This is a genomic window from Desulfomicrobium apsheronum, from assembly GCF_900114115.1.
GTDB lineage: Bacteria > Desulfobacterota > Desulfovibrionia > Desulfovibrionales > Desulfomicrobiaceae > Desulfomicrobium > Desulfomicrobium apsheronum.
This window is the reverse complement of record NZ_FORX01000019.1, coordinates 56488-97440: the sequence shown is the minus strand read 5'-3', so window position 1 is coordinate 97440 and position 40953 is coordinate 56488. Positions and strand designations below refer to the sequence as shown.

Sequence of the window (40953 nt, the reverse complement as noted above, 5' to 3'; positions counted from 1 at the left end):
GCCGCGCAGGTTGATCAGATCGGCGCGGTCCTTGTCCTTGCGGATGAGCTCCACGCATTCTTCCACGGCGGACAGGGGCATGATGAAATAGCTGTTCTCGACCTGAACTTGCAAACCGTCGATGATGGCCAGGGTCAGGGGGATGCGCACGGAGATGGTCGTGCCTTGGCCGGGAACGCTCTCCAGGGAGATGCGGCCGCGCAGGGCGTCGATGTTGCGCTTGACCACGTCCATGCCCACGCCGCGCCCTGAAACGCTGGTGACCTTGTCGGCCGTGGAGAAGCCCGGCGCGAAGATGAGCATGAGCGCATCCTTGTCCGACATGAGCGTGTCCGCAGCGATGATGCCTTTTTCCACGGCCTTGGCCCGGATGCGTTCTGGGTCGATGCCCGCGCCGTCGTCGATGATGCGGATGAGCACCTCGCCTCCGGAGTGCTCGGCCGAAAGCTCTATCAGACCCTCGGGATTCTTGCCCCGGGCCAGGCGCTCCTCTGGGCTCTCGATGCCGTGGTCGATGCTGTTCCTGAGCAGGTGTACCAAGGGATCGTTCAGGCGTTCGATGACGGTCTTGTCCAGCTCGGTGTCCTCGCCGTGTGTTTCAAGCACGATGCGCTTGCCGAGTTCCTGGGAGAGGTCCCGGACCAGGCGTTTGAAGCGGCTGAAGGTCGACCCGATGGGCAACATGCGGATGCCGAGGGTATTGTCGCGCAGTTCGTCGGAGAGCCGCTCGATTTCTTCGGAAATGGCTTGCAGCCTTGCGTCGCTTTGTTCGCTGGCAAATTGGGTCAGTCGCGCCTGGGCCGTGACCAGTTCTCCGACCAGATCGACCAGAAAGTCCAGTTTCTGGGCCGGAACCCGGATGCTCGACGTCTGCGTCTCGGCGCTGGCCGTCTGGCGCAGGCGTTTGACCTCCTGCTGCTCGACCAATGCCGCCTCGACCTGACTGGCGCTGACCAGTCCCGCCTCGGACAGAAGCTGTCCGATGGGTTTGCGTTCGAGCAGGATGCGTTCCAGGGCGTCCTTGGTGATGTCGTTCTTCTCGACCAGGATCTGGCCGATGAGCTTGTAGGATTCCTCGTCGATGCCCTGGCAGCTTCCGACCATCTGGATGGTCAGGTCGCTGTCCTCCTCCACGAAGATGAAGACGTCGCGGATTTCGTCCTCGCTGCCGGAGGTGGTCAGGATAATGTCCCACCAGACCAGGCAATCCTCGGGATTGAGCTTGGGCAGGGCGGGGATGTCCTTTACGTGCATGATGACGTGGTGCTCGCCCATCTCGCACAGCTCTTCCAGAAGGGAGGCGGGATTGGTCCCGCTCATGAACAGGTTTTTGGGCGGGGCGAAGCGGATGCGCCAGGTGTTCATTTTTGAATTCGAGGCGCAGGTCGACGGGGCTTCCTTGCCCGCAGGGACGGCTTCGGATTCCTTCCGGCTTGGAGTCAGGGCCTTGAGCCCCTGGATGACTTCTGCGGCGCGCGCGCCAAGGCCCTGTTCCTCGCCTTCGAGCATGGACAGGATGTGGTCCCTGGCCAGCAAGGTGAGGTCGAGAAGCTCCTTGGACACGCTGATCTGGCCGTTGCGCGCCAGATCAAAGACCGTCTCCACCTCGTGGGTGAAGGATGCGATGTCCTCGAAACCGAACATCGCCCCGGAACCCTTGATGGTGTGCATGGCGCGGAAGACCCGGTTGATGACATCGTCATTGGCGGGATCTTCCTCAAGTTCGAGCAGTGAGGTTTCAAGCTCGCCCAAAAGTTCAAGGGCTTCTTCCTTAAATGCCTGACGGTTCAGTTCTTCTCTGGACATTTTCGCTCCGAGGGTGGCGTGTTAGCGCAGCAGTTTCTTGGCAACCGCCAGGAGCTGATCCGGTTTGAAAGGTTTGACGATCCAGCCGGTGGCTCCGGCCGCCTTGCCTTCCTCTTTGGTGGATGCCTGGGATTCCGTGGTCAGCATGACGATGGGCACGAATTTGTACTGAGGCGTGGCGCGCACGGCGCGGATGAGTTCGATGCCGTTCATGTTGGGCATGTTGAGATCGGTCACGATCATGTCCACCGGTCCGGACAGCTTGGCCAGGGCATCCTTGCCGTCGCAGGCCTCGATGACCGTGTACCCCGCGTCCTTCAAGGTCAGGCTGACCATCTGACGGACGCTGGCCGAGTCATCAACCGTCATTATGGTTTTGCTCATGGGTTATCCTCTGTGCGATTCGATATTTCCTTGATGAGACTGTCCGCCCCGAGGCTCGCCGCGTTTTCGAGCAGGTGGGGGGGCAGGCTTGTGAAGCTGATTGCCTTGTCCTGTTCCTTCAGGAGGGAACAGAGGATCTGGACAAAAGAGAGATCCGATTTTTCCGAATCACCCAGATCAAGGGTAATGACATCGGCCTTTGGCAAACGGGCCAGCAGCTCGGCGTGAATTTCCCTGGAATGTTCAAGAGTGAGACTGCCGGAAAGTTTTATGACCGGGTGTTCCGGGGGGCCCTGGACGGTGCATGAAAACATGAAAGGCTCCTGGTTTTAGAAAAGTTCCACATTGTCGCCGAGATCGTCTTCAGGCTCAGCCTTCTTGGCGGTAGCGGCTTTTGACGGTGGCTTTGCGTTCGCCGCCGTCGGCTGCGCGTCGAAAATTTCCACGTTGTCGTCGGTAAAAAGTTCGACATTGTCATCGCCGAAAAGTTCCACGTTGCCATCGTCGAAGAGTTCCACGTTGTCATCGGAAAAGAGTTCGACATTGTCGTCGCCAAAAAGTTCCACGTCATTGTCGTCGAACAGATCCACCTCGTCACCGTCGTGAGCGTCCCCGTGATGTCCGAGAACCGACAGGTGGACCAGACGTTCGCTGTCCATGGTGTATCGGGAAAGCTGTTCGCGCAGTTTCTCGGGCTGTCTGGCCGTGTCGAGTTCCGCCGAGAAGGGGGCGAATCTGTCTTTCAACACCGTGATTTCCTTTTCCAAACTCAATAATTGATCCGATACCAGTTCATGGAAATGGATGGAAGAGGTCACGGCGGTGATTTGTGAGACAAGTCCCGTCCCCAGATCCGAGAGATGCGCGATATTTGCCGCCAGTTCGGCGTCCAGGGTGGCCAGATGATCGAGCACGGTTTCAAAACGGGCCTGAATGTCGCCGACCATTTCGGACACGTCGGAAGTCCGGGCCAGGGTGGAGAGGCGGTCGGCCACGGTGGAAATATTGTTCAGGATTTCGGCCACGGTTCCCGTACGGGTACGGGCGTCCACGGAAAGGTTCTGGATTTCCATGGCGATGACCCCGAGGGTGCGGCCCTGATCGCCGGTGTGGGCCGCCTTGACCCGGGCGTTGAGCGCGATGAGTTCGATCTCTGCGCCGATGTCCTCGATGCCGTGCACGAAGGTGCTGACCGTGGAGATGGTTTCCGCCATGTGCGACATGGTTTTGGATGTCTCGGAGATGTGCCCGCTGGTGGTGCGCATGGCGTCCATGACGTCGCCGATGTGGTGACGGATGGCGTCGAGAATGGACATTCCGCCCTTGCGGTCCGCATAGGCCACGGCGGTGATCTTGCCGTGCAGGTCCTCTATGCCGAGTCCGATGGAGCGCAGATGGTCGATCAGTTCTTCCACGGCTCCGGAAAACATTTCCTGCGCCTGGCGCAGCTGCGGAGCCTGGAGCTTGAGGACATCCCGCACCCAGGCTCCAAGGCCAAGCTCATCGCCTTCTTTTTCCGGCGCGCCGATTTCCCGGACAGCCTGGTCCAGGATTTCCTCGACGTGCTCGACCTGCTGGCGGGTGATGTCGTGAAATTGCACCGAGGCGATGACCTGCCCCATGCTCTCGGTCACCTGGCGGGAGCCCTTGGCCAGATCCTGAACCAGGGCGGCCGAATGGTTGCGCATGTCCTCAAGTTCGGAAATTCCGGCAAAGAGTTCCGTGAACATGTCTTCGACGATGCGATTCTGCGAGGCGAGCTGCTTTTTGCTGCGCTCGCTGGCCGTCGCCACCTGGTTCATGAGCAGGTGCGAGTGTTCGCTGATTTTTTCCGTGTGTTCGTCGATGATGGTGCCCAGGGCCCTGACGTCGTCGGCCAGGGTGGTGAATCCGGCACCGGCGCTGCCCAGGCGGGCGCTCTCGATGCGCGTGGTGATTTCGAGCACCTTCAGGGTCTGAACCATGTTGAAAAATTGAGCCATGGCCTGGTCCAGGCCGCGGATGAGTCCGAGTACCTCGGACATGCCCTCCTGCTGCTCCGTGGAGGAGACGGAGGAAAACACGGCCTTGGCCTCGTCGGCCCGGGTTTGCAGTTCGCCGATTGCGGCGTGCAGGGCTCCCTCGCCGACGGAAGAGGCCATGGCCGAAGCCGTGGCCGAAAACGTGTTGGCCTGCGAGTTGATGCCGAAAATCGTGGCTCCAAGTCCGAGAAAATCCTCTTCTCTATCCTTGATGACACCGGCAAGGCGGGACAGAAGCATGGGCAGGCTGCTGGCGCATTCCTCCATCACGGACACAAGGCCCTTTAGAGGATGCGCTTTTTCGTCTTGGGGCATGGACCGGTCCTTGTTCGTGATGCGGGCCGGAGCTGATGTTCCGGCCCGCTTTGGTTCCAATTTTATGCTTCCAGTTCTTCCGTGCTGCGCAAGACCTGCAATTCTTCGGGTGAGAAGACCTTGCCGATATCGAGGATCATAATGAACTCCTCGTTCTGCTTGCCCATGCCCCGGATGAAGTCCGCCCTGATGGACGTGCCCATGCGCGGCGGCGGGTTGATCTGGTCGCTTGTCATTTCAAAGACTTCACGTACCGAATCGACTATCGCTCCCATGTAGCAGTTTTCGCCTTCGACTTCCACATCTACTATTATGATGCACGTGTTGACCGTGTCCTGGGCTTTGGGCATGTCGAACTTGATGCGCAGATCGACCACGGGCACGGCATGGCCGCGCAGGTTGATGACTCCGCGCATGTAGGGCGGCGTCTTGGGGATGCGGGTCACGGACACGAGTTCGATGACCTCGCGCACGGAACCCGTCTCCAGGGCAAAGACCTCCTCGCCGAGACCGAAGGTCAGGTACTGCAGGGTAGTGTTGTCACTCATGAGTCACCTCGACCTTTGGTTAGAAACGTTCGAATTCATCATCTTCTTCGTCGCGCCCCATATCGAGGGCCAAGCCGCTGGACGAACCCTTGGCGGCCAGGGCCTTGGGGGCCTTGCGCGCGGGCTGCGGCCTGCTGCTGCCACGGTGGGCGGCCTGCCGGGTGACGCGGGCCGCTGTGGCGCCCAGATGGAAGAAGGAGATGGAGGACTGCAACTGTTCGGCCTGGCTGGACAGTTCCTCGGATGTGGAGGCCATTTCCTCGGAGGCCGAAGCGTTCTGCTGAATGACCTGATCAAGCTGCTGCAGGGCCTTGTTGATCTGCTCGGCGCCGGCGTTCTGTTCGTTCGATGCGGCGGAGATCTCCTGCACCAGCTCGGCGGTGCGCTGAATGTCCGGGACGAGCTTGGTCAGCATCTGACCGGCCTGGTCGGCCACGCTCACGGTGGAGGAGGACAGCTCGCTGATCTCGGCCGCGGCCGTGCCGCTGCGTTCGGCCAGCTTTCTGACTTCCGCCGCGACCACGGCGAAACCCTTGCCATGTTCGCCGGCTCGGGCCGCTTCGATGGCGGCATTCAAAGCCAAGAGGTTGGTCTGGCGGGCGATTTCCTCGACGATGGAGATCTTTTCGGCGATGTTCTTCATGGCGCCCACGGCCTGGACCACGGCCTGGCCGCCGGCTTCGGCGTCCTGCGCGGCCTTCAGTGCGATCTTTTCGGTCTGGGAGGCGTTGTCGGCGTTCTGGCGAATGTTGGAACCCATTTCTTCCATGCTCGACGAAACCTCTTCAACTGAAGCGGCCTGCTCGGTGGCGCCCTGGGAGAGCTGTTCGGCGGAAGCGCTCAGCTCCTCGGAACCCGAGGCCACGTTGTCGGAGGCCGACTGCACCTCGGTCACGATCTCGCGCAGCTTGGCGACCATGTCGCGCAGCGCCTGGGCCAGGATGCCGACTTCGTCCTTCTGATCCACATCCAGCTTGGCGGTCAGGTCGCCCTGGGCCAGCTTGCGGGCAAATTCCACGCCCTGCTGCACGGGGCCGGTGATGCCCTTGGTCAGGAATATGGCGACGAAGATGCCGATGATGACACTGACGCTCAGGCCGCCGATCATGACCGTGGAAGCCGAGTTCAGGTTGACAACGGCCTCGTCGGCGATCTTTTGGGTGCCTTCCATGCCCGCCACGGCAGTATCTTGCGCGACGGCGAGTACATCCACGCCGGTTTTCGTACGGAGAGTGTTCAGGTCCGCAAGCTCTTTCCAGTGACCGCTCAGACTGGTCATGGCCGTCTTGTACTGCAAGGCCGCATCTTTTGTGGCTGCGATCTGCCTGAGGTTGGCCTCCAGTCTCGTGATCGCTTTGAGCTTGTCGAAAAATTCGTCCATTTTCGGGAAATTCTTGAGGGCGTCCTCGATAATCTTCGGATCCCGTTCCGCCTGGGCACGCCAGACCCTTATGCGGGTATCATTACCGAGGTCGATGATTTCGTTGATCCATGTGATCTTGTCGAGACGCTCGGCCAGCGCTTCGGGGGTGGCCCCTGTGGTGAATTCCCGCTTCATTGCCACGTTCTGGCTATCGAGAAAATCCACGCAGTTTTTCATGTAGGCGGCCGCGCCCTGGTCCAACGCCTTGCGGTCCGCATTCATCGCTTCGATCAGTTCGACGGTCTGGTCAGCCTGGGCGGCGTACGCGGAGACAACCGTCTTGGCCTGCACCACCTGTTCCTTGAGTTTGACCAGGGAGGGATAGGCCTGGGAATGCTTTTCAGCATCGCCCAAAACGCCCTGTACCGCGGCAAGCTGCTTGCGTCCTTCGTCCAGGAAAGACTGTTGTTCCGTGAAGGCATAGCCGCGCCATGCATACATGGTCAGCAATGAAGAGCGTTCCAGATTATTGGCGATGCCCACTTCAGGAACATATTCCTGGGCCAGCCTGATGGAGTCAGTTTCAACAGTTTTCATGTTGAATACGGCCAGACCACCCAAAGCGCATGCGATAAGAATCAGAACTCCGAAACCTCCGCCGATCTTGATCCCCAACTTGATGTTTTTCATTCCCCCCTCCTTGTGAGTGAAACGGCGAAAATTCGCCTGTGAGGCTGCGCCACGCTCCGAGTGGATGGACTTGAGCGCCTGAATAGAGCCAGGCCAATCTTGCTCTTCCTACGCGGATTTATTCATCAAAAGCCAGAAAAAATGAATCGGGAATTCATTTGAAGCCCTCCGTGAGCAGTTCGAGAGTCTTTCTGGCTTCGATATCCTCGACAAAAACATCGTAATGCAGAAGCTTGCCCTGGGAGTCGCGGACCACGCGGATGGTGCGCGACGTCCAGACAATGGCTCCGTCGGGGCGTCGGATGCGGCTTTCGAATCCGAAGATCTCGTCCTGCGTGCGGATCAACGCGCGCAGGCGTTCCCAATCTTCCTTGGACTCGAAAAGCTCGGACGCCGAGCGCACGGAATTCATCATCGCGCCGGGCGACGAGTAGCCGTACAATCGTGCATAACTGGGGTTCATGGACATAAAGCGGCCACGGGCGTCCAACGTGCACATGCCGATGGGCGCGCCCTGGTAGATGGTCTGATACTTGTCCTCGATTTCGGTCAGGGCCTGCTGGATCTGCCTCTTTGAAGTGATGTCGCGCACGAAGACGATGACTCCGGTAACCTGGCCGCTTTGCGCGTCCCTGATCGGATATGCGTTGAATTCGATGGCGCGCGCGGCGGTGGAGGACATGATCTCGAGTATTTCGAATTCGTTGCGGCCCGTGCGCAGGGTTCTGACCGCCGGACAGCGGGAACAGCATTCGCCCAGGCGATGGAAGGCTTCATGGCATTTCCTGCCCACGACCGGCATTTCCTCGGCATACCAGCGTGTCATGGTCGGGTTGGCGTAGCGCACGGTCATGTCCGGGGCGAGCACGCTGATGCCTTCCTCGATGCTCCCGAGCAGATTTTCCAGGAAAGCCTCGTTGGCGAGAATCTGTTCTTCGGCCGCCTTGCGTTCGCTCATGTCGTAGTGCGTGCCGATGATGCGCGTGGGCGTCCCGATGCTGCTCTTTTCCATGAGCTTGCCCCGGGAGTGGATCCATTTGTAGGAGCCGTCGCTGCAGCGCAGACGGTATTCGAAATCATAAAAATCCGTTTCACCCCGAAAGTGGGCCGAGAGCATGTTCAGGGCCGGAACCCGGTCTTCGGGATGCAGCAGGGCTTCCCACTGCGTGATGGTCGGATCGAGATCGCCATCCCTGTAGCCGAGCATCGTGTACCACGTGGGCGAGCATTGCAGCCTTCCGGAAGGGACATCGTAATCCCAGACAGCCTCCTGGGCCCCCTCAAGGGCGAATTTCCAGCGTTGTTCGCTGGCTTCCAGGGCCTGCTTGGCGTGCATGAGTTCCGTGACCTCGAACTGCATGTGCACGATCTGGGTGACGGCGTCATGGGCATCGAGCACCGGAGCGCTGCGCACCAGCCAGTGCTTGCCGTCCGGGGATCTGTAGGTTCCGTTTTGCACCGTGTGGGTCTTCATGGCCCGCCAGGCGGTGGAAAAAGCTCCGGATTCGGATTCGTTTCGCCCTGTTCCGGACGCGGCGGCGCTGCCTTTGTGAGCATGCTGATTGAGAAAATTCGCGGGGCTCTCGGTCACCGGAGAGTTCGACCACAGGATGCGGAACTGGGAGTCCAGAAGAGTCACCGAGACGTCCTGCAGGTTCTCAAGAATGGTGCGCTGCACCCGCTGCTGTTCGCGCAGCTGGGACTCAAGGACCTGGCGTTCCCGTATTTCGTCACGCAGCAGCCTGGTCAGTTCCTCAAGCTCGTTCTTGCGTTGGTCCTGGCGCATGGGCGCGGCATCCGAAGTGCTCGCGCCCTGCTTTTCGAGGGTCTCAAGGCTGCCGAGGAAGAGCAGGGGATTGGAGCGGATGAGCCCGGTGATGCGGTCGGACAATTTGCCGGACAGGGCCATGAGCAGGTCGGGATCCTCTCCCAGGAGCCGGGCCAGGGCGTGGATGCGCTCTTCGGTCAGGGGCGCGTTCTCGCCGCGTTCCAGCTTGCTCAGATAGGAATGATGGATGCCGATACGCTTGGCCACGCTTCGGATTGAATACCCCGAATGCTTGGCGGCGAGTGCTTTTCTGCGCTCGGTGAGATAACTTCCTAGTGCGCTCATGTGTCTATGATATGGTAGTCAGTTTTTTTGGTGCAAGCATTTTCTGTCGGACGCGCATAATATTTTTTCTGCGCTTAAAAATGAACGCTTGCAACAGAATCAAAATTCTTATGGACGCATGAGTGTCGGACGGATGGGAAAAAATGCGTCAACCCTTGGTTTGCCGGGCTATAATGTCCCGGAAGCTCGGTTCGTCCGTTGAATGGCCTTTGTCTCGAACGTGTTGCGTGCGTCCTAAAAAAATGTTGACCATAAAACAGTGGCTATTTCATACTCGCCATGTGAGTCCTCGAATTTTTAAGTCTGCTCGCGACCGCGGTCAAAAATGATGGTGCCGGATGACGTGCAGCGGAATAATTCCCAAAAGGCTCGCAGTTGGTTCAAATCGGAAGAAATTTTGGAGGGACTGTTGGAATTTGTTTGAAATCGTTCTTGCGCAAGGCATCGATATTATGTTTGAATAAAAGAATTATTGTCTACAGGCGGCGTTTGCTTGGACAGGATTCGTGGTGATTGCACAAGTTCATGCGCCGACGAGGAACCCAGGTAAGGAAGCAGGCCCAATGACGCGACGACAAATTTTCTATTTTTATTCAGCCATCGCTTTAACTTCAGTCCTTTTTTTTGGGCACTGCTATTTGAACATCCTTATGGACAATATCCGGCAAAGCGAGCGCCTGGCCCTGACCCACAGGATTTCACAGCAACTCAGCGCCATTCAGGCCGCGCTCCACAACGCCGAATCGCCGCTCTTCACCATGGCCGACATTCTGGCTGTCGATCGCGGGGAATTCGATGATTTCGAAAAGTATGCCGAACATCTGTTGCACGAAAATCCTTTTATCGGCGGCCTTTTTCTGGTCCCGGACGGCGTGGTCGCCACGGCCTATCCCCTGGCCGGAAACGAGGCCGCCATCGGTCACGACCTGCTCAAGGACCCGGCGCGCAAGACCGAGGTCCTTGAAGCCATAAACACCAATCAGGTGGTCCTGGCCGGGCCGGTGAACATGCGTCAGGGCGGAGTCGGGCTTTTTGCCCGCAAGCCCGTGTTCTGGAATGAAAACGGTGAGCGGCATTTCTGGGGGCTGGTCGTGGCCCTCATCCACTGGGAAACCGTGCTTGAGACCTTTGACTTCAAGTCCCTGGACTCGGACGGCTACTCCTACGCTCTTGCCCGCAAGCTGAGCACGGACAAGGACGCCACGCTCATTGTCCGGTCCGAGGCGGACATTGTCGAAGATCTTGCCCTGACGCGGGCACTGGCCATTCCGGGCGGGGAGTGGCTACTGACCGTCTCGCCCCGAAAAGATCGTCTCTGGGGCGTGGGCCTTGGTGGATACGTTCTTGTCGCCATGTTCGGAATGGTTGTCGCGGGGTTGTGTTTTCATCTCTTGCGCGGCCGGGAGAAAATCCTGATCCAGGCCGAAGAGCTTGGGCGCATGAACGCAGAAATGGAGCGCGACATCGCCCGGCGCGAAAAGGCCGAGGCGGATCTGCTCAAGGCCAAGGATGACGCCCTGTCGGCCACAAAGGCCAAATCGCAGTTCCTGGCGACCATGAGCCATGAGATCCGCACCCCCATGAACGGGGTGCACGGGATGCTGCAATTGCTCGAAGGCACGAAGCTGGACGCGGAGCAAGAGGAGTATGTCCAGATTGGTTCCACGGCCCTGCAGAGTCTTTTGACCCTCATCAACGATATCCTGGATTTTTCCAAGATCGAGGCCGGAAAGCTCGAAATCGCCCGGACTCCTTTTGCGCTGGATGAACTCTGCCGCTCCATTCCGGCCATTTTCAAGGAACAGAGCCTGGCCAGAAACCTTGAACTTTCCATCGAAATGGCGTCGGATGTCCCGCACATGGTTGAGGGCGATCCGAGCCGTATTCGGCAGGTGCTGCTCAACGTTGTCGGCAATGCGGTCAAGTTCACGCGCGAGGGCGGCGTCTCGATCAGGATATCCGCGACCAAGGAAGGACTTCCTCCCGATGCGGCGCGACTTGATTTCGAGATCGCGGACACCGGGATCGGTATCGGCGCGGAACAGTTGCCGAAACTTTTCAAGCCATTCATCCAGGGCGGGGAAGGGCTGGTTCGCACCTGCCAGGGCACGGGTCTGGGGCTGACCATCGTCAAACGCCTGGTGCATCTCATGGGCGGAGATGTCGAGATTGAAAGTTCCCTGGGCAAGGGAACAACGGTGCGATTTCATGTGCTGGTCCATGTGCCGCCGAAGGCTCTGGAGCAGACCGGAGGCGAAGTTCGAAACAGCGGGGGTAGGGCGCGCGGGGCGGAGCGGAATCTGAGTATCCTGCTGGCCGAGGACGACGTGACGAACATGGCCATGCTGACCCGCCTGCTGGAAAAGCTCGGTTGCGAGGTCACCCAGGCCGTCAACGGTCTGGAAGCGGTGCGGATTCTGGAAAGCGAGGACCCGGATATTGTCCTCATGGACATCCAGATGCCGCTCATGGACGGCGTCGAGGCGACCCAGCGCATTCGGGCGAACCGGTCCCTTGGCAAAAAGTCCCGGATCCCGATCATCGCCGTGACCGCTTTCGCCATGACCGGAGACAGGGAGCGTTTTCTGGACGCGGGCATGGACGACTACATCCCGAAACCCGTGAACATGAATGCGCTTCTCGAAGCCATGGACAGGGTGTCGGAATTCAAGAGGATGTGAAAACACCCTTTTTGGGGGATGAAATGAATGTTTCAAGGTCGAACGACAACGCATTCACCCGGATGGGGCGGGGCGTTTCGCGACGTTTTCTTCCTCTGCTGCTGTTTTGCCTCTTCCCGCTTTTTTCCTGGGCGGCGGGAGAGCGGGTACTTTTCATAAGTTCCTATCATCCCGGTTTTCCTACCTTCTTTCAGCAAGTCGAGGGCCTGCGCTCGGAAGTTGAACCGGCGGGCATCACCCTTGATGTCGAATTCATGGATACCAAGCGATTTTCCGGGACCGGCTACGAGGCGCTCTTTTTGGAACAGCTGCGTTTCAAGCTGGCCAAAATCCCTGCCTACGACGCCTTCATCGTCGCCGATGACGCGGCCTTGCGCTTCGCCCTGGACCATCGTCAGGAGCTGTTCGCGGGGCGGCCCTTGATCTTTTGCGGTGTCAACAACCAGGAGTTGGCCCACGAATTGAGCGGCACTCCGGACATCACCGGCGTCATCGAATCCATTTCAATGCGCGAGACCCTTGAAGCCTTGTGGCGGCTTAGGCCCGGACTGAAAACCGTCCACGCGCTGGTCGACGGGGAACCGGGCGGTCAGGGAGACCTGCGCACCTACCTGGAGCAGCGCGAGTTCTTTGCCGGAAAAAACCTTCAGGTTCTCGGTCTTTACGACATGACCTGGAACGAGCTTCAGGGCAGGCTATCCGTCCTGGGGCCGGACGAGGCCATCCTGCTCCTGTCGGCATATCGCGACCGGGATCAGGTTTCCAGATCGTTTGAAGACGCCCTGGAATTCATTCTCAAACACGCGAATGTCCCGGTGCTGCATCTATGGGAACATGGCCTCGGGCAGGGAATTCTCGGCGGCAGAATCATCTCGCACCGGGAGCAGGGACGCATCGCGGGACAACTGACCCTGAAGATACTGGCGGGAACGCCAGCCCATTTGATACCGGTGGTCGAGGGCAGCGAGGCCAACCGTTATGTCTTTGACCATGCGGTTCTGACCCGTTTCGGCATCAGGGAATCCTTGCTGCCTCGGGGCAGTGAAGTCCGGGGCAAGCCTGTCTCGATTTTTTCCCAATACGGTGCGGAAATTCTTGTCGCCATCGTGGTCCTGGGCGTGCAGATGATTCTGGTGGGGGCCCTGATCAACCACATATCCAGGTTGCGCCGCGCCCAGGCCCGGATCAAGGACAGCGAGATGCGCTACAGGGCGCTCTTCGATGCCAACTCCGATGGCATCCTGGCCGCCGATGTCGCGACCCGTCGTTTTGTTTTCGCCAATCCCGCCGTGTGCCGGATGTTCGGGTATTCCGAGGAGGATTTTCAAACGTTATCAGTGGACGATATCCACCCGCCGGAATGTCTTGAAGAGGTGATGGACAATTTCCGCGCACAGGCCTCCGGGCAAAAAGACACTGCGGAAGAACTGCCCTGTCTGCGCCGGGACAGGAGCGTTTTTTCGGCGGATATCCGCAGTTTTCTGCTCGATTTCCATGGAACCGCCTGCGCCGTGGGCCTGTTTCGCGACGTGACCGAACGCAGCCGGATTCTTGATACCCTGCGTCAGACCCAGGAGCGCCTGTCCCTGGCCATCGCCGGCAGCAACGATGGAATTTGGGATTGGGACCGGGTGTCCGACCAGGTCTACTTTTCGCCGCGCTGGAAGGAGATCATCGGGTACGAAGACCATGAGCTGACCAATGATCTGGAGGAATGGCGGAGCAGGATTCATCCCGAGGACAGGGAGCGAGTGCTGTCCGTGAACAATCAGTTCTTCACCAGTGGCGCGTCCCACTTCGTCATTGAATACAGACTGCTGCATAAGGACGGGGCCTATAGGTGGATCATGGGGCGCGGGACCTGCCTGCGCGACAAGGACGGCGTGCCTTACCGCATGGCCGGTTCACACGCGGACATCACCGAACGCAAGGCCATGGAACTCGAACTTGTGAACGTACGCGACGCGGCCCTGGCCGCAAGTGTGGCCAAGAGCGCCTTTCTGGCCAACATGAGCCACGAGATCCGCACGCCGCTCAACGGCATGATGGGCATGCTGCAGCTGCTGGACAGTTCCTCCCTGAGCGGAGAGCAGAAGGATTACGTGCGCATGGCCGAGCTTTCCGGCCGGCGTCTGACCGCTCTTCTGTCCGACATCCTTGACATTTCCCGGATCGAGGCCGGCAAACTGGTGCTCACGGAACGCGCTTTTGACCTTGAAGAGATGCGTGCTTCCATTATAACCCTTTTTTCTCTCCCCGCGCGGAAGAAGGGCATAAGTTTGGATGTCGAACTGGCCCCGGATCTTCCTTCAAGCTTGGTGGGGGATGATCTGCGGCTGCGGCAGATCCTTTTCAACCTGGTCGGGAATGCGATCAAGTTCACCGGCGAAGGTTTTGTGCACACGCAGATCAGTTTGCTGTCCTGCCTGCCGGATAACGGATGTCGGCTTCTTTTTTGCGTCAGTGACAGCGGCGAGGGCATAAGCGACGAACTTCTGCCCACCATTTTCGAGCCTTTCGTGCAGGGCGAGGGGTCCTATGTGCGTTGCCATCAGGGGGCGGGTCTTGGCCTGGCCATTGTCGGGCGACTCATGCACATGATGGGCGGGGCGCTGGCCATCGACAGTTCGGACTCGGGTTCGACGATATGTTTTTCCATGAATTTCAGGATTCCGGAAGACGCGAAGAAAACAGACGTCAAGCGCGTTCGGCCTGAAGAATCCGGGCGCCGGAACCTGTCCATTCTGCTGGCCGAGGACGACCCGGTGAACATGTTCGCCGCCCAGCGCATCCTGGCCAAGGCGGGACATGCCGTCACCCCGGCCTCGGACGGCGGTCAGGCCCTTGAATTGCTGCGTGGAGCGGAATTTGACCTGATCCTCATGGATGTTCAGATGCCGGTCATGGATGGTCTGGAAGCCACGGCGGCGATTCGTGCCGACAAGACCATCGGGGACAAATCCCGCATCCCCATCGTGGCCATGACCGCTTATGCCATGAGCGGCGACCAGGAGAGATTTCTGGCCGGAGGCATGGATGGCTACATCGCCAAGCCTCTGGACAGCACGACTCTCCATGAAACCATTTTTCGTGTCGTTTCCCGCAAAAATGAAAAACAAAAAGCATTGGGTGCCGACGTCCTCACCGGAAGCGATGCTCGGGCCACCGATCCCACGGAAGCATGATGTCCACAAAAGAAAAAATTGAAGTGACCAGACCGGAGCAGGGTCGAAAATTCGCCGAACCGGCGGGTGAGCTCGAAACGCTGCGTCGCCGGGTGGCAGAACTGGAAGGCAGGGCCGACGCGGCGGCGCGGGCCGAGGAGACGCTGGCGCGTCAGGACGCTTTGATGCAGGCCATTCTTCGCAATCTTCCTTTTGATTTCTGGGCCCGGGATCTCGATGGAAAGATCATCATGCAAAGCGATGCTTCCGTGCGCCTCTGGGGAGATCTGGCCGCGAGCCGTGTCGAGGAGACCGATATCCCCGATACAATCCGGAACACATGGCAGGACATCAATGCCCGGGTCTATGCCGGTGAAGTGGTGGAGGGCGAAAAGAAATATGTTCTCCCCTCCGGCGAGACGCGCTTCTATCGCGACATAGTCGCGCCGATTCGCATGGGCGACGGGTTGCTCGGGATTCTGGGAACCAATGTCGACATAACGGAGCAGGTTCGAAGCATCCGCGCCCTGCACGCCAGCCAGGCCAACCTGGCTTCGCTGCTCGATTCCATCGATGAATCCGCCGCGCTTCTGGAGCTGGACGGCAAGGTCATAACGGTCAACCGAACCTTTGCCAGCCGTGTCGGCAAGACGGTGGAAGAGTGCCTGGGTCGTTCCGTCTACGAATTTATTCCCACCGAGGTGGCCCTGTCACGCAAACGCATGGTCGAGGATCTGATGCGCAACGCGCAGCCCCTGGTCTTCGAGGACGAGCGGCAGGGACTTTGGATGCGGCACAGCCTGAGTCCGGTGCTCGCGCCGGACGGGTCGGTGGCGGCCATAGCCACCTTCGCGGTGGACATAACCGAGCGCAAGCGGCGCGAGAACCTGCTCGTCGCGCGTCAGCGGATTGTCGAGTACGCCATCAATCATTCCCTGAGCGATCTGCTGCGCATGGCCCTTGACGAGACCGAGAACCTGACCGGCAGCACCTTGAGTTTTCTGCATTTCTTGAACGAGGATCAGGGAATTCTGTCCATGCAGGCCTGGTCCACAAAGACCCTGCAAACCGGTTTTTCGATCCCGCGCGACAATCTGGATCTGGAAATAACGCAATCCCGAATCTGGTCGGAATGCCTGCGCACCCGCAATGCCGTCATCCTGAACGATCAGACCATGCTCGATCACGGAAAGGGCCTGCCAGAGGGGCATCCCCGCCTGATCCGCCTGGTGCTTCTGCCCATTGTGCGCGCCAGGAAAATCGTGGCCATTCTGGCGGTGGCCAACAAGGAAACAGATTACACCGATGAAGATGTGCAGGTCCTCATCGAGCTTGGCAATCTGCTGTGGGACATTCTGGAATACAAGCGCGCCCAGGAAGAGCTGGCCAAGAGCGAAGCCCTGCTCAACATGGTCCAGCGTCTGAGCGGGATGGGCGGATGGCTGTGGGATGTCCGGCAGAACAGCATGATCTGGACCCGGGAACTCTACCGTCTGCACGGATTCACTCCTGATCAGGTCGAGCCGGGATCTCCCGAGCATATCCGGCTCAGCCTGGCCTGCTATGAGCCCGATGACAGAGACAGGATACTCGCCGCTTTCGACAACAGCGTCGAACATGGCGCTCCTTTCGATCTGGAGATGCCCTTCGTTTCGGCCACTGGAAAACGGATGCGGATTCGCACCAGGGCGGAGGCGATCCGGGAAGGTGGGCAGGTGTCCAAGGTGCTCGGCATCTTCGAGGATGTCACCGAACGCAGGATTCTCGAACAGCGTTACGAAACTCTTTTTTGGCACATGCTGGATGGTTTTGCCCTGCACGAGATCATCCTCGACGCCGAAGGGCGCCCTGTGGATTACCGTTTTCTGGAGGTCAATCCGGCCTTTGAACGGCACACCGGCCTCATGGCTTCGGACATCAAGGGCAGAACGGCGCGGGAAGTCATGCCCGCCATCGAGCAGGTCTGGATCGACACGTACGGACGGGTCGCCCTGACGGGTGAACCGTTGCTGTTCGAGGAATACGCGGCTGCCCAGGACAAGTATTTTCACGTAACCGCCTTCCGCCCTGCACCCATGCAGTTCGCCTGCATTTTCTCCGATGTCTCGGAACGCAAGCGTCACGAGCGGGATCTACGCCAGGCCAAGGAAGCCGCCGAAGCCGCCAACGTGGCCAAATCGGAATTTCTGGCCAACATGAGCCATGAGATCCGCACACCGCTGAACGGCATCGTGGGCATCCTGCAACTGCTTGACTCCATGGAACTTTCCGAAGAACATAAGAAACTTGTCGAACTGGCCGGGACCTCGGCCGATCGCCTGAACGGTCTTTTGTCGGACATCCTGGATCTGGCCAGGATCGAGTCCGGTAAATTGACCATCGAGCGCCTGCCTTTCGATCCCGAGGAGCTGCGGGCATCCACGCTGGGACTTTTTACCCCGACCTCCCGGAGCAAGGGACTGCGGCTTGAGTTTGCCCTCGATCCGGCTCTGCCCACCATGGTTGTCGGGGACGAATCCAGGCTGCGGCAAGTGCTTTTCAATCTGGTGGGCAACTCCATCAAGTTCACCCGGACAGGTTTCGTGCGCGTCGATGTCAGCCCCGTGCCGGGTTGCACGTCATCCATGGTTCTCTTTTGCGTCAGCGATTCCGGACCGGGCATTCCCGACCATCAGCTAAATGAAATCTTTTCTCCATTCGTGCAGGGTGAGGATTCCTACGTGCGCAACCATCAGGGCGCCGGGCTGGGCCTTGCCATCGTCAAGCGCATCGTGACCCTGATGGGCGGCTCTCTTTGCGTGGACAGCTCGGAAAAGGGCACCGTCATGTGCTTCTCCATCGTCATGCCCGAGGTCTGCGATGCAAGGACGCCCAGTGTTCACAAGGCGACTTCCGCACCGGGCGCCCGTAGGCTCAACATTCTTCTCGTCGAGGATGATGCCGTGAGCATGTTCGCGGTCCGGCGCGTGCTCGAAAAGGCAGGACACATGGTCACCGGAGTCGGCGACGGCAGCGAAGTCGTGCCGACCCTCAGGGAGGGTGACTTCGATCTTGTCATCATGGACGTGCAACTGCCGATCCTGGACGGCTTGCAGGCCACGGTCCAGGTGCGCGGTGATGCTTCCCTCGGGGACAAATCCCGCATCCCCATCGTGGCCATGACGGCTTACGCCATGAGCGGCGATCGGGAAAAATTTTTGAGCGCGGGAATGGACGACTATATCGCCAAGCCCATCAATGCCACGGAGCTGCTTGCCATGCTTGACAGGCTTGGAGCCTTTTCGACGGGAAAATCATGAATCAACACTGTCATCAATCCATTTCGGGAATGATCCGCCCATGACCAAAACCATGCGCCTGAAAAACAACGCGGACCTGCGTTTCGAGGATTTCTTCGATCTGCAAGAGGTTCAGAATATCCAGGACAGCTTTGCCATGGCCACGGGTGTCGCGTCCCTCATAACCTCCCCGGAAGGGACCCCGTTGACTCGGCCCAGCAATTTCACCCGGCTCTGCGGCGAGGTCATCCGGGGTTCCCGGACGGGACTTGAAAATTGCATGCGCTCCGATGCCCTGCTTGGCGAATACAATTCCGCCGGTCCGAACATAAGACGTTGCATGAGCGGTGGATTGTGGGACGCAGGCGTGAGCATCACAGTTGGCGGCAGGCATGTCGCCAGCTGGCTCATCGGACAGGTGCGCTCCAGCCTTGCGGACGAGGAGGCCATGCTCGGCTATGCGCGAACCATCGGCGTCGACCCCCAGGAATACCGCGAGGCCATGGAGCAGGTCCCCTTCATGGAGGAGGAGCAATTCCGCCGCATCGCGGACGCCCTCTTCATCATTGCCAACTCGCTGTCCGAAAAGGCCTATCAGCAGAAAATGCTGCTTGAGGAAAAGAGGGAGCGGCAGAAGATGGACGCCATGCGCAAGATGCTCATGGACCGCAGCCTGGATGCGATAGTCATCATTGATCAGAATCATCGCGTGATTGAAGCCAACAGACGTTTCGCGGAGATGCTCGGGTATTCGCAGAGGGAAGTGCTTGAATTGCGGACCTGGGACTTTGAAGCGAACATGACGGAGGCGATGGTCAGGGAGCTGTTTTCCGATCTGTCCCAAGTCAACTCCGTTTTCGAATCCAGGCATCGCAGAAAGGACGGCACGGTCTTCGACGTCGAGGTCAGCACGGCAGGAGCCGACATCGACGGCCGCTGCTGCGTCATCGCCTTCAGTCGCGACATCACCGAACGCAAGGAGGCCGAAAGAAACCTCCGTCAAAGCGAACAGCATTTTCGGACACTCTTTGAATTGAGTCGGGACGGGTTCATCCTGGCCGATTCGGCCGGCCGGTTTCTGGATGCCAACAAGGCTTATTGCGACATGACGGGCTACACCGTGCCGGAACTGCGCGCTCTTGGCGATTTCTACGCCATCACTCCTGAAAAGTGGCAGCAATGGCAGCGGGACGAGATTTGGGCGCGGCTCTTCAAGACCGGTGACACAGGGGTTTACCAGAAGGAGTACATCCACAAGGACGGGCACATTTTCCCGGTGGAACTGCGCGACTTCGCGGTCCATGACGATAACGGTGCCGTCAAGTACGCCTGGGGCATCGTGCGGGACATCTCCGAGCGCGCCTGGACCGAGGAGAGGATGCACACCCTGATGCAGATGGTCGAGCAGAGCCCGGCCTGCATCATAATGACCGATCCGCAGGGAAACATCGAATACGTCAATCCCAAATTCACGGACCTTTCGGGATATTCCTTCGACGAGGTCAGGGGGGAAAATCCCCGGATTCTCGGTTCGGGTTACAAATCCCGTGAGGAATACCAGGAACTCTGGAGCACCATCGAGTCAGGCAGACAGTGGCGGGGCGAGTTCCGCAATCGCCACAAGGACGGCAGCCTGTACTGGGAGTCCGCCCTCATCGCGCCTATCCTCGACTCCGAGGGGCGAATCGCCCATTATGTAGCCATCAAGGAAGACATCACCCAGCGCCGCCATGCCGAAGAGGAGTTGCGCAAACGCGACATCAACTTCAAGAAGATCGTGGACATCCTGCCGCAGCTGGTTTCCTATATCGACAAGGATCTGTGCTACCGCTTCGTCAATGCGGCGTATTCCAACTTTTTTTCGGGCGGAAGTCTCATCGGGCGTACCGTCCCGGAGATCATCGGCGAGAAGGCCTTCGAGGCTGCACGGGGGCATATCGAGCAGGTTTTTCAGGGCAAGACGGTGCACTATGGGGCCACCCTGACGTATCCGGTCATGGGCGAGCGCTTTGTCGATGTCTATCTCATCCCGTATTATTCGAGTCATGGGGTCGTGGGCGGCTATTACGCGATTCTGAACGACCTCACCCATCTGAAGAAAATCGAGGACTCCCTGCGCCGGGCCAAGGACGAGGCGGAAGCCGCGAGCAAGCTCAAGTCCGAATTTCTGGCCAACATGAGCCACGAAATCCGCACGCCCCTGAACGGTATTCTCGGTATGCTCCAGCTCATGCAGTCCACCACGCTGGATACGGAGCAGCGCCTGTGCCTGCACACGGCCATCAAATCATCCAGACGGCTGACCCGGCTCTTGAGCGACATCCTCGACATTTCGAAAATCGAGGCCGACAAGCTGGTTTTTCGCGAACACGCCTTCGACATCATGGATGTGAACAAAGCGCTCACGGAACTGTTCGGGCAGGCGGTAAAGGAAAAGAGCGTTGCCTACGACTTCATGGTCGACCCCTGTCTTCCCAAACAGGTCATGGGCGACGAGGCGAGACTGGTGCAGGTGCTTTTCAATCTGGTCGGCAACTCTCTCAAGTTCACGGATCAGGGCCATGTCCGCGTGGAGGTCTCGGTCTTGCCATTCACGGCCGGGGCACCTCTTCGGCTGCTTTTTTCGGTCAGCGACACGGGGCAGGGCATGTCCGAGCAGATCCAGAAGGACATTTTCGAGCCCTTCATCCAGAGCGACGGATCCTACACCAGAAGGCATCAGGGTGTGGGACTGGGGTTGACCATAGTGCGCAAGCTGGTGCAGCGCATGGGCGGAAGTCTTTGTCTGGATTCGACGTCCGGGCAGGGGACGGCGATTTATGTTTCCCTGCCTTTTGGACTGCCGCCGCAGCGCACAGGGCAAGAACTCTCCTCTCGCGGGCTGTGCGACGGATTGCCCGGCCTGCGACTGCTCATGGTCGAGGACGACGCGGTCAATTTGCTCTGCGGTCAGCGCCTTCTGGAGAAAGCGGGCTATGTGGTCACTGCGGCCCGCGATGGCCAGGAGGCTCTTGAGGCGCTCCTGGGCAAGGATTTCGATCTGGTGCTGATGGACATCCAGATGCCCGTGCTCGACGGAATCCAGACCACCCGGGCCATCCGGCATGCGGCTTCCTTCGCGCACGTGTCGGACATCCCCATCATCGCCCTGACCGCTCACGCCATGGCCGGGGATCAGGAAAAATTCTTGGCGGCCGAGATGGATGGCTACCTGAGCAAGCCTTTTGACCTTTGCAAGATCAATCAGGAGATCGCCAGGGTCATCTCCCTGCCGCGCAGAGGGACGCGGCAGGAAGATTGAAATGTAAGAATTCCGGTATGTTGAACTGGGCTCCGGTTCTTTTCAAACAGGTTCACCCATGCTAGAAGCGCCGACCGGTTTTCGAGGGACGAAGAACAGCAAGAATAAAAGCTATGACATACAGCACGATACGGAGAGGTTTGCATGCGAATACTGATAGTGGAAGATGATTTTGTCGGCCGCAAGGTGATGCACCAGTTGCTGCTCGAGTACGGAGAGTGCGATGTCGCCGTGGATGGAGTCGAGGCCGTGAAGGCTTTTGATCTGGCCTGGGAGGCGAATCAGCCCTATGATGTCATGTTTCTGGACATAATGATGCCGAACATGAGCGGTCACGAAGCCCTGAAGATCATCAGGGACAAGGAAAAGGAGCGCGGCGTGACCCCGCAGAACGAAGTGAGGGTCATCATGACCAGCGCCCTGGATGACGTGAAGAACGTGACCCAGTCCTTTTTTCAGGGTGGCGCGTCGGCTTACCTGGTCAAGCCCATCGAGCGGCGCAAGGTCATCGAAGAGCTGCGCAAACTGGGCCTGGTGTGATGTGTCTGTGCCGATCCCGCGATCAGGATCGGCACAACTGCAAGACCATCGGGGCGATCTGGGTCAGCGGCACTATCTTGTCCACGCCGCCAAGCTTGATGGCCTCGCCGGGCATGCCGAAGACAACACAGGACTGTTCGTCCTGGGCCACGGTCACCGCTCCGGCCTGGTGCATTTCAAGCATGGCCTTGGCGCCGTCGTCGCCCATGCCCGTCATGATCACTCCCACCGCGTTCTTGCCCGCATAGCGGGCGGCCGAACGGAAAAGCACGTCCACCGAAGGGCGGTGCCGTGAGACCAGCGGTCCTTCCTTGACCTGCACGTAATATCTGGCGCCGCTGCGTTTCAGGAGCATGTGCAGGTTGCCCGGAGCGATGAGAGCCTGGCCGCGCAGCACGGTGTCGTTATCGACGGCTTCCTTGACCACGATGTCGCACAGGGTGTTCAAGCGCTGGGCAAAGGCGGCCGTGAATTTTTCCGGCATGTGCTGGACGATGACGATGCCCGGGCAATCCACCGGCATGGACTGGAGCAGGGTCAAAAGGGCCTCGGTGCCACCCGTGGAGGCCCCGACCACAATGACCTTCTCCGTGGTCTGAATCATCGCGTTGGATGCGGCCCGCGGGAGCACGGCGTCGGCCGTCAGCTTCTGGCTGATCTTGAGGGTCCGGGGCACGTATTGCTTCACCTTGGCCTTGGCCGCCGCCTTGACCTCGTCGCAGAGCATTATCCGCGACTCTTCCATGAACTGCTTCGTGCCCACCTTGGGCTTCTGGATGATGGAAACGGCCCCGTATTCCAGGGCCTTCATGGTTGTTTCGGCGTTTTTCTCGGTCAGGGTGGAGCAGATGATGGTCGGGATGGGGTGCTGGGTCATGATCTTCTTCAGAAACGTGATCCCGTCCATGCGCGGCATTTCCACATCCAGGGACAGGACGTCCGGCGTCTTGTCGCGCATGATCTCGGCCGCCGCGAAAGGGTCTCCCGCCGCGCCGATGACCTCGATTTCCGGATCCGAGGAATAGATGGAAGTCAGAGTCTGGCGAACAAGGGCAGAATCATCCACGATGAGGATGCGAATTTTATCTTTCATGCACGCGGACTCCTGATTTGCATTCAATAATGTGATTTCATTTCTGTATAACGTTAAGATCAGAGAGTAAATCAGGAAATGGAAACGCAGCGTCTAGACCGCCTGATACAGTGCATGGTCCAGATGGCGGAATCCCGGCATGCGCGGCATGCGCGCCCCCAGGACCAGGATGCCGCCCGGAGTCAGATATTGCCGCAGACGTCCGGCCAGGGCTTGCACCAGGGCGGGGTGAAAATGGTGCAGCACCTGGCGGCAGACGATGACATCCATGGGTTCGCGCAGGGAAAAGGATTCGAAAATGTCCTGACACCTGAAATTGACCATGTCGCGCACTCCGGGCCGCAGCCGCACCAGGTTCTTGTCTGTGTCGCGGCTGCGCAGGAAATAGCGCTTGACCAGGGCTGGCGACAGGCCTCGAACGCTGGCTGAAGGGTACACGCCACGTTTGGCCTGGTCCAGGTTGGCCGGCAGGAAGTCCGTGGCCAGAATGGAGAAATCGAGGCCGGAGCGCTCCCTGGCCTCTTCCATGAGGGTGATGCACAGGCTGTAGGCGTCGAGCCCGCGATCGCATCCGGCCACCAGAAACGAGGAGAGCTGGGCTGACCCGTGGCGATGATGATCGGCGACGATTTCCGCCAGGAACTCAAATTGCCGGGCGTCGTGCAAAAAGCCGTGGTCCTTGCCAAGCGCATCGACAAGATAGGGGAGTTCGAGGCGCAGGCCCGAGCGAAAGGTGTTTTCTTCTGATGACATCTACATGGAGAAAGGTTACTTTTACTTACAACATGGATAATTCCTGTAACTTACACCCAAGGTTCACAAGTCGGCAATGCAAAGAATCGCAAAAAACAGGATGATCATCCCGACACAGGCCATCGAAGGTCTCGAAGATTGCCGGGAATTGCCTCATGACTACCTTCTGGTGGGTCAGGGAGGGATCTATGCCACCCCGACGCTGGTGCAGACGGTGCTCGGTTCGTGCGTTTCCGTGACCATGTATTGCGCCAAATATCGTTGGGGCGGAATTTTTCACGCGTTGCTGCCGCGCATCGGCGATTTTTCGGGGAGCAGGACACGCGGCGATCAGTACCGCTATGTCGATTCTTCCATCTGGAGTCTGCTTCGGGAATTCGCCAAGTCGGGGATTTCAGCGAAAAGCCTCGAATGCAAGGTTTTTGGTGGGGCCTCGCCGCTGCATCAGAATTGCGACGCCTCGGCCGGAAACCGCAACGTCAAGGTCGCCATGGAAGTCCTGGCCGACGAGGGCGTGACGGTCAGCGCCTCCAGTCTCGGCGGCAACGGCGGGCGCAAGCTGTTTTTTAGAACGGACACGGGGTTGGTGCTGCAAAAGCGTTTCATCGTCACCACCTGCAAGGAATGCAAAAGATAACACCGTAGGGGCAAAAAATATTTTGCCCTCCCCCCGCGCCACCACACGCCACCCCCGCGCCACCCACCACAATGGTCGATTTCATTTATGCCTAGGCAAAATGGTTGTCCGGGGCGAAACATATTTTGCCCTCCCCACGCGCCACCCACGCGCCATTCCCAACGCCTCCCCGCACAGATCCCACAAATTCCTAATCCACCCAATCGAACGTCCTGGTCACGGCCTTTTGCCAGCCCGCGAACAATTCGGCGCGTTTTTCTTCGGCCATGTCCGGAATCCAGCGCTTGTCCTCTTCCCAGTTGTTGTACAATTCCTCGCGTCCGGACCAGAAACCCGAGGCGATGCCCGCCGCGTAGGCCGCGCCGAGACAGGTGGTTTCGGCCACCTTAGGGCGTATGACCGGAACGTTCAGGATGTCGGCCTGGAACTGCATCAGCAGTTCGTTGTAGACCATCCCGCCGTCGGCCTTGAGTGTTTTAAGCTCCACTCCGGAATCCTTGTTCATGGCCAGCACGATGTCCTTGGCCTGGTAGGCGGTGGCTTCAAGCACGGCCCGCGCGAAATGGTTGCGGTTGATGTAGCGGGTCAGGCCGACCATGACGCCGCGCGCGTCGGGACGCCAGTAGGGGGCGTAGAGACCGGAGAAGGCCGGGACGATGTACATGCCGCCCGTGTCCTCGACCTTTCTGGCCAGGGTTTCTATCTCCGGAGCCGAGGAGAACATCTGCAGATTGTCGCGCAGCCACTGCACCAACGCCCCGGCGATGGCGATGGAGCCCTCCAGGCAGTAGGACGGCTTGCGGCCGCTGAACTGGTAGGCCAGGGTGGTGATGAGTCCATGCTTGGACGGGATGGGTTCGTGACCCGTGTGCATGAGCAGAAAGCAGCCCGTGCCGTAGGTGTTCTTGGCCTCGCCGGGGGCAAAGCAGGTCTGGCCCACCAGGGCCGCCTGCTGGTCGCCGACGGCTCCGCATACCGGAACGCGCGCGCCGATGGGCCCGTCCTCGCTGGTGGGGCCCCAGGTGTCGCTGTCCGAGGACGGTACGATGCGCGGCAGGCCCTGGAGCGGAATGTCCATGATCCTCAGGATGTCTTCGTCCCAGGCCAGTGTTTTGAGGTCCATGAGCATGGTCCGGCTGGCGTTGGTCACATCGGTCACGTGCGCGCCGCCCCTGGGACCGCCGGTCAGCCACCAGATGATCCAGGTCTCGATGGTGCCAAAAAGTGCGTTGCCCTTGTCTGCGGCGGCCCTGGCCTCGGGCACGTTGTCCAGGATCCAGCGCATCTTGGGGCCGGAAAAATAGGTCGCCACCGGCAGCCCCGTCACGGACCGGAACCGGTCCTGGCCGCCGTCGGCGATGAGCTGCTTGCACAGTTCGTGGGTGCGGGTGCACTGCCAGACGATGGCGTTGTAGTACGGCTTGCCCGTGAAGCGGTCCCAGACCACGGTGGTTTCGCGCTGGTTGGTGATGCCGATGGACGAGAGCTCAGAGCCTTTGATCCCGGATTTGGCCAGCGCTCCCCGGATGACGTCCTGGGTGTTGTTCCATATCTCCATGGGATCGTGCTCGACCCAGCCGGGCTTCGGATAGATCTGCTCGTGCTCCTTCTGGTCCATGCCGACGATGCGGCCTCGCTCGTCAAAAATGATGAAGCGGCTGCTGGTGGTCCCCTGATCGACTGCGCCTACGTAGCGGGCCATGTGCTCTCCTCCTGCTGGGTGTTTTATTCTTCCTACAGAATTTTCATGCGTTCTCAAACCACGAAGCGGGTCAGTACGTCGCCGGGCTTTATGCCGACCTCTTCCGGATTCAGTCCCAGGGCCAGGCCCAGAATTGTGGAAAAGAGGACGGCCGGTATGGTCTGGGGTCTTTTTTGGTTCTCGCCGCCGAACTGTAATTGGCAATAGGTGCAGGCCGTGGCCAGCAGGTCCGCGCCGGATGAGCTGGCACCGGCCATTTTTTTGACCACCAGCAGGTCCGCGATGTTCTCGTCTCGGCCGCGAAGCGGATATCCGCAGCACTCCAGGCGCAGGTCCCAGGGCAGGGGAGTGGCGCCGGTGGCGGCGACCAGGCGCTCGAAGATCGTCGGCACCAGCGGGTCGTCGAAGTGGGTGATGTTCTCGGGTCGCAGGGCATGGCAGCCGTAATGGCAGGCAATTTTCAGCCCCTTGAGCGGGCGGCTCATGGCCTTGGCCAAGCCGCCGGGCAGATCGTCGAGGATTTGCAGAAAATGACGGACGCGGACTTTTTCCGGAAATTCGAGCCCTTCTTCGCCCAGTAAATCTCTCATGCGATGCTTTAGCTTTTCATCCTGATCAGCCTGATGTCGCGCCTGCTGAAGGTTGCCGAAGCAGCATTTGCAGGGCGTCATCAGATCGAGGCCGAGGTTTTCCGCCAGGGCCAGGTTGCGCAGGACGGAATAGACGGATGCGTCCCGGCTCTCGTGACGCACGGGATAGCCGCAGCAATTGAACTCGGTCTTGACCAGCTCCACGCCGAGGCGCGCGCAGACGGCCTCCACGCTCCGGCCGTGGATCGGCAGATGGTGGGCGATCTTGCAGCCCGGGAAATAGGCGTATTTCATGACCGGCCCTCTTTCTTGCGCAGGATTTCCGCTCCCAGTTGCCTCAGTTCGTACAGGATGTCGGCCACGGGCACGCCCTGGGGGCAGTGTTCCTGGCATTTGTAGCAGGTAGTGCAGCTCCAGACCATGCGCGCGCCAAGGGTCTGGGCTTTAAGGCCCATGCGCAGCAGGTTCATGATCTGCTGCGGGGCGAGGTCCAGATCCCGGGACGGGTCTTCGCTGACTGCGACCACCGGACACACGCCCGTGCAGGTGGTGCACTGCACACAGCCCCAGAAGGATTCGGCCCGGTCAGCCAGACCGGCCCCCGTGCCGCCGACCCTGCCCAGGTCGCGCGAGGCAAGCTCCCTGGCCCATTCTCCGGCCGTGCGCTTGCGGATTTCCCCGTCCACTCCGGCTCGTCCCGCTTCGGTCAGGCTCTTTTTCGAGGCCATCCACAGGTCTTGCAGATCGATGCCCGCTGAACACACCTGCGTGCAGCGCAGGCATTCGGTACAGATGTGACTGCCTTCGACCAGCGCGGCGGAACGGCCAGGCGAGAGTCTGTCGTCCAGATGGCAGCGCAGGTCGGCCAGCTTGTCCATGGGCAGGATGTCCGGGTTGCCGAGCACCCGGTGCGCCGGGGCCACGCTGCAATGCAGGCTGCATTGTCCGCAGCGGGTGCAGGCGTCCAGGCCCAGCCCCCGGGCCAGGGTATGCGTGGGTGTGTCTGCGCTTCGTGATCCGCCGCGCGTAAGCAGATTGATGCCGGTCGCGACCGGATGAAAGAATTTACCCCAGGGCAGAAGGGCAAGGCCCAGAAAGGCCAGGCCGACATGCACATACCAGAAAAGGTCGCGTCCCTGATCGGCGATATGCAGGGAGGCGGGCACAAGCGAGGTCATGGAGCGCGAAACGAAGGCCGAGGACGTGGGGGAATGACATCCGGCGCAGCGATCTTCGTGCAGTTCGGCGCCAAGTTCGAGCAATTCGGGGGCCGTCGGCAGAAACTGCCTGAAGCGCACGCCGTTTTCCCTGGCCCAGTACGCCTTGAGGGAGATCAGCTCCTCGGGTTCGGCCTCGACGAAATAATCATCCACCATGCGCTTGAAATCTCCGGCCGACATGATCTTGAACGATTCCAGAAAAAAGCCGGAGATGAGGATTCCAAAGACCACTGCAATGAGGGTCCAATCCTGCAGCTTACTGATTTTTTTGAGCGTCATGCACCGATTGAGGAAGAGAAGAGTCAGGCCGAGGACGGAGAGCAGTCCGAAAAGATTGCGCAGGAACTGCCATGGATCGAGGGTCGGTTCGTATCCGGCGAAGAACGGGCGGGTGACGACCCCGTCCATGGCATGCAGGACGATGAGGGGCACGAAGCCGAGGATCAGGAGCGTGTGCCCGGTCCAGCGCAAGGGGCTGCGCATGGTGCGGCGCAGCAGGACAAGATCCGCCAGTCCGCCGCCGAGCATGCCTAGCATGCCAAGGATGCCTGGGCGCGGCCGGTCTTGCTCAGGCCGACCCATGGCGACGCCGCGCTTGAACCATCCCCGCATGCGCCAAAGAGCGCCGAGGGCCGCGCTTGCGCAGGCAAGAACGAGACCGATGGAGAAAAAGTCCATGCAGGCTCCCGTGGTTGAAAATTACAGGGAGGCCACCGCCTTGTAGGCTGTGGCGATGGCCAGACCGGCTCCGCATTTCATGCGCATCCAGTCCTGATGAGCCAGGATCGCTCCGGCGGCATGCAGGCGGGGATGAAACACCCGGCCCTGTGCGTCAAGAGGGCGCAGATTCGCATCGGTCTCGATTCCGGCCTGATTGACCTCATGTCCGTTCGGATCGAAAAAATCGGGGCGATGCCACATGCTCCGGTTTTCAGGCTGGCTGACGGGCAGATCGAAGACCGCCTCGAAAATGCGGTGACGGTCCGACCTCAAGCCCTTGCCGAAGAAGCGGCCGCTGGCCAGGATCGCGCTCTTCGCGAAAATATCCACGGAGGTCGAACCGCTTCCGGCTGTAAATGAAAATCCCTCTTCGGAACACGCAGCTTTCGTGATCAGTTTCTGCGTATAGGTGCGCACTCCAAGGCCCGGAAGGCCCCGGTCGAAGGCGGCGCGCAGCCGGGGACCGGCAATGGACGGAGGCAGGGTCGGGATTTCAAAGACCGGCCTGTCGAGCAGCTCTTCCAGATGACTGAGCACGGCTGCGGTGTCGGTCATGCCCAGAATGGCCGGAAAACCGACATACTTGGCGTCCGCAATGTGCGGCGCGACGTTTTGAGCCAGCTCCGCCCGGCGTGCCGGGTCGGCCATGCTCCAGGCCATGTGTTCGGGATAGAGTTCGCCGCCCATGCCGGGAAATTTGATTCGCGCCACCTTCAGGTTTGGCCAGGAATCTTTCCGCACTTCCGCGATCTGTCTGGCGCTCAGGCCTTTGAGTCCGCTGAAATCGACGAGCAGGGTGGGCGCCTTCATTTCCCAGGCCTTAACTCCGTTCCAGGCCGTGCACGGCAAAAGATAGGTCGGCTTCATGGTCCCGGCGGCGGTCAGGGTCAGGGTGTTTTTGCCCGCGCGGCCACGGTAGCACAGGCCGTGGTGGCCCAGGAAGGTGGTGAATTGCTCCAGCGCCCGGCATATTTCATCGTCGCTGACACGGCAGTAGGGATGATCGGGCAGATCCCGGCGCAGGGCGGCCAGGGCGGCGAAGGGGTCCTCCCAGACCTTTTGCTCCGCGATGGGGTGCACGGCCAGAAGATCGATGAAGCCGGTGCTGAAATCGATGCCGCCCGTGGCTCCGGTCTGGGCCACGGACAGCCCCCGCTCGGCGGCGAACAGCGCTGCGGCCATGCCGGCAAAGCCCGAGCCGATGACCATGACATCATAGTTTTTCATGACGGCTCCTTGAAGGCGGTGGCGGGACAGTTCTCGCTCTCTTCATCCCTGGTCGAGGGGGCGGGGCCGAACTCCAGGTCCATGGCTCCGCAGTGCAGGGCCTCCTGCAGGTCGGCCTGCATGAGCGGCACGCCCCAGAGTATCGGCGAAAAGCCTCTCCAGCGGCGTTCGGTGAAGGTCTTGAGCTCCGCCAGACCCTGGGTGCCGGTGGATATTTCACGGTCATAGAGGTGACCGGTGATGCGCGGTCCGCAAAAACCGCCCTGGCACGGGCCTTTGCCGACCCGGCTGCGCATGCCGATGGCCTTGAGCATGGAGCGGCCGCGCATGTCCTTGGCCTCGTCCACGATGGCGTCGATGACGCTCCGCGAGACCATCTCGCATTCGCACAGCACGATGTCGTCTTCGGCCCGGCTCTCCACCCAGCTTTTCGGACCACGGCCGGGTTCGGTCCACTTGCCCATGCTGGAGGGCGGAAGCGGCTCCTTGCGTGTCCGGCAGGGCGCGGTGACGCCAAGTTTGGCGCAGGCCAGATCCGCCGCCTTTTCGGCCATGAGCCTGTACGTGGTGAGTTTGCCGCCGGTGATGGTCATGAAATTTTCCACGCCCTCGCTCGCGTGGTCGATGAGCGAAAAGCCACGGCTGACCGCACGGTCGTCACCGGCCGGGCCCAGGGAAACCAGGGGCCGCACGCCGGCGTAGGCCCGGATGTAGCGGGTGCGACCCAGAATGGGCAGCATGGCCCGGGCGTCGTCGATGATGCGGTCGGTTTCCGCCACGCTGGGCCTGCATCCGTCGGGCGTGGGCACGCGGATGGAGGTAGTGCCGAGGATGGACACGGTTCCGCCGGGCACGAGGATATCCGCGTCCGAGGGCGGTCGCAGCCGGTTGATGACCCGGGTGGCGATGCGGTCCTGGGTGATGATGAGGCTACCCATGGAATAAAGGATGTTGATGTGCGCCCCGGCCAGGGCCGCGATCCGTCCCGCCCAGGCCCCGGAGGCGTTGATCACCAGTTCGGTCTCGATCAGGACTTCGCCGCCGGTGGTTATGTCCCGGCAACGCACGAGGGTGACGCGGCCGTCCGTCACTTCCATGGACACGGCGGCGAGGTTGCGGCGCATGGAGCAGCCAAGGCTCATGGCCTGGGCGATGTTGTCCAGCGAGAGCATGAACGGGTCCACCGCGCCGTCTTGCACCGCGAAGGCGGCGATGAGATTTTCCGACAGGGCTGGCTCCATGGCGCGGGCGGTGCGCAGCTCAAGGCCCTGGCAGGGCACGCCGCTTTTGACGCAGAGCGCGGAAAAATCGGAGACATAACCCTCGTCGTCTCCGCGCACGGCGACAAAAAGTCCGCCGGTGTCCTCGATGCATTGCGGGGCGAGTCGGCGCAGGATGTCGCCTTCCTCCCGGCATTCCACGGCGGCCTCGACATCAGAGGCTACATAACGCGCGCCGCTGTGCAGCAGGCCGTGATTCCCCCCGGAAGCACCGGAATTGACGTCGCGCTGCTCGATCAGAAGCGCCTGCACCCCGCGCAGGGCCAGATCCCGAAGCAATCCCGCACCGGTGACACCGGCGCCGATGATGAGAACCCGGGTTGTGAGTATGGTCATGGATGTCCTTGCTGCGTCGATAAAAACGAAAAGAAACGAAAAAGTGAAATTTTCCGAGCGCACCTTTGTCGTACAGCCGGAGGCGGGTGAAATCATGCTGGCAATGAGAAACAAGGCATGTTAACAGCTTTCGCGGAGCATGCCGCCTTCTGGGGAGTTTTTTTATCATGAGCCGTTGCATTCCACCAGATTTTTTTTCTTAAAACGACACATAGCGCAATTTTTTTTTTCGAAAACGAAAGGAGAATTTATGGATGACGCTCATACCGGAAAAGCCGATGGCCAGGACACAGGCGCCCGGCATGTCACGGTTCGGCAACGCCATGCCGAAATGATCCGCATGGTCCGGGAGACTGGATTCGCCACCATTCAGTCCCTGGCCGACCATTTCGGCATCACACCACAGTCCGTGCGCCGGGACATTAACACCCTGAACGCCAAGGGCCTCCTGCAACGCTATCACGGCGGCGCGGGGCCATGCCTGAGCACCGAAAACCTGGACTACCTGGACCGCAAGGTGCTCTGCCTGGCCGAAAAGCGAGTCATCGGCCAGATGGTGGCCCGGGCCATCCCCAACAAGTCCTCGCTTTTCATCAACATCGGCACCACCACCGAAGAGGTGGCCCGGGCCCTGGGCGGGCACAAGAATCTGCGCGTCATCACCAACAGCCTCAACGTCGCCTCCATCCTGACCGGAAACCCGGAGGTGGAGATCATCGTGGCCGGCGGGCTGATCCGTCATCACGACGGGGGCATTGTCGGCGAGGCGGCCATCGACTTCATCCGCCAGTTCAAGGTCGATTTCGGCATCATCGGCATCAGCGGTATCGACATTGACGGCACGCTTCTCGACTTCGACTACAGGGAAGTGCGCGCCGCCCGGGCCATCATGGAAAATTCCAGGCAGGTCTTTCTGGTCACCGATCACACCAAGTTCGGGCGCAACGCCATGGTGCGCCTGGGCAACATCGAGGAAATCGACGCCCTGTTCACGGACAAGACCCCGCCGGTCGGCGTTCTCGATCAGATGCAGCGCGGAAACGTGAAACTGCATGTCGATGAAGGGTCGCAAAATTGAGTGTTTACGAACAAAATAGGTTAACTGACCAATTTTCTTTTTCAGTTGAGAAAAAATAATTCGTCTGTTATGGGCTTTTGAACTCGATCCGGCCCTCATCCAGAAGCCGGACTTCATATCCTGCCACGGAGGAGCCGCATGGGGCTTCAGCTTGATTCCATTGACAGAATTGTGGACGGCGAAACGCACCTCAAGGACATTTCACTCAATTTCGAAACCGGCCAGCGTTATGTACTGCTAGGCCGCACCCAGGCCGGCAAGACCTCGCTTTTGCGCATCATGGCCGGCCTCGACCGTCCGTCAAAGGGCAAGGTCCTGGCCGACGGCAAGGACGTGACCGGCATGTCGGTCCGCCGCCGCAGCGTTGCCATGGTCTACCAGCAATTCATCAACTATCCATCCCAGACGATTTTCGAAAACATCGCTTCGCCCCTGCGCATCGCGGGGACGCCCAAGATCGAGATCGAGCGGCGGGTCATGGAAACGGCCCGGATGCTGCACCTGGACCCGCTGCTTTCGCGCCTGCCGGCCGAGCTTTCCGGCGGTCAGCAGCAGCGAACGGCCATTGCCCGGGCCCTGGTCAAGGAGGCCCAGCTTCTGCTCCTCGATGAACCCCTCGTGAACCTGGACTACAAACTGCGCGAAGAGCTGCGCGACGAGCTGCAACAGATCTTCGGCCAGCGCGAGTCCATCGTGGTCTACACCACGACCGAACCCACCGAGGCCCTCATGCTCGGCGGCAACATCATCATCATGCACGAGGGCAGGGTGCTGCAGACCGGTCCTACGGCCGACGTCTACCATCATCCGGCCACAACGCAGGTCGCCGAGGTCTTCAGCGATCCACCGATCAACTTCATCACCGCCGAGGTCGACGCCGAAAAGGCGCATCTGCGCATCGGCATCGATCTGCCCCTGACCGGACATCTGTGCGATCTGCCGCCGGGCGTCTACAAATTCGGCATCCGCTCGCACCACTTCAATCTGAACCGCAAGACCCCCGAGGACGTGGAGATCCGCACCATTGTCGAGCTGGCCGAAATCAACGGTTCCGAAACCTTTGTGCATTTTCACTATCGCAACAGGTCGCTGGTTTTGCAGGAACAGGGGGTCCGGACCTTCAAGGCCGGGCAGGAGATTTCGGTCTTCGTGCGGCCCTGCGATGTCTACGTGTTCGGTGAGGACGACCGCCTGGTCAAGGCGCCTGCATGTCCCGCCACGTGCGCCCATAGCGTCAACTAAAGGATTTTTTCATGGCCAAAATCGAACTTGAGAACATCGCCCACAGCTATCGGGCCAAGCCCGCAAGCGATGACGATTTCGCACTCAAGAAAGTGCAGACGGTCTGGGAAGATGGCGGCGCCTACGCGCTTCTGGGGTCCAGTGGTTGCGGCAAAACCACCATGCTCAACATCATCTCGGGTCTTTTGACCCCAAGTCAGGGCCGCGTGCTCTTCGACGGCAAGGACGTGACCAAGCTTCCACCGGAGAAACGCAACATCGCGCAGGTCTTCCAGTTTCCGGTGCTCTACGACACCATGACGGTTTTCGACAACCTGGCCTTTCCGCTGCGCAACCGCAAGGTGGACGAGAGCGAGGTGCGCTCGCGGGTGCACGAGATCGCCGAGATCCTGGACCTGAGCCCCTACCTGAACAAACGCGCCAGCGGCCTGGCCGCGGACGCCAAGCAGAAAATCTCGCTGGGGCGGGGCCTGGTGCGCAAGGACGTTGCCGCCATTCTTTTCGACGAGCCCCTGACCGTCATCGACCCGCATCTCAAATGGCAGCTGCGCCGCAAACTGAAGGAAATCCACCACCAGTTCGGCCTGACCCTCATCTACGTGACCCACGATCAGACCGAGGCCATGACCTTCGCCGACAAGATCGTCATCATGTACGACGGCGCGCTCCTGCAGATCGGTTCCCCGGATGAACTTTTCGAGGACCCGGCGCATACCTTTGTCGGGTATTTCATTGGCAGTCCGGGCATGAACCTCCTGCCGTGCAAGGTGGACGGGAACCAGGCCGTGCTCGACTGCGGCAGCATCCCGCTCGATCCGGCCGTGGCCGCCAGGGCGGGGCAGGGCGAATTTCAGATCGGCATTCGTCCGCTGTACCTCGAACTGACGGATGAGCCCCGCGACGGAGCAGTGGCTGGACGCATCGTCTCCGTCGAGTTCGAAGGCAGCAGCCGCATCGTGACCGTGGAATCGGGTTCATCCAAGCTCAAGGTCAGAGTCCCCGAAGGGCGGCCCATCCCGGCCGACAGCTGCTGGGTTGTCTTTCCGCCTCGGCGGACCAAGCTTTTTCGCGACCAGTATCTGGTCAAGTAGGAGGTGGGCGTGGAAAAATGGGAGAACAACAGGGCTTGGTTTCTTATCCTGCCCGTCTTTGTCATCGTGGCCTTCAGCGCCATCATCCCCCTTATGACCGTGGTCAACTATTCGGTTCAGGACATCCTCGGACCGGGGCAGAGCGTCTTTGTCGGCACGGAATGGTTTCGCGAGATGCTGACCAATTCCCGCCTGCATGACGCGCTCGTGAAGCAGCTCATCTTTTCCGGTCTGGTGCTCCTGATCGAGATCCCGCTCGGCATCGCCATCGCGCTGACCATGCCCCACAAGGGCTGGACCGCTTCGGCCTGTCTGGTGCTCCTGGCCTTGCCGCTGCTCATCCCCTGGAACGTCATCGGGACCATCTGGATCATCTTCACCCGGCCCGACATCGGCCTCTTCGGAGCGGCCATCAACAGTCTGGGGCTGGGCTTCGATCACACCGCCAACCCCCTGCATGCCTGGATCACGGTCATGCTCATGGAGGTCTGGCACTGGACGCCGCTGGTGGTCCTGCTGGCCTATGCGGGTCTGCGCTCCATTCCCGACGCCTACTACCAGGCCGCCAAGATCGACGGGGCCAGCCGCTGGGCCGTGTTCCGCTACATCCAGTTGCCGAAGATGCGCGGAGTGCTGACCATCGCGGTGCTGCTCAGGTTCATGGACAGCTTCCTGATCTACGCCGAGCCTTTCGTACTGACCGGCGGCGGTCCCGGCAACGCCACGACTTTCCTGTCCATCTATCTGGTCAAGCTCTCCACGGCCATGGATCTTGGACCCGCAGCGGCCTTCTCCATCATCTACTTTCTCATCGTCCTGCTTTTCTGCTGGCTTTTCTATCAGGCCTTGCAGGCCGTGGGCACGGGGGACAAATCATGAGAAAACGTCATTTCATCCTGGTTTTCTATCTCGTCCTGCTGCTGCTCCCCATTTACTGGATGCTGAACATGTCCCTGCGCACCAACGCGGACATCATGCGCTCCTTCGAGCTCTTCCCGAGTTCCATGACCCTGGACAATTATGCCAAGATCTTCTCGGATCCGTCCTGGTATTCGGGCTATATCAACACCATGATCTACGTCAGCATCAACACGGTCATCTCCCTGGTCACGGCGCTTCCCGCCGCCTACGCCTTCTCGCGCTTCCGCTTCATCGGCGACAAGCACGTCTTCTTCTGGCTTTTGACCAACCGCATGGCGCCTCCGGCCGTTTTCCTGCTGCCGTTCTTCCAGCTCTATTCGACCTTCAATCTCATCGACACGCACATCGCCGTGGCCCTGGCACACTGTCTGTTCAACGTGCCGCTGGCGGTCTGGATCCTGGAAGGATTCATGTCCGGCGTGCCGCGCGAGATCGACGAGACGGCCTTCATCGACGGGTACAGCTTCCCGCGTTTCTTCCTGGCCGTGTTCATCCCGCTCATCCGGGCGGGCATCGGCGTCACCGCCTTCTTCTGCTTCATGTTCAGCTGGGTCGAACTGCTCCTGGCCCGCACCCTGACCACCACGGCAGCCAAGCCCATCGCCGCGACCATGACCCGTACGGTCAGCGCCTCCGGCCTTGACTGGGGCCTGCTGGCAGCGGCCGGCATCCTGACCATCGTGCCAGGCGCCTTGGTCATCTGGTTTGTTCGCAACCATCTGGCCAAGGGCTTCGCCCTGGGCCGGGTTTAGGAGGGCTGCCATGAATATCGCCTGGATGGCCTGGACGCCTGTCACGGCAGGTTTTTTCACCTTCATCGTGCTCATGCTCATCAGCATGACCATCTGGCAGATCATCTCTCCGAGCATCGCCCGCCGGGGATTTCTGCCTATCGTCACCACCCGTGGAGACCGTCTGTTCATAAGCCTTCTGGGCAGCGCATACATCCATCTGGCCTGGCTTGGCCTGACGGATATGGCTGTCTGGATCGCTACCATGATATCCGTGCTTTTTCTTGTCACCGTCATGCGCTGGGGTTGAGATCAGGACACCTGCGTGGTGCTGCGAAAAAGACGGAAACGGCGTTTTGGGGTTTGTTGGAATAACCGCAAATGGAGGTCCGTATGCAAGTTCGACGTGTTCTCTTAACCGGAATGCTCATCGTGGCGTTCCTGGGCGTCACCACCCTTGGCTTTGCCGACGAGGCAGCCCAGAAGGCGGCGGCGAAAAAATGGATCGAAGAGGAGTTCCAGCCTTCGACGCTCAGCAAGGATGAGCAGATGAAGGAAATGGAATGGTTCATGAAGGCTGCCGCCCCGTTCAAGGGCATGGAGATAAAAGTCGTCTCCGAAACGATCCCCACTCATGAATACGAGTCCAAGGTTCTGGCCAAGGCCTTCCAGGACATCACCGGCATCAAGGTCACTCATGACCTGATCCAGGAAGGTGACGTCATCGAGAAGTTGCAGGTTCAGATGCAGTCGGGCGAAAACGTCTTTGACGGTTACGTCAACGACTCGGACCTCATCGGCACCCATTTCCGCTATGGCGCCGTGGTCAACCTGACCGACTGGATGGCTGGCGAAGGCAAGGACGTGACCCTGCCGACCCTCGACATTGACGACTTCATGGGCAAATCCTTCACCACCGGTCCCGACGGCAAGCTCTATCAGCTGCCCGACCAGCAGTTCGCGAACCTGTATTGGTTCCGTTACGACTGGTTCCAGCGTCCCGAGCTCAAGGAAAAGTTCAAGGCCAAATACGGCTATGAACTGGGCGTGCCGGTCAACTGGTCCGCTTACGAAGACATCGCCGAGTTCTTCACCAACGACGTCAAAGAAATCGACGGCAAGGCCATTTACGGTCACATGGACTACGGCAAGAAGGCTCCCGATCTTGGCTGGCGATTCACCGATGCATGGCTGAGCATGGCCGGCGCCGGTGACAAGGGCATTCCCAACGGCCTGCCTGTCGACGAGTGGGGCATCCGCGTGGACGGCTGCCGTCCCGTCGGCGCCAGCGTCTCCCGTGGCGGCGCCGCCAACGGCCCGGCCGCCAAGTACGCACTGCGCAAGTACATGGATTGGCTGCGTCTCTACGCACCTCCTGGCGCCCTGGGCATGGACTTCTACCAGTCCCTGCCGAGTCTGGCCAAGGGCAACGTCGCCCAGCAGATCTTCTGGTACACTGCCTTCACCGCCTCCATGGTCGAGAAGGGCACTCCGGTTGTCAACGATGACGGCACCCCGAAATGGCGCATGGCTCCCTCACCCCACGGCCCGTACTGGGAAGAAGGGCAGAAGCTCGGCTATCAGGACTGCGGTTCCTGGACTCTCCTGAAGAGCACTCCTGTTGACCGCCGCAAGGCCGCCTGGCTCTTCGCCCAGTTCTGCGTGGCCAAGAGCACCTCGCTGAAAAAGGCTCATGTCGGCCTGAACCCAGTTCGCGACTCCGACATCCGCCACCAGTCCTTCACCGACCGCGCGCCCATGCTCGGCGGTCTGGTTGAATTCTATCGCAGCCCGGCCCGCGTGGCCTGGACGCCCACCGGCACCAACGTGCCCGATTACCCCAAACTGGCACAGCTGTGGTGGCAGAACATCGGTGAAGCCGTCTCCGGCGAAGTCACCCCTGAAACCGCAATGGACAACCTGGCCGCCGAACAGGACAAGATCCTGGAACGCCTTGAGCGCGCCAATGTGCAGGGCGAATGCGGTCCGAAGATGAACGAGCCCCGGGACGAGCAGTACTGGCTCGATCAGCCCGGCGCACCCAAGCCCAAGCTCGATAACGAAAAGCCCAAGGGCGAGACGGTCGACTACGACCAGCTGATCCAGGCCTGGAAGGCCGGAAAGGTCAAATAACCTCCAGGGCACGGCAACACACGGGGGAGCGTCTTCGGATGCTCCCTTTTTTGTTGTCGCGGGCATGGGCAAGGGGTATTGAGCCAGGGCGGCGGGCGACGGGCGCGACAAAATTTCGGCACGGGGGAAGAGCATGACATATTCGGCGATTGCGGAAATCCTGGTCATCGGCAACGAGATTCTCATTGGCGACATCCAGGATACCAACACGAGCTGGCTGTGCGGGCTGATCAATTCCAAAGGTGGGCACGTGGCGCGCGGGACCATGCTGCGCGACAACGTGGACGAGATCGCGGCAGAGGTCGAACGCGCCCTTGAACGCGGGGCGGACGTCATCTTCACGTCCGGCGGGCTCGGACCCACGGCCGACGATCTGACCCTGGCCGCAGTGGCCAAGGGCCTTGGGCTGCCGCTGGAGCCACACCCCGAAGCCTTGCGCATGGTCAGGGAGCAGTACGACAATTTTTTCGCCCGGGGCATCATGGCCCAGGGCGGACTCAACCCCGGCCGCGAAAAAATGGCCTGGCTGCCCAAGGGCGGCGTGCCACTCTTCAATCCGGGAGGGACCGCGCCCGGCGTGCTGGTTCGAAAAGGCCGGACCTGCGTCATCTCGCTGCCGGGAGTGCCCTCGGAACTCAAAGGCATCATTGAAGTCTCCCTGCGGGAATTCATGCAGCAGACCTTCGGCGACGGCGGCTCCCTCGGCACGGCGCTGCGCGTGCTCTGCAACGACGAATCCATTCTGGAGCCGGTCCTTGGCAGGGTGGTTCCAAGGCATCCCGGGGTCTACATCAAGTCCCTGGCCTCGACCGTGGGCATGACCCCGGAGCTGGACATCACCCTGACCGTCACCGGCGGCACGGCGAGCGAGCGCACAGCGCTTCTGAAGGCGGCGGTGGAGGAATTGTCCCGAGGGCTGACGGAGGAGGGGATCGGGTTCAGGGAAAGGGCGTGAACCTCAATAATGGTACGTCCTTCCGGCCATGATGGTCGTGGCCCGGAAGAGTTGTTCGAAAAGCACCACCTGGGCCAGTTCGTGGGGCATGGTCAGGGGGCTCAAGCTGAGCTGGACCTGTGACCGGGCCAGAAGCTCCGGCGACAGTCCCATGGCTCCGCCGATGACGAAGCAGCAATCCCCGACGGGATTTTCAAGCAGCGGGCGCAAAAACGAGGCGAAATCCACCGAGGTGAACAGCCTGCCCGTCTCGTGCAGGGCCACGAGGGTGTCCTTGGGGCCAATTTTTTCCAGAATGCGCAAGGATTCAAGGCGCTTTCTTTCCGCCCCTTCGGCTTGCGGGCAATCCTTGACATTCTGGACATCGATGCGCACGACAGGCGTAAGCATTTTCGCGTAGTGGGCTATCGCCTCAAGGTAGTATTTTTTCTTTATTTTACCGACAGTTATGATTTTGAGTCTGTACATGTTCCTCCGGGATTTCTGCGGATTCTTCACCGTCGAATTGGGCTTCTCATGTTTTTTTGCGTTTGCGTCGAGGGATTGATTTTCAATAAAATCAAGGGCAATAATACAGCATTGCCTATCGTTGCCTCCCGGAACATTCCGGTCCGGCAGCGGGTCATGGATAAATTTCCAGCCACGGTCTTTGGAGGTGTTGCATGAACAGCAAGGTAGGACAAGGCGAACAGGGCGCGAAAGTTGAGCGGACAGCGGAAGATTCCAGTCTGCTCATTGCCTGCGACAACGACGGCAAGAAGGTCGTGCGCAAATCTTTTCGCGTGCCGGTGCCTCACGGGCTGGTGACCATGAACCATGACGGACTGAAGCACTCCGTCAAGGACCTGTCCATGTACGGAATCGGACTCTCCGTGACGAGTCCCGACGCTTTCGTGGTCGGCAGCGTCCTCAATGACGTGCAGATCGTCTTTCCCGACCGTTCGTTTCACGTCGATGTTCGGATCGTGCATATCTCCCCATACGAAGGAGAGACTCTCATTTGCGGCATGGAGATAGTGCATACCCATGATTCCGGTTAT

30 protein-coding genes (1 of these 30 only partly in view) are annotated in these 40953 nt (G+C 59.9%); 15 read left to right on the top strand and 15 right to left on the bottom strand.

From position 1 onward, the window contains the following. The 7 genes from BMZ40_RS15630 to BMZ40_RS15600 all read right to left on the bottom strand — a co-directional run. On the bottom strand, window positions 1–1806 hold a 1806-nt coding region (locus tag BMZ40_RS15630), incomplete at its 3' end, for a chemotaxis protein CheA (RefSeq protein WP_092377945.1). A 21-nt stretch (window positions 1807–1827) separates the two neighbouring features. After that, window positions 1828–2190 (bottom strand): response regulator, encoded by a 363-nt coding sequence (locus tag BMZ40_RS15625; protein WP_092377942.1) that lies wholly within the window; start codon window positions 2188–2190, stop codon window positions 1828–1830. After that, entirely contained in the window at window positions 2187–2504 is a 318-nt protein-coding gene (locus BMZ40_RS15620; RefSeq protein WP_092377940.1) for an STAS domain-containing protein, read from the bottom strand. The genes BMZ40_RS15625 and BMZ40_RS15620 overlap by 4 nt, the downstream gene beginning before the upstream one ends. 15 nt (window positions 2505–2519) lie before the next feature. Next, the gene (locus BMZ40_RS15615) at window positions 2520–4526 is read right to left on the bottom strand and encodes a methyl-accepting chemotaxis protein (protein ID WP_143075661.1); all 2007 of its coding nucleotides are present in this window, start codon (window positions 4524–4526) and stop codon (window positions 2520–2522) included. A 62-nt stretch (window positions 4527–4588) separates the two neighbouring features. Then, window positions 4589–5074 (bottom strand): chemotaxis protein CheW, encoded by a 486-nt coding sequence (locus BMZ40_RS15610; protein WP_092191653.1) that lies wholly within the window; start codon window positions 5072–5074, stop codon window positions 4589–4591. A 19-nt stretch (window positions 5075–5093) separates the two neighbouring features. Then, a complete protein-coding gene (locus tag BMZ40_RS15605; protein WP_092377932.1) occupies window positions 5094–7127 on the bottom strand; it encodes a methyl-accepting chemotaxis protein in 2034 nt (677 codons plus the stop codon). Between the two features lie 154 nt (window positions 7128–7281). After that, window positions 7282–9240 carry a PAS domain S-box protein gene (locus BMZ40_RS15600; RefSeq protein WP_092377929.1) on the bottom strand — a complete coding sequence of 653 codons (1959 nt, stop codon included), beginning with the start codon at window positions 9238–9240 and terminating at the stop codon, window positions 7282–7284. Window positions 9241–9878: 638 nt separating this feature from the next. On the opposite strand from BMZ40_RS15600, the gene BMZ40_RS15595 reads away from it, so the two are divergent. The 5 genes from BMZ40_RS15595 to BMZ40_RS15575 all read left to right on the top strand — a co-directional run bounded on the left by BMZ40_RS15595 (window position 9879) and on the right by BMZ40_RS15575 (window position 22204). Beyond that, a complete protein-coding gene (locus BMZ40_RS15595) occupies window positions 9879–11921 on the top strand; it encodes a response regulator (protein WP_177193220.1) in 2043 nt (680 codons plus the stop codon). 23 nt (window positions 11922–11944) lie between these two features. Further along, entirely contained in the window at window positions 11945–15106 is a 3162-nt protein-coding gene (locus BMZ40_RS15590; protein ID WP_092377922.1) for a PAS domain-containing protein, read from the top strand. After that, on the top strand, window positions 15106–18384 hold the full coding sequence (locus BMZ40_RS15585) for a PAS domain S-box protein (protein ID WP_177193219.1): 3279 nt from the start codon (window positions 15106–15108) through the stop codon (window positions 18382–18384). Before BMZ40_RS15590 ends, BMZ40_RS15585 begins: the two co-directional genes overlap by 1 nt. A gap of 40 nt (window positions 18385–18424) precedes the next feature. Further along, the gene (locus BMZ40_RS15580; protein ID WP_177193218.1) at window positions 18425–21664 is read left to right on the top strand and encodes a PAS domain S-box protein; all 3240 of its coding nucleotides are present in this window, start codon (window positions 18425–18427) and stop codon (window positions 21662–21664) included. A gap of 144 nt (window positions 21665–21808) precedes the next feature. Then, on the top strand, window positions 21809–22204 hold the full coding sequence (locus BMZ40_RS15575) for a response regulator (RefSeq protein ID WP_092191668.1): 396 nt from the start codon (window positions 21809–21811) through the stop codon (window positions 22202–22204). Between the two features lie 22 nt (window positions 22205–22226). Here BMZ40_RS15575 and BMZ40_RS15570 read toward each other — a convergent pair whose 3' ends face one another. Beyond that, on the bottom strand, window positions 22227–23297 hold the full coding sequence (locus BMZ40_RS15570; RefSeq protein ID WP_092377913.1) for a protein-glutamate methylesterase/protein-glutamine glutaminase: 1071 nt from the start codon (window positions 23295–23297) through the stop codon (window positions 22227–22229). 93 nt (window positions 23298–23390) lie between these two features. Further along, window positions 23391–24050, bottom strand: a complete 660-nt coding sequence (locus BMZ40_RS15565) for a CheR family methyltransferase (RefSeq protein ID WP_092377910.1) — start codon at window positions 24048–24050, stop codon at window positions 23391–23393. A 76-nt stretch (window positions 24051–24126) separates the two neighbouring features. Here BMZ40_RS15565 and BMZ40_RS15560 point away from each other — a divergent pair, with 76 nt between their 5' ends. Beyond that, on the top strand, window positions 24127–24687 hold the full coding sequence (locus tag BMZ40_RS15560) for a chemotaxis protein CheD (protein ID WP_092377907.1): 561 nt from the start codon (window positions 24127–24129) through the stop codon (window positions 24685–24687). 190 nt (window positions 24688–24877) lie between these two features. On the opposite strand, the gene glpK is transcribed toward BMZ40_RS15560, so the two are convergent. The 5 genes from glpK to BMZ40_RS15535 are packed head-to-tail and all read right to left on the bottom strand — an operon-like array spanning window position 24878 to window position 31762. Continuing rightward, window positions 24878–26389: a glycerol kinase GlpK gene (gene glpK, locus BMZ40_RS15555; protein ID WP_092377904.1), complete on the bottom strand. Its 1512-nt coding sequence runs from the start codon at window positions 26387–26389 to the stop codon at window positions 24878–24880. A gap of 53 nt (window positions 26390–26442) precedes the next feature. After that, a complete protein-coding gene (locus tag BMZ40_RS15550) occupies window positions 26443–27273 on the bottom strand; it encodes a CoB--CoM heterodisulfide reductase iron-sulfur subunit B family protein (protein ID WP_092377901.1) in 831 nt (276 codons plus the stop codon). Then, window positions 27270–28877: a 4Fe-4S dicluster domain-containing protein gene (locus tag BMZ40_RS15545; RefSeq protein WP_092377899.1), complete on the bottom strand. Its 1608-nt coding sequence runs from the start codon at window positions 28875–28877 to the stop codon at window positions 27270–27272. Before BMZ40_RS15545 ends, BMZ40_RS15550 begins: the two co-directional genes overlap by 4 nt. A 21-nt stretch (window positions 28878–28898) precedes the next feature. Continuing rightward, window positions 28899–30146: a glycerol-3-phosphate dehydrogenase subunit GlpB gene (gene glpB / locus BMZ40_RS15540; protein WP_092377897.1), complete on the bottom strand. Its 1248-nt coding sequence runs from the start codon at window positions 30144–30146 to the stop codon at window positions 28899–28901. After that, window positions 30143–31762: an FAD-dependent oxidoreductase gene (locus BMZ40_RS15535; protein ID WP_092377954.1), complete on the bottom strand. Its 1620-nt coding sequence runs from the start codon at window positions 31760–31762 to the stop codon at window positions 30143–30145. The genes glpB and BMZ40_RS15535 overlap by 4 nt, the downstream gene beginning before the upstream one ends. A gap of 250 nt (window positions 31763–32012) precedes the next feature. Between BMZ40_RS15535 and BMZ40_RS15530 the strand changes: the two genes are divergently transcribed. The 8 genes from BMZ40_RS15530 to BMZ40_RS15495 all read left to right on the top strand — a co-directional run bounded on the left by BMZ40_RS15530 (window position 32013) and on the right by BMZ40_RS15495 (window position 39913). Next, window positions 32013–32840, top strand: a complete 828-nt coding sequence (locus BMZ40_RS15530; RefSeq protein ID WP_092377894.1) for a DeoR family transcriptional regulator — start codon at window positions 32013–32015, stop codon at window positions 32838–32840. A 138-nt stretch (window positions 32841–32978) separates the two neighbouring features. Further along, window positions 32979–34082, top strand: a complete 1104-nt coding sequence (locus BMZ40_RS15525; protein WP_092377891.1) for an ABC transporter ATP-binding protein — start codon at window positions 32979–32981, stop codon at window positions 34080–34082. Window positions 34083–34093: 11 nt separating this feature from the next. Continuing rightward, window positions 34094–35173: an ABC transporter ATP-binding protein gene (locus BMZ40_RS15520; protein ID WP_092377887.1), complete on the top strand. Its 1080-nt coding sequence runs from the start codon at window positions 34094–34096 to the stop codon at window positions 35171–35173. Window positions 35174–35182: 9 nt separating this feature from the next. Next, window positions 35183–36052 carry a carbohydrate ABC transporter permease gene (locus BMZ40_RS15515; protein WP_092191690.1) on the top strand — a complete coding sequence of 290 codons (870 nt, stop codon included), beginning with the start codon at window positions 35183–35185 and terminating at the stop codon, window positions 36050–36052. Continuing rightward, complete coding sequence (locus BMZ40_RS15510) at window positions 36049–36846, top strand: carbohydrate ABC transporter permease (protein ID WP_092377884.1); 798 nt, start codon at window positions 36049–36051, stop codon at window positions 36844–36846. The genes BMZ40_RS15515 and BMZ40_RS15510 overlap by 4 nt, the downstream gene beginning before the upstream one ends. 10 nt (window positions 36847–36856) lie before the next feature. Further along, window positions 36857–37135, top strand: a complete 279-nt coding sequence (locus BMZ40_RS15505; protein WP_092377882.1) for a DUF2160 domain-containing protein — start codon at window positions 36857–36859, stop codon at window positions 37133–37135. Between the two features lie 83 nt (window positions 37136–37218). Further along, complete coding sequence (locus BMZ40_RS15500) at window positions 37219–38958, top strand: ABC transporter substrate-binding protein (protein ID WP_092377878.1); 1740 nt, start codon at window positions 37219–37221, stop codon at window positions 38956–38958. Window positions 38959–39091: 133 nt separating this feature from the next. After that, a complete protein-coding gene (locus tag BMZ40_RS15495) occupies window positions 39092–39913 on the top strand; it encodes a competence/damage-inducible protein A (protein WP_092377875.1) in 822 nt (273 codons plus the stop codon). 3 nt (window positions 39914–39916) lie between these two features. On the opposite strand, the gene BMZ40_RS15490 is transcribed toward BMZ40_RS15495, so the two are convergent. Continuing rightward, window positions 39917–40381 (bottom strand): 23S rRNA (pseudouridine(1915)-N(3))-methyltransferase RlmH, encoded by a 465-nt coding sequence (locus tag BMZ40_RS15490; protein ID WP_092377872.1) that lies wholly within the window; start codon window positions 40379–40381, stop codon window positions 39917–39919. Between the two features lie 194 nt (window positions 40382–40575). On the opposite strand from BMZ40_RS15490, the gene BMZ40_RS15485 reads away from it, so the two are divergent. After that, window positions 40576–40953: the 5' portion of a PilZ domain-containing protein gene (locus BMZ40_RS15485; RefSeq protein WP_092377869.1), read on the top strand. The gene runs 72 nt beyond the window's last position; only the first 378 of its 450 coding nucleotides appear in the window; it begins with the start codon at window positions 40576–40578; its stop codon lies off the right edge, out of view.

Bases quoted from the DNA above. Each gene is read 5' to 3' on its own strand.
- BMZ40_RS15625 (WP_092377942.1), bottom strand. From the start codon at position 2,190: ATGAGCAAAACCATAATGACGGTTGATGACTCGGCCAGCGTCCGTCAG.
- BMZ40_RS15620 (WP_092377940.1), bottom strand. From the start codon at position 2,504: ATGTTTTCATGCACCGTCCAGGGCCCCCCGGAACACCCGGTCATAAAA.
- BMZ40_RS15615 (WP_143075661.1), bottom strand. From the start codon at position 4,526: ATGCCCCAAGACGAAAAAGCGCATCCTCTAAAGGGCCTTGTGTCCGTG.
- BMZ40_RS15610 (WP_092191653.1), bottom strand. From the start codon at position 5,074: ATGAGTGACAACACTACCCTGCAGTACCTGACCTTCGGTCTCGGCGAG.
- BMZ40_RS15605 (WP_092377932.1), bottom strand. From the start codon at position 7,127: ATGAAAAACATCAAGTTGGGGATCAAGATCGGCGGAGGTTTCGGAGTT.
- BMZ40_RS15600 (WP_092377929.1), bottom strand. From the start codon at position 9,240: ATGAGCGCACTAGGAAGTTATCTCACCGAGCGCAGAAAAGCACTCGCC.
- BMZ40_RS15590 (WP_092377922.1), top strand. From the start codon at position 11,945: ATGAATGTTTCAAGGTCGAACGACAACGCATTCACCCGGATGGGGCGG.
- BMZ40_RS15585 (WP_177193219.1), top strand. From the start codon at position 15,106: ATGTCCACAAAAGAAAAAATTGAAGTGACCAGACCGGAGCAGGGTCGA.
- BMZ40_RS15580 (WP_177193218.1), top strand. From the start codon at position 18,425: ATGACCAAAACCATGCGCCTGAAAAACAACGCGGACCTGCGTTTCGAG.
- BMZ40_RS15575 (WP_092191668.1), top strand. From the start codon at position 21,809: ATGCGAATACTGATAGTGGAAGATGATTTTGTCGGCCGCAAGGTGATG.
- BMZ40_RS15570 (WP_092377913.1), bottom strand. From the start codon at position 23,297: ATGAAAGATAAAATTCGCATCCTCATCGTGGATGATTCTGCCCTTGTT.
- BMZ40_RS15565 (WP_092377910.1), bottom strand. From the start codon at position 24,050: ATGTCATCAGAAGAAAACACCTTTCGCTCGGGCCTGCGCCTCGAACTC.
- BMZ40_RS15560 (WP_092377907.1), top strand. From the start codon at position 24,127: ATGCAAAGAATCGCAAAAAACAGGATGATCATCCCGACACAGGCCATC.
- glpK (WP_092377904.1), bottom strand. From the start codon at position 26,389: ATGGCCCGCTACGTAGGCGCAGTCGATCAGGGGACCACCAGCAGCCGC.
- BMZ40_RS15550 (WP_092377901.1), bottom strand. From the start codon at position 27,273: ATGAAATACGCCTATTTCCCGGGCTGCAAGATCGCCCACCATCTGCCG.
- BMZ40_RS15545 (WP_092377899.1), bottom strand. From the start codon at position 28,877: ATGGACTTTTTCTCCATCGGTCTCGTTCTTGCCTGCGCAAGCGCGGCC.
- glpB (WP_092377897.1), bottom strand. From the start codon at position 30,146: ATGAAAAACTATGATGTCATGGTCATCGGCTCGGGCTTTGCCGGCATG.
- BMZ40_RS15535 (WP_092377954.1), bottom strand. From the start codon at position 31,762: ATGACCATACTCACAACCCGGGTTCTCATCATCGGCGCCGGTGTCACC.
- BMZ40_RS15530 (WP_092377894.1), top strand. From the start codon at position 32,013: ATGGATGACGCTCATACCGGAAAAGCCGATGGCCAGGACACAGGCGCC.
- BMZ40_RS15525 (WP_092377891.1), top strand. From the start codon at position 32,979: ATGGGGCTTCAGCTTGATTCCATTGACAGAATTGTGGACGGCGAAACG.
- BMZ40_RS15520 (WP_092377887.1), top strand. From the start codon at position 34,094: ATGGCCAAAATCGAACTTGAGAACATCGCCCACAGCTATCGGGCCAAG.
- BMZ40_RS15510 (WP_092377884.1), top strand. From the start codon at position 36,049: ATGAGAAAACGTCATTTCATCCTGGTTTTCTATCTCGTCCTGCTGCTG.
- BMZ40_RS15505 (WP_092377882.1), top strand. From the start codon at position 36,857: ATGAATATCGCCTGGATGGCCTGGACGCCTGTCACGGCAGGTTTTTTC.
- BMZ40_RS15500 (WP_092377878.1), top strand. From the start codon at position 37,219: ATGCAAGTTCGACGTGTTCTCTTAACCGGAATGCTCATCGTGGCGTTC.
- BMZ40_RS15495 (WP_092377875.1), top strand. From the start codon at position 39,092: ATGACATATTCGGCGATTGCGGAAATCCTGGTCATCGGCAACGAGATT.
- BMZ40_RS15490 (WP_092377872.1), bottom strand. From the start codon at position 40,381: ATGTACAGACTCAAAATCATAACTGTCGGTAAAATAAAGAAAAAATAC.